Annotated in this window: 50 protein-coding genes, 1 tRNA gene and 2 pseudogenes (1 of these 53 running past the window's edge); 19 read left to right on the forward strand and 34 right to left on the reverse strand. The window is 70.8% G+C overall.

The window, feature by feature from the left end; translation table 11 throughout:
• The 3 genes and pseudogenes from IPN03_10380 to IPN03_10390 all read left to right on the forward strand — a co-directional run.
• Window positions 1-1,002, forward strand: a 1,002-nt coding sequence (locus IPN03_10380) for a molybdopterin-dependent oxidoreductase (GenBank protein ID MBK9374110.1), incomplete at its 5' end; no start/stop codon positions are given.
• 11 nt (window positions 1,003-1,013) lie between these two features.
• Window positions 1,014-2,204: a molybdopterin-dependent oxidoreductase gene (locus IPN03_10385; protein MBK9374111.1), complete on the forward strand. Its 1,191-nt coding sequence runs from the start codon at window positions 1,014-1,016 to the stop codon at window positions 2,202-2,204.
• Between the two features lie 291 nt (window positions 2,205-2,495).
• Window positions 2,496-3,344, forward strand: a pseudogene (locus IPN03_10390) (dimethyl sulfoxide reductase anchor subunit).
• Between the two features lie 14 nt (window positions 3,345-3,358).
• Here the strand turns inward: IPN03_10390 and IPN03_10395 are convergent.
• From IPN03_10395 to IPN03_10430, 8 genes and pseudogenes are all read right to left on the reverse strand, one after another.
• Window positions 3,359-4,336, reverse strand: a complete 978-nt coding sequence (locus IPN03_10395; protein MBK9374112.1) for a hypothetical protein — start codon at window positions 4,334-4,336, stop codon at window positions 3,359-3,361.
• Window positions 4,337-4,482: 146 nt separating this feature from the next.
• On the reverse strand, window positions 4,483-4,803 hold the full coding sequence (locus IPN03_10400) for a hypothetical protein (protein ID MBK9374113.1): 321 nt from the start codon (window positions 4,801-4,803) through the stop codon (window positions 4,483-4,485).
• 86 nt (window positions 4,804-4,889) lie between these two features.
• The gene (locus IPN03_10405; protein MBK9374114.1) at window positions 4,890-6,464 is read right to left on the reverse strand and encodes an MFS transporter; all 1,575 of its coding nucleotides are present in this window, start codon (window positions 6,462-6,464) and stop codon (window positions 4,890-4,892) included.
• A gap of 52 nt (window positions 6,465-6,516) precedes the next feature.
• Window positions 6,517-7,629 carry an efflux RND transporter periplasmic adaptor subunit gene (locus tag IPN03_10410; protein MBK9374115.1) on the reverse strand — a complete coding sequence of 371 codons (1,113 nt, stop codon included), beginning with the start codon at window positions 7,627-7,629 and terminating at the stop codon, window positions 6,517-6,519.
• 7 nt (window positions 7,630-7,636) lie between these two features.
• Window positions 7,637-8,902: an ABC transporter permease gene (locus IPN03_10415; GenBank protein ID MBK9374116.1), complete on the reverse strand. Its 1,266-nt coding sequence runs from the start codon at window positions 8,900-8,902 to the stop codon at window positions 7,637-7,639.
• A 2-nt stretch (window positions 8,903-8,904) separates the two neighbouring features.
• Window positions 8,905-10,137, reverse strand: coding sequence for an ABC transporter permease (locus tag IPN03_10420; protein ID MBK9374117.1), 1,233 nt, complete (start codon window positions 10,135-10,137; stop codon window positions 8,905-8,907).
• A 15-nt stretch (window positions 10,138-10,152) separates the two neighbouring features.
• Window positions 10,153-10,908 carry an ABC transporter ATP-binding protein gene (locus IPN03_10425; GenBank protein MBK9374118.1) on the reverse strand — a complete coding sequence of 252 codons (756 nt, stop codon included), beginning with the start codon at window positions 10,906-10,908 and terminating at the stop codon, window positions 10,153-10,155.
• Between the two features lie 126 nt (window positions 10,909-11,034).
• Window positions 11,035-13,266 (reverse strand): annotated as a pseudogene (locus IPN03_10430) (copper-translocating P-type ATPase).
• Here IPN03_10430 and IPN03_10435 point away from each other — a divergent pair.
• From IPN03_10435 to IPN03_10460, 6 genes are all read left to right on the forward strand, one after another.
• On the forward strand, window positions 13,265-13,909 hold the full coding sequence (locus IPN03_10435; protein ID MBK9374119.1) for a sigma-70 family RNA polymerase sigma factor: 645 nt from the start codon (window positions 13,265-13,267) through the stop codon (window positions 13,907-13,909). The pseudogene IPN03_10430 and the gene IPN03_10435 overlap by 2 nt on opposite strands.
• 118 nt (window positions 13,910-14,027) lie before the next feature.
• A complete protein-coding gene (locus tag IPN03_10440) occupies window positions 14,028-15,920 on the forward strand; it encodes an AMP-binding protein (protein ID MBK9374120.1) in 1,893 nt (630 codons plus the stop codon).
• Window positions 15,921-15,963: 43 nt separating this feature from the next.
• Window positions 15,964-16,452, forward strand: coding sequence for a hypothetical protein (locus IPN03_10445; GenBank protein MBK9374121.1), 489 nt, complete (start codon window positions 15,964-15,966; stop codon window positions 16,450-16,452).
• The gene (locus IPN03_10450; GenBank protein ID MBK9374122.1) at window positions 16,452-17,528 is read left to right on the forward strand and encodes an SPFH domain-containing protein; all 1,077 of its coding nucleotides are present in this window, start codon (window positions 16,452-16,454) and stop codon (window positions 17,526-17,528) included. The genes IPN03_10445 and IPN03_10450 overlap by 1 nt, the downstream gene beginning before the upstream one ends.
• Window positions 17,510-18,310 carry a hypothetical protein gene (locus tag IPN03_10455; GenBank protein ID MBK9374123.1) on the forward strand — a complete coding sequence of 267 codons (801 nt, stop codon included), beginning with the start codon at window positions 17,510-17,512 and terminating at the stop codon, window positions 18,308-18,310. Before IPN03_10450 ends, IPN03_10455 begins: the two co-directional genes overlap by 19 nt.
• A gap of 2 nt (window positions 18,311-18,312) precedes the next feature.
• Window positions 18,313-18,963 carry a hypothetical protein gene (locus IPN03_10460; protein MBK9374124.1) on the forward strand — a complete coding sequence of 217 codons (651 nt, stop codon included), beginning with the start codon at window positions 18,313-18,315 and terminating at the stop codon, window positions 18,961-18,963.
• A 91-nt stretch (window positions 18,964-19,054) separates the two neighbouring features.
• Here the strand turns inward: IPN03_10460 and IPN03_10465 are convergent, their stop codons facing one another.
• Together IPN03_10465 and IPN03_10470 are read right to left on the reverse strand one after the other, a co-directional pair.
• A complete protein-coding gene (locus tag IPN03_10465) occupies window positions 19,055-21,130 on the reverse strand; it encodes a S9 family peptidase (GenBank protein MBK9374125.1) in 2,076 nt (691 codons plus the stop codon).
• A 9-nt stretch (window positions 21,131-21,139) separates the two neighbouring features.
• Entirely contained in the window at window positions 21,140-22,249 is a 1,110-nt protein-coding gene (locus IPN03_10470) for an acyltransferase (GenBank protein MBK9374126.1), read from the reverse strand.
• Between the two features lie 87 nt (window positions 22,250-22,336).
• On the opposite strand from IPN03_10470, the gene rfbA reads away from it, so the two are divergent.
• Entirely contained in the window at window positions 22,337-23,233 is an 897-nt protein-coding gene (gene rfbA, locus IPN03_10475) for a glucose-1-phosphate thymidylyltransferase RfbA (GenBank protein ID MBK9374127.1), read from the forward strand.
• 2 nt (window positions 23,234-23,235) lie between these two features.
• Window positions 23,236-24,990: a DUF4301 family protein gene (locus IPN03_10480; GenBank protein ID MBK9374128.1), complete on the forward strand. Its 1,755-nt coding sequence runs from the start codon at window positions 23,236-23,238 to the stop codon at window positions 24,988-24,990.
• Between the two features lie 516 nt (window positions 24,991-25,506).
• Here IPN03_10480 and IPN03_10485 read toward each other — a convergent pair.
• The 9 genes from IPN03_10485 to gcvT all read right to left on the reverse strand — a co-directional run bounded on the left by IPN03_10485 (window position 25,507) and on the right by gcvT (window position 36,715).
• Window positions 25,507-27,378, reverse strand: coding sequence for a GAF domain-containing protein (locus IPN03_10485; protein MBK9374129.1), 1,872 nt, complete (start codon window positions 27,376-27,378; stop codon window positions 25,507-25,509).
• Window positions 27,379-27,478: 100 nt separating this feature from the next.
• On the reverse strand, window positions 27,479-28,204 hold the full coding sequence (locus tag IPN03_10490) for a M23 family metallopeptidase (GenBank protein ID MBK9374130.1): 726 nt from the start codon (window positions 28,202-28,204) through the stop codon (window positions 27,479-27,481).
• A 274-nt stretch (window positions 28,205-28,478) separates the two neighbouring features.
• The gene (efp, locus tag IPN03_10495; GenBank protein MBK9374131.1) at window positions 28,479-29,039 is read right to left on the reverse strand and encodes an elongation factor P; all 561 of its coding nucleotides are present in this window, start codon (window positions 29,037-29,039) and stop codon (window positions 28,479-28,481) included.
• 159 nt (window positions 29,040-29,198) lie between these two features.
• On the reverse strand, window positions 29,199-30,674 hold the full coding sequence (locus tag IPN03_10500) for a hypothetical protein (GenBank protein ID MBK9374132.1): 1,476 nt from the start codon (window positions 30,672-30,674) through the stop codon (window positions 29,199-29,201).
• A gap of 11 nt (window positions 30,675-30,685) precedes the next feature.
• On the reverse strand, window positions 30,686-32,008 hold the full coding sequence (locus tag IPN03_10505) for an outer membrane protein transport protein (protein MBK9374133.1): 1,323 nt from the start codon (window positions 32,006-32,008) through the stop codon (window positions 30,686-30,688).
• 142 nt (window positions 32,009-32,150) lie between these two features.
• The gene (gcvPB, locus tag IPN03_10510; protein ID MBK9374134.1) at window positions 32,151-33,683 is read right to left on the reverse strand and encodes an aminomethyl-transferring glycine dehydrogenase subunit GcvPB; all 1,533 of its coding nucleotides are present in this window, start codon (window positions 33,681-33,683) and stop codon (window positions 32,151-32,153) included.
• Window positions 33,684-33,685: 2 nt separating this feature from the next.
• Complete coding sequence (gene gcvPA / locus IPN03_10515; protein MBK9374135.1) at window positions 33,686-35,044, reverse strand: aminomethyl-transferring glycine dehydrogenase subunit GcvPA; 1,359 nt, start codon at window positions 35,042-35,044, stop codon at window positions 33,686-33,688.
• Between the two features lie 130 nt (window positions 35,045-35,174).
• Entirely contained in the window at window positions 35,175-35,570 is a 396-nt protein-coding gene (gene gcvH / locus IPN03_10520) for a glycine cleavage system protein GcvH (GenBank protein MBK9374136.1), read from the reverse strand.
• 26 nt (window positions 35,571-35,596) lie between these two features.
• Window positions 35,597-36,715 (reverse strand): glycine cleavage system aminomethyltransferase GcvT, encoded by a 1,119-nt coding sequence (gcvT, locus tag IPN03_10525; GenBank protein ID MBK9374137.1) that lies wholly within the window; start codon window positions 36,713-36,715, stop codon window positions 35,597-35,599.
• 653 nt (window positions 36,716-37,368) lie between these two features.
• Between gcvT and IPN03_10530 the strand changes: the two genes are divergently transcribed.
• Window positions 37,369-37,740 (forward strand): cyclic nucleotide-binding domain-containing protein, encoded by a 372-nt coding sequence (locus IPN03_10530; GenBank protein MBK9374138.1) that lies wholly within the window; start codon window positions 37,369-37,371, stop codon window positions 37,738-37,740.
• Between the two features lie 22 nt (window positions 37,741-37,762).
• Here the strand turns inward: IPN03_10530 and IPN03_10535 are convergent, their stop codons facing one another.
• From IPN03_10535 to IPN03_10555, 5 genes are all read right to left on the reverse strand, one after another.
• A complete protein-coding gene (locus IPN03_10535; protein MBK9374139.1) occupies window positions 37,763-38,563 on the reverse strand; it encodes a DUF2279 domain-containing protein in 801 nt (266 codons plus the stop codon).
• 460 nt (window positions 38,564-39,023) lie between these two features.
• The gene (locus tag IPN03_10540; GenBank protein MBK9374140.1) at window positions 39,024-41,036 is read right to left on the reverse strand and encodes a serine/threonine protein kinase; all 2,013 of its coding nucleotides are present in this window, start codon (window positions 41,034-41,036) and stop codon (window positions 39,024-39,026) included.
• 19 nt (window positions 41,037-41,055) lie between these two features.
• Window positions 41,056-41,388 (reverse strand): hypothetical protein, encoded by a 333-nt coding sequence (locus IPN03_10545; GenBank protein ID MBK9374141.1) that lies wholly within the window; start codon window positions 41,386-41,388, stop codon window positions 41,056-41,058.
• Window positions 41,389-41,548: 160 nt separating this feature from the next.
• Entirely contained in the window at window positions 41,549-41,833 is a 285-nt protein-coding gene (locus IPN03_10550) for a hypothetical protein (protein MBK9374142.1), read from the reverse strand.
• A complete protein-coding gene (locus IPN03_10555; GenBank protein ID MBK9374143.1) occupies window positions 41,833-42,111 on the reverse strand; it encodes a DUF883 family protein in 279 nt (92 codons plus the stop codon). Before IPN03_10555 ends, IPN03_10550 begins: the two co-directional genes overlap by 1 nt.
• A 104-nt stretch (window positions 42,112-42,215) precedes the next feature.
• On the opposite strand from IPN03_10555, the gene IPN03_10560 reads away from it, so the two are divergent.
• The 4 genes from IPN03_10560 (at window position 42,216) to IPN03_10575 (ending at window position 47,278) form a co-directional block, all read left to right on the forward strand.
• Entirely contained in the window at window positions 42,216-43,604 is a 1,389-nt protein-coding gene (locus IPN03_10560) for an MBL fold metallo-hydrolase (protein ID MBK9374144.1), read from the forward strand.
• A 97-nt stretch (window positions 43,605-43,701) separates the two neighbouring features.
• On the forward strand, window positions 43,702-45,033 hold the full coding sequence (locus IPN03_10565) for a YihY/virulence factor BrkB family protein (protein ID MBK9374145.1): 1,332 nt from the start codon (window positions 43,702-43,704) through the stop codon (window positions 45,031-45,033).
• Window positions 45,024-45,099 (forward strand) — tRNA-Ala (locus IPN03_10570). Before IPN03_10565 ends, IPN03_10570 begins: the two co-directional genes overlap by 10 nt.
• A 211-nt stretch (window positions 45,100-45,310) precedes the next feature.
• On the forward strand, window positions 45,311-47,278 hold the full coding sequence (locus IPN03_10575; GenBank protein ID MBK9374146.1) for a hypothetical protein: 1,968 nt from the start codon (window positions 45,311-45,313) through the stop codon (window positions 47,276-47,278).
• Between the two features lie 25 nt (window positions 47,279-47,303).
• Here the strand turns inward: IPN03_10575 and IPN03_10580 are convergent, their stop codons facing one another.
• Complete coding sequence (locus tag IPN03_10580; protein MBK9374147.1) at window positions 47,304-47,843, reverse strand: DUF1697 domain-containing protein; 540 nt, start codon at window positions 47,841-47,843, stop codon at window positions 47,304-47,306.
• 56 nt (window positions 47,844-47,899) lie between these two features.
• A complete protein-coding gene (locus IPN03_10585) occupies window positions 47,900-48,622 on the reverse strand; it encodes a VIT family protein (GenBank protein MBK9374148.1) in 723 nt (240 codons plus the stop codon).
• Between the two features lie 44 nt (window positions 48,623-48,666).
• Between IPN03_10585 and IPN03_10590 the strand changes: the two genes are divergently transcribed.
• Complete coding sequence (locus IPN03_10590) at window positions 48,667-50,184, forward strand: SLC13/DASS family transporter (protein MBK9374149.1); 1,518 nt, start codon at window positions 48,667-48,669, stop codon at window positions 50,182-50,184.
• 21 nt (window positions 50,185-50,205) lie between these two features.
• Here the strand turns inward: IPN03_10590 and IPN03_10595 are convergent, their stop codons facing one another.
• The 5 genes from IPN03_10595 to IPN03_10615 all read right to left on the reverse strand — a co-directional run bounded on the left by IPN03_10595 (window position 50,206) and on the right by IPN03_10615 (window position 53,491).
• Window positions 50,206-51,117 carry a glutaminase gene (locus IPN03_10595; GenBank protein ID MBK9374150.1) on the reverse strand — a complete coding sequence of 304 codons (912 nt, stop codon included), beginning with the start codon at window positions 51,115-51,117 and terminating at the stop codon, window positions 50,206-50,208.
• A 33-nt stretch (window positions 51,118-51,150) separates the two neighbouring features.
• Window positions 51,151-51,717 carry a DinB family protein gene (locus IPN03_10600; protein ID MBK9374151.1) on the reverse strand — a complete coding sequence of 189 codons (567 nt, stop codon included), beginning with the start codon at window positions 51,715-51,717 and terminating at the stop codon, window positions 51,151-51,153.
• A 15-nt stretch (window positions 51,718-51,732) separates the two neighbouring features.
• Window positions 51,733-52,149, reverse strand: coding sequence for a hypothetical protein (locus IPN03_10605; GenBank protein ID MBK9374152.1), 417 nt, complete (start codon window positions 52,147-52,149; stop codon window positions 51,733-51,735).
• An 87-nt stretch (window positions 52,150-52,236) separates the two neighbouring features.
• A complete protein-coding gene (locus IPN03_10610; protein ID MBK9374153.1) occupies window positions 52,237-52,911 on the reverse strand; it encodes a lysoplasmalogenase in 675 nt (224 codons plus the stop codon).
• 19 nt (window positions 52,912-52,930) lie between these two features.
• The gene (locus IPN03_10615) at window positions 52,931-53,491 is read right to left on the reverse strand and encodes a GNAT family N-acetyltransferase (GenBank protein MBK9374154.1); all 561 of its coding nucleotides are present in this window, start codon (window positions 53,489-53,491) and stop codon (window positions 52,931-52,933) included.
• 63 nt (window positions 53,492-53,554) lie between these two features.
• On the opposite strand from IPN03_10615, the gene IPN03_10620 reads away from it, so the two are divergent.
• Both IPN03_10620 and IPN03_10625 read left to right on the forward strand, forming a co-directional pair.
• Window positions 53,555-54,427, forward strand: a complete 873-nt coding sequence (locus IPN03_10620; protein MBK9374155.1) for a TrmB family transcriptional regulator — start codon at window positions 53,555-53,557, stop codon at window positions 54,425-54,427.
• Window positions 54,424-56,289, forward strand: a complete 1,866-nt coding sequence (locus IPN03_10625) for an aspartyl protease family protein (protein MBK9374156.1) — start codon at window positions 54,424-54,426, stop codon at window positions 56,287-56,289. Before IPN03_10620 ends, IPN03_10625 begins: the two co-directional genes overlap by 4 nt.
• Before the next feature lie 62 nt (window positions 56,290-56,351).
• Here the strand turns inward: IPN03_10625 and IPN03_10630 are convergent, their stop codons facing one another.
• The 3 genes in view from IPN03_10630 to IPN03_10640 are tightly spaced (at most 45 nt apart) and all read right to left on the reverse strand, a layout consistent with a single transcriptional unit that may run on beyond the window.
• On the reverse strand, window positions 56,352-56,762 hold the full coding sequence (locus tag IPN03_10630) for a hypothetical protein (GenBank protein ID MBK9374157.1): 411 nt from the start codon (window positions 56,760-56,762) through the stop codon (window positions 56,352-56,354).
• 45 nt (window positions 56,763-56,807) lie between these two features.
• The gene (can, locus tag IPN03_10635; GenBank protein MBK9374158.1) at window positions 56,808-57,455 is read right to left on the reverse strand and encodes a carbonate dehydratase; all 648 of its coding nucleotides are present in this window, start codon (window positions 57,453-57,455) and stop codon (window positions 56,808-56,810) included.
• Between the two features lie 42 nt (window positions 57,456-57,497).
• On the reverse strand, window positions 57,498-57,671 hold the 3' end of the coding sequence (locus tag IPN03_10640) for a hypothetical protein (GenBank protein MBK9374159.1). The gene runs 273 nt beyond the window's last position; only the last 174 of its 447 coding nucleotides appear in the window; the start codon falls outside the window, past its right edge; its stop codon occupies window positions 57,498-57,500.

Raw genomic sequence — 57,671 nt, forward strand, 5'->3', positions numbered from 1 at the left:
CGCCGCCAGTACCACCCCGACCGGGCTCCTCCACCCGCTGAAGCGGGTCGGAAGGCGTGGGGAAGGGAAGTTTGCCCCCGGGTCTCCTGGGACGAGGCGCTCGACCTCGTCGCATCGGAGATGAAGCGGGTGCGGGAGACGTACGGCCCCGGCGCCCTCTTCGTCCCGTACGGGACCGGCTCGTACAACCAGACGAACGGTTCGCACGTGGCGCGGCGTCTGATGAACGTCGCCGGCGGGTGCCTCGGGATCTGGAACAGCTACTCCTGGGCCGCCATCAACGTGGCGACGCCAACGGTCTACGGCACGCTCACGACCGGCAACCAGCGCCAGGACTGGGTGAACGCGAAGCTGATCCTGATGTGGGGCTGGAACCCGGCGGAGATGCGCGACGGGACGAACAGCGATTTCTTCCTCAAGCTCGCGCGGCAACGGGGCGCCCGCGTCGTCTGCATCGACCCGCGGCACAGCCTCTCGGCCGCGTCACTCGCGGACGAGTGGATCCCGATCCGCCCCGGCACCGACGCCGCGCCTCCAGGCGCGATGGCGTACGTCACGGTGACCGAGGTCTACGACGCGGAGTTCGTCAGGACCCACTGTCGGCTTCGACGCCTGGTCGATGCCGCCGGGGTGCGAGGAGGAACATGGCTTCGCGACCACCTCTCAGCGCGAGGGACGGCGTCCCGAAGACGGAGTGGGCCGAGCCGATCACCACCGTGCCGCGCGCGACGATCGCCCGCCGCGCGCGAAGTACGCGTACGTCGGTCCCGGGCGTCCTCTACCAGGGCTACGGGATGCAGCGACGGGGCGTACGGCGAGCAGGTCGTCCGGGGCGGCTGCGTCCTGGCGGCGCTCGCGGGAACGTCGGGATCCCGGGCGGCTGGGCCTCGGGTCTCGGGAACCAGGCGCCCGACGGCGGCCCCTTCTGGACCGTCTTCCCGACCGGCGAGAACCCGTTCGGCGCGGCGATCCCGTGCTTCCTCTGGACCGAGGCGGTCCTGAGGGGCCGCGAGATGGGGGAGGAGGACGGCGTCGTCTTCTCGGGGACCGTCGCGCGGGGCCGCGACGCCGCGGCGCTGTTCGGGACCGAGCCCTCCTCGCGCCGCCTCGGGACCGACGTGAAGCTGATCTACGCGGTCGCGACGAACGCGCTCGTCAACCAGCACGCGAACGTCAATCGGACCGCGCGAATCCTCGCCGACGAGTCGAAGGTGGAGTTCCTCGTCGTCCAGGACAACTTCCTGACGCCGACGGCCCGCTTCGCCGACGTCGTCCTCCCCGCCTGCACGCAGTTCGAGACGTGGGGTGTCGAGGACGGCTGGAAGTACGGCGACGAGGTCATCCTGATGCCGAAGGTCGTCGAGCCGCCCGGCGAGTGCCGGAGCGACTACCGGATCTGCGCGGACCTCGCAAAGCGCCTCGGCGTGGAGAAGGCCTTTACGGAGGAACGCGACGAGCGGGGCTGGGTGGAGTGGGTCCTCGACCGCTATCGGGAGACCCGCTTCCCCGACCTGCCGCCGCTCGACGACCTCCTCGAGAAGAACGTCGGCGTCTGGGCGAAGCCGGTGACCCGCCCCGCGGTCGCGTTCGAGGAGTTCCGGGGGGACCCGGAGGCGCACCCGCTCGACACCCCTCGGGGAAGATCGAGATCTTCTCGAAGGCGCTCCACGAGAAGGGGCGGCCCGACGAGATTCCCGCCGTTCCGGAAGTACGTCGAGGAGTGGGAGAGCCCGTTCGGCCAAGAGGCAGCGACGTACCCGCTGCAGGTGATCGGACACCACACGCTCCACCGCGTCCACTCCACGCATGACAACAACGACTGGCTGGAGGAGGCTTTCCCGCAGCGCGTCTACCTGAACCCGCTCGACGCCGGGGAGCGCGGCGTCGCCGACGGCGACGAGGTCCGCGTCTTCAACGGCCGCGGCGCCGTCCGCCTCCGGTGCCGGGTGACGTCGCGGATCCTCCCAGGCGTGATCGACATCCCGCAGGGGGCCTGGTGGACGCCCGACGAGCGGGGCGAGGACCGCCGCGGCAACGTGAACGTCCTGACGAGCGAGCGATGGACGCCGCTCGCCTACGGCACCGCGCAGCACACCGCGATGGCAGAGGTGGAAAGGGCGGAGAAGGGGAGCGTGGCGACCGGGCGGGCGAAGCGGCCCCGCCCGGCGGCCGCGGCGTTCCGGCGCCGGGAGGGGCGCCGGTGAACGGCCCCTTCGTCGTCCACTTCGACGCCGCGTCCTGCACCGGCTGCAAGGCCTGCCAGGCCGCCTGCAAGGACCACAACGACCTCCCCGCCGGCATCCTCTGGCGGCGGGTCTACGAGGTCTCGGGGGGCGGGTGGGCGCGAGCGGGGGCCGCGTGGACGCACGACGTCTTCGCCTGGAACCTCTCCCTCTCCTGCAACCACTGCGAGCGGCCCGTCTGCGCGGAGGTCTGCCCGACGGGGGCCGTCCAGAGGCGCGAGGACGGCGTCGTCCTCCTCGACTCCGACAAGTGCATGGGCCCTCGTTGCCTTCACGCTCCTCACCCAGGCGGCGGCGGGGACGTGCGCGTTCCTCCTCGCGTTCGAGGGGCGCGCGGTCCGCGCGGGTGCGGGTGCTTCCGTGGAGGCGGCTGCGCTGCCGGTCCTCGCGTTCGCGCTCGTCGCCGCCCTGCTCGGCCTCGCGGCGTCGTTCCTTCACCTCGGGAACCCCCGCAACGCGGTCCGCGCGCTCGGGAACCTGGGCTCCTCCTGGCTGAGCCGCGAGATCCTCCTCGCGGCGCTCTTCACCGCCGCCCTCGCCACGGCGACTCTCCTCCGCCTCAAGCCCGGCCCGGCGGGCTCCGCCGCCGGCTTCGCGCACGGCTTCGCCGCCGTCGCGGGAATCGGCCTCGTCGTGACGATGGCGCGGGCCTACGGCCTCCGGACGGTCCCTTCGTGGGATCAGCGCGCGACGCCGGTCGCCTTCTTCGCAACGTCCGTCGCGCTCGGTGCCCTCGCCGTCGCGGCGGGGCTCGCGCTTCGGGGAACCCACTCGACGGACCCTGCCCGGGGCCCGATCCCGCTCCTCGCCGCGGGGCTCGTCGTCCTCGTCGTCGCCCTCGTCTCGGGGCTCCTCTGGCTCCGGCGTCTTGCGGGCAGGAGCGGTGCCGAGCGCGAGGCCTTCGCGCGGGCGGGTCGCGAGCGGCGCGGGATCGTCGTGGCGCGGATCGCGCTCACGGCGCTCGCCGTCGCCGCCGGCCTCGCGACCCGCCTCGCCCCGGACGCGGCGTGGCCCGTCGTCGCGGCCCTCGCCCTCGCCTTCGCCGCGGAGGCGGCAGGCCGGGTTCTCTTCTACGAGGCGCGGGTCCGCTCGGGGCTCTGAAGGGGTTCGGGCGGTCAGCGCTCCGGCGCTTCTGCGGCGGTCACACGGTGCTCGCCGCCGCGGCGGTGGATCGTGACGGCGTAGCGCTCTCCGGTCTTCAGCAGGACGTGACAGACCTGCGAGCCGTCGTCGGGCACGACCCGGGACGGACAGTCGACGGACGCCAGCTCCAGCGAGCGCGACGCGAACGACTTCCGGATCAGCCACGGCGCGTCGAGGACCTGGCAGGTGAAGTCGTTCCGTTCGAAGTCGTCGCTGCGGCCGCTCTGCTCGATCCGGACGGGGACCTCGCGCCCGGAGGCGAGATGGGCGGTCCCGAGGACGGCGTCCCCGGCCTTCTCGAGCTTCTCGAGCGGCCCGGCCAGGCGGGCCACGGGCTCGCCGAGGAGCTCGGAGGCCTTCCCGCGCAGCATGGCCTCGAGAATGGAGGCCTGGAGGGCGGAGCCGGCGGCCGGGTAGATGCGGAACGCCGAGACTTTCGGGACCTCTCCGTCGTACTCGATGCGGAACCGTGCGACGCCCGGACCCTTCTCGGAGTCGAGGTCCCAGGCGAGCTCGGAGTGACGGACCTCGGGGTCCGGCGTCGAGCGGACCGAAACGCCCCGGACGGAGGCCGAACGCAGCGCGCCCATCGAGCCCCGGGCCGACCCGAGCTGCGCCTCCAGGTCGGCGAGGGGCATCGCCGCGCGGAGCGCGGGGTGCAGGGCCGCGTGGAGCTCCTTCCAGGCGGCACGGCGGTACGTGTCCAGGAACGCACGGCCGGGAGGCTCCACGACGGCGCGCTCCTCGGGGCCGAGCCTCGATACGGGGAACGTGACGAGGACGACCGTCGCCTGGATGTCGCGGTCGACCGTCAGCGTGTAGCGCGCCGTCTCGCCCTTCTCGTCCACCGTGTCGCAGTCGAAGAAGCCTCCCGGCGGGACGGGTCTCGGGACGTCGCACGCGAAGGTCGAGAAGCCGTGGCCGTTCGCCTTCCGGTAGACCGGCTCCACGAGGGAGCGCGTGAGGGCGGAGACCTCGGCGGACAGACCTTCCTTGGCGGGGCCCTCGGAATCGTTGCGTCGGAGGCGAGGAGCGGGAGAGCGAGCAGCAGGAACGGAAGGACGGGCACGGGGACCTCCTCGATGGTTTCGACGCGTTAGAGGAGAACGATCAGCACCGACGCCGCTCCGAAGAACACGGCGTAGACGAGCCACGTCACCGTGAACTCGCTCTCTACGACCGGCGTCGGCCGGATCCACCAGCTGAGTTTCGAAGGCACCTTCCGATAGGCGAAGACGAGCGCGGATCGAAGCGACACGACGAGAAACAGGAGAATCAGCAGCGATCCCCACATCCAGCCCGCGAAGGCGTCGACGCGCAGCGCCAGCACGGCGAGCAGGACGAGGCCCGCCGCCGCGTATCCGTACGCGAGCCTTTGTCCGATGCTCCGGGCACGGGACGCGAACCTCTTGGACATGTCTTTCTACGGTCGCCCGGAGCATAGAACGAACCGCGGCCGCCACGTCACCGGGCGGGGCCTCGACGCGTCATCGACCCTCGTCGTTATTCCGCGCTCTCCCCGCTGTCCGTTGCCCTCTCCCCGTGCCGTGCGGTGAGGAGCGCCGCTGTGCCGAGGCCGCCGAGGACCCCGACGACCAGGACGGCGACGAGCTGCGTCCATCCGCCGACCGTGACCGGGTGGATGAACGCCGCGGCCGCGGCGGCTAGGTCGAAGCCGGCGGCCGGGTCCTTGCGATACGCCTTCACCGCGACGAGCCCGATCATCCAGGCGGCGCTCACGACGAGGGTCACGATCGCGCCGGCCGCGCCGCGCCGGGCGATCTGCCGCCCGGTCATCCGCCGCCGGACGGCGACCGTCTCGGCCGTGAAGCGCGGCTCGCGCACGCCGATCGGCGCGAACCTCTGGAGCAGGATCAGCCCCGGCACGCCGGCGGCGATCGTGAACCAGAAGAACGTCCGCCACCCGGCGGCGTCCACGATGAGGCCGGTGATCGGGCCGCCGAGGATGCGGGGCAGGCCGAAGAGCGACGAGAAGAGCGCGTACTGCGTCGCCGAGAACCTCTTCTCGGTGATGCGCAGGAGGAGCACGCCGAACGCCCCCATCCCGAGGCCGCTCGTGATCATCTCGAACGCCATCGCGCCGTACATGACGGGGCGGCCGCCCGGCCAGTAGGTGATCAGGACGTAGCCGATGTTCGAGAAGATCTGGAAGAAGCCGAAGATCCAGAGCGAGTGCCCGAGGCCGATCCGGGTGCAGGCGACGCCGCCGAGGAACGTGCCGGCGATCGTCAGGGCGACGCCCGCGGTGCCGAGGACGAAGCCGCGGTCGAACCCGCCGTACCCCATGTCGATGAGGAAGGGCCGGAGCAGCGACTGCGAGAGCGCGTCGGCCAGCTTGTAGAGGACGACGAAGACCAGGATCTCGACCGCGCGGTGGCGCGAGAGGCACTCGAGGAACGGCAGCCAGATCGCGTCGCGCAGCGTCTTCGGCCCGGCGGGCGGCTCCTCCGGCTCCGGCGAGCGCCACGTGACGAGGATGAGCGGCAGGTAGGCGAGGCCGAGGAGGAGGTTGACCGCGCCCCACCCGAGGCTCGCTGCCGCCCAGATCGCGAGGCCCCCCGAGAGGGTCATGGCTGCCCGGTACACGGCCGTGCGCAGGCCGACCGCGACGCCGTGCTCCTCCTTCCGGAGGACGTCGACCGCGTAGGCGTCGATCGCGATGTCCTGCGTGGCGGCCGAGAGCGCGACGGCGAGCGTCAGCGCCAGCGCGACCCACGGCGTCTCGGGCCGGCTCCCCACGCCGGAGAGCCCGAGCCCCGAGAGCGCGAGCGCCACCTGCGCCACCGCGATCCATCCCCGCCGCCGGCCCCAGAACGGCAGCCGGAAACGGTCCATGAGCGGCGACCAGAGGAACTTGAAGGACCAGGGGGCCTGCGCGAGCGTGAAGAGCCCGACGACGCGGATGTCGACGCCCATCGAGCGCATCCAGTCGGGGATCGCGATCCAGACGAGCCCGAGCGGCAGCCCCGACGAGAACGACAGCGCCACCACCGCCGCCACCCGCGACATCGTCCCCCGCCGCGCCCCCTCTGGCGCCCCCGCAACCGCCTCGCTCATGGCCGGCGGATTGTACGGGGAGGCGCGGCCCCGCACCGCGAACGGGCGCCGGTCAGCTTCCCGTCTTCGCCTTCTCCGTCTTCTCTGGCGGACCCTTGACCTTGTCCTTCTCCACGAGGCCCGAGAGGATCTCGACCTGGATGCCGTCGGAGAGGCCGGTCTTCACCTCGCGCTTCTCGAACTTCTGCGGGGCGGTCTCGACCTCGACGAACTTCTTGCCGTCCTCGAAGGCGAGGAGGCTCTCGTTCAGCGCGAGGACGTCGTCCCGCCGGTCGAGGACGATGTCGGCGTTCGCGCTGTAGTTCGCGCGGATCACGACGTCCTTGATCGGCTTCAGCGCCGCCTTGATCTCGAACTGGATCGCCCCCTCCTTTTCGACCCCCTTCGGAGCGATGTGCTCGAGCGTCGCCTCGGGCTTTTTCCCCTCGACGGCCCCGATCGTCAGGAGGAGCGTCATCCCGGGCTTGAGCTTGCCGACCTCCGACTCGTCCACCTTGCCGAGGAAGATCATGTCGCCCATGTCGGCGATCGTAGCGATCGTCGTCCCCTCGTTGAACGTGTTCGTCTCGATGACGGAGTTGCCGACCTTCACCGGCACCTCGAGGACGGTCCCCGAGATCGTGGAGCGGACGAGGGTGTTCGAGGCGTCGCCCGTCGTCCGGGAGATCCCCTTCTGGATCAGGTCGAGGTTGTCGCTCGCGGTGCGCAGCTCGGTCCGCGTGTTCTCGAGGGCGGTCTGGTACGTCTGGAAGGCGGAGGCCGAGATCGTTCCGTCGCGGGAGAGCGCCACGTTTCGTGCGTGGTCCTTCTCGGCGGCGTCGAGGGCGATCTTCGCCTTCTCCACGCGGCTCTGCGCCTCGTTGAGGCGGACCATGTCGGGGACGAGGCGGATCTTCGCGATGAGGTCCCCCTCCCTGATCTTCGCCCCGGCCTCGACGTGGATCTCCTCGATGATCCCCGAGACGCGCGGCTTGATGGCGACCTCCTGCCGCGGGACGACGGAGCCGGTCGAGACGGCCTTCTTGATGATCGTCGCGACCTTCGGCGACTCGGTCTGCCAGACGGTCTCGGCTTTCTGCGACTTGGCCCAGAGGAACCAGACGGTCCCCGCGAAGAGGGCGAGGACGAGCAGGCCGGCGGCGATTCCGAGGATCTTCTTCAGCATGGGACGGTCACTCCGATCTGAGGGCGACGGTGGGGCTGACGGCGAGGGCGCGCTGCGCGGGGGCGAGGCCGGCGAGGACGCCCGCCACGACGAGGATGGCGAGGGCCTGGAGCGCCTCGCCGACGCCGACGTCGGGGTCGAGGAACATCCCCGCGCCGCCCGGCGGGAGGAGCCTGCCGATGCCGACGACGAGGGCGATTCCCGCGACGAGGCCGAGGTAGCCGGCGAGCGACGTCAGGATGACGGACTCGGAGACGATCTGGCTGACGACGGCCGAGGGCTTCGCTCCGAGCGCCCGGCGGATGCCGATCTCCTTCGTCCGCTCCCTGACGATGATGAGCATGATGTTCGAGACGCCGATGACGCCGGCGGCGAGCGTGCCGACGCCGACGATCCAGACGAGGAGGCGGATCCCCGAGAAGAGCCCCTGGATCTTCGTGTACTCCTCCTCGAGGTTGAAGTGGCCGAAGGCGCGGAGGTCGTCGGGGGCCACCCTGTGCCGCGACCGGAGGAGGGAGAGGACCTTCTCCTCGGCGACGGAGGCGGGAACGTCGGGACGGGAGATGATCGCCATCCAGCCGACACGGTCGCCGTAGTTGAAGGCCCGCTGGAACGTCGTGAACGGGACGAAGATCGTCTGCGCGTCGCGCTCGGCCGCGTCTCCCGTCTGCGGCGAGACGAAGACGCCGACGACCTGGAAGTAGACCCCCCGGATGACGATCGAATCGCCGATCGGCTCCTCCCCGCGCGCGAAGAGGAGCTCCAGGACGCGGGTCCCGATGACGGCGACTTTCCGGCTCTCCTCGACGTCGATCGGGTTGAGGAAACGTCCCGATTCGAGCCTCAGCGACTGGACCCGGCGGATCTCGGGGTAGTCGCCCATGACGCTGAAGGCGCCGGTCTTCCGGCCGCGGGAGACGTTGTTCCCGCCGCCGAAACCGCGGAGCTGGTTGCGCGGGGCGACGACCTCGACCTCGGGGACCTTCTCGCGGATCGCGGCGACGTCGGCGTTCGTCATCCGGATGCCGCGGCCGGCGGGCATCCCGGCGAACGGCTTCTGCGTCCGCTGCGTCCAGATGAAGAAGCTGTTCGTCGCGCCGTCGGAAAAGCCCTGGAGGACGCCCTTCTTCAGGCCCGAGCCCGATCCGAGCATCACCATGAGGAGGAAGATCCCCCAGAAGACGCCGAAGGCCGTGAGGGCCGTCCGGGTCCGGTTTCGGAAGAGGGCGACCCGGATCTCCTGCCAGTGGTCGAGGTCGAGGAGGTGCGTCACGGCTACTCGTCCCTCAGGGCCTCGACGGGGCGGATCGCCGCGGCCTTGCGTGCCGGGAAGAAGCCGGCCACGCCGCCCGCGACGACGAGGAGGAGCGTCGCCGAGACGGCGACGCCGAAGTCGACCTCGGGGTTGCGGAACATCTCGGACTCCCCGAGCGAGCGCGACATCACCTCGAGGAGCGCGACCCCCGCGACGAGCCCGACGTAGCCGGCGACCCCCGTGACGAGGATCGCCTCCTTCAGGATGAGGGACATGACGGACATGGGCGTCGCGCCGACCGCCTTGCGGATCCCGATCTCCTTCGTCCGCTCCTTGACGGCGATCATCATGATGTTCGAGACGCCGACGACGCCGGCGAGAAGCGTCCCGATGCCGATGACCCAGACGAACGCGCGGATGCCGCCCATCAGGTCGACGAACCGCTGGAACTCGACGACGGCATTCGAGATGAAGACGGCCCGCTTGTCGTCGGGGTCGAAGTCGTGCCGCTCGGCGACCCTGAGCCTCAGGTCGGTCGCGATGGCCTGGCTCTCGTCGACCGAGGCGTCGCCGACCGTCATCATGATCATCGCGACGTTGTTCGCGCCGCCGTAGGTCCGCTGGGCGGTCGAGATCGGGATGTAGATCTTCTCCTGCTCCCCCTCGCCGCCGACGTCGGTGAAGACCCCGACGACCTGGAACGGGACCCCCTTGATCTCGAGGTACTCGCCGAGGGCCGGCGCCCCCTTGAAGAGCTGGGCCTTCACGCGCTCGCCGATGACCGCGACCTTCCGGTGCTCTTCGACGTCGGTGGGGTTGAGGAAGCGCCCCCCGGTGATGATCGACTGCTCGAGGTGCTGGTGGTCGGGGTGGACGGCGCGGACGTCGAAGCTGGAGGTTTCCCCGTGCCAGGCGACCGTCAGCGTCCCGCGGATGAAGAAGCGCGAGGTGATGTGCTCGACCCCCTTCACGCCCCCGCGGATGGTGTCGTAGTCCTCGTTCGTGAACTGAACCGTCCGCCCGGGCCGGAGCCCTTTCCACGGGACGCTCGTCTGGCCGCTCCGGATCCAGATGCTGTTCGTGGCGTCGTCCCGGAAGCCGTACTCGACTCCCTTCGAGAGCCCCTGCCCGGAGCCGAGGAGGACGATGAGCATGAGGATTCCCCACGCCACGCTGAACCCGGTGAGGAACGTCCGGAGCTTGTTCTTCCGGACCGTGTCGAAGATCTCCTGCCAGGTGTCGATCTCGATCACTTCGGCCTCACGGACTCACGTCGTCAGGGCGGCGGCCGGAGCGGGGGAGGCCGGCGCGAACGCGGCGGGGGCGAAGGGGGCCGGGGCGAAGACGGTCTCCGGGGGCCCGTCTCCCTCGATCCGTCCGTCGCGGAGGCGGATGACGCGGCGGGTCCGGGCCGCGACCTCCCGCTCGTGCGTCACGATGAGGAGGGTGACGCCGGTCGCGTTGATCTCCCGGAGGACCTCCATCACCTCGAGCGAGGTCTGGGAGTCGAGCGCGCCCGTCGGCTCGTCGGCGAGGATGACCTTCGGGTTCGAGATGAGGGCCCGCGCGATCGCGACGCGCTGCTGCTGCCCGCCCGAGAGCTCGCGGGGGAGGTGCTCCGCGCGGTCGGCCAGGCCGACCCGGTCGAGGTACTCCTCGGCGAGCTTGTTGCGCTTGCGCCTCGGGACCGCCTGGTAGTAGAGCGGGAGGGCGACGTTCTCGACGGCCGTCTTGAACGGGATCAGGTTGAACGACTGGAAGACGAAGCCGAGAAGGCTGGCCCGAAGGCCCGCGGCCTTCGTCTCGGACATCTGCCCGATCCGCTGCCCGTCGAGGTGGTAGTCCCCGTCGTCGTACCCGTCGAGGAGGCCGAGGACGTTGAGGAGGGTCGACTTCCCGGACCCGGATGCTCCCATGATCGCGACCAGCTCGCCCGGGGCGATCGAGAGGTCGATCCCCTTGAGGACGTGGAGCTTGCTCGACCCCATGGGGTAGCTCTTGTTGAGCCGGGTGAGCCGGATCATGGCGTCCAAAGGGCTTCCCGCCGGGGACGGCTCCTCCCGGAGCCCGAGTTCGACACCGCCACTCACCTCTCCTTGTACGGCGGGGCGGCCGGGAGTTCTCGCCCCGGCCGCCTCGCCGGAGGCGCTTCAGAGCTCGAGCCTGCGGAGGCGGAGCGAGTTCACGATGACGGAGACCGAGCTGAGGCTCATGGCGGCCCCGGCGACCATCGGCGAGAGGAGAACGCCGAAGAACGGGTAGAGGAGGCCGGCCGCGAGAGGAACGCCGAGGAGGTTGTAGCCGAACGCCCACGCGAGGTTCTGGCGGATGTTGCGCATCGTGGCGCGGCCGAGGCGCCGCGCGCGGACGAGGCCCGCGAGGTCGCCGTTGAGGAGGGTGACGGCGGCGCTCTCGATGGCGACGTCGGTCCCGGTGCCCATCGCGATGCCGACGTCGGCGCGGGCGAGGGCGGGGGCGTCGTTCACGCCGTCTCCGGCCATCGCGACGACCCGGCCTTCCGCGCGGAGCCGCTCGACGACGGCCCCCTTCTCCTCGGGGAGGACCTCGGCCTCGAACCGGGCGATCCCGAGCGATCTCGCCACGGCGGCGGCCGAGCGACGCGCGTCTCCCGTCAGGAGGACGATCTCGATGCCGTCGGCGCGAAGGGCCGCGAGAGCGGCCGGGGCCGAGGCCTTGATCGGATCGGCGACGGCGACGAGACCCGCGGGCGGCCGTCGACGGCGACGGTGACGGCGGTCCGGCCCTCTTCCTGGTGGGCCGTCGCGAGGGCGGCGAGCGCCGTCGTCTCGACGCCCGCCTCCTCGAGGAATCGGAGGCTCCCGACGAGGACGTCGTGGCCCGAGACGCGGCCCGCGACGCCGCGGCCCGTGACGGACCGGAACTCCGAGACGAGGGGAAGCGGGCCCGCGCCCGCGGCGGCCACGATGGCCGCGCCGAGCGGGTGCTCGCTCGCGCGCTCGAGGGCGGCGGCGAGACGCACGACCTCGCCCTCGGTGAACGGCTCGACGGCCTCCACGGCCGCGACGGTGGGCCGCCCCTCGGTGAGCGTGCCGGTCTTGTCGATGACGAGGACGTCCACGGTGGCGAGACGCTCGAGGGCGTCGGCGTTCTTCACGAGGACGCCGGAGAGGGCGCCGCGCCCGGTCGCGACCATGATGGAGAGGGGCGTCGCGAGGCCGAGGGCGCACGGGCAGGCGATGATGACGACCGCGATCGCCGAGGCGAGGGCGTGGACGAATCGCGGCTCGGGCCCGAGGGCCATCCAGAGGGCGAAGGTCACGAACGACGCAACCACGACCGCCGGGACGAACCAGGCCGAGACGCGGTCGGCGAGCTGCTGGATCGCGGCGCGGCTCCTCTGGGCCTCGGCGACGAGCCGGACGATCCGCGCGAGCGTCGTCCCCTCGCCGACCCGCTCGGCCGCCATGACGAAGCCGCCGGCGCCGTTCACGGTCCCGCCGGTGACGGCGCTCCCCGGGGCCTTCTCCACCGGGATCGGCTCGCCCGTGATCATCGACTCGTCGACCCAGGAGGTCCCGTCCTCGATCGTCCCGTCCACCGGGACGCGCTCGCCGGGCCGCACGCGGAGGCGGTCGCCCGCCGCGACGTGCTCGACGGGAACGTCCACCTCGCGGCCGTCGCCTTCGATCCTTCGCGCCGTCTTCGGCGAGAGGTCGAGGAGGGCGCGGATGGCCGAGCTCGTCCGGCTCCGGGCCAAGCTCGAGGACCTGGCCGAGGAGGGCGAGCGCCGTGATGACGGCGGCCGCCTCGAAGTAGACGAGGGGCGCGCCGCCGTGCCCCCGGTAGACGTCGGGAACGAGATCGGGCCGGAGCGCGGCGACGGCGAGGGCCACCGCGCTGTAGAGCCACGCGGCCGCGACGCCGAGGCCGATGAGCGTGAACATGTTCGGGCTGCGGTTGACGAGGGAGGCCCACGCGCGCCGGAAGAAGGGCGCCCCGGCCCAGGCGACGACCGGCGTCGCGAGGAGGGCCTGGGCGAGCGTGAGGAGCCAGGGCGAGACGGCGTGCTGGAGCGGCTGGCCCGGGACCATGTCCGACATCGCGAGGAGGAGGACCGGCAGGCCGAGCGCGGTCGCGACCTTCAGCCTCCGCGTCATGTCGACGAGCTCGGGCGATTCGACGTCCGAGGTCGGCATCTCGGGCTCGAGCGCCATGCCGCAGACCGGGCAGTCGCCCGGGCCGTCGGAAACCACTTCGGGGTGCATCGGGCAGACCCAGCGGGAGGCCGCGACCCGTGGTGAAGAGGCCGGAGGGTTCCTCGGCGCGTGGGCGGAGTGGCAGCAGGAGTGCCGGTCGGGCGTGGCCGGCTCGGACTGGCGGGCGTGAGCGTGAGATGTCATGGCGTCTCCTCTCTCTCGGACGGGAGACGCGGCCCTCGGGAGTTCCTTACACCTCGACCGTCGCCGTCACGGTCCTTGGCAGAATGCGCGGGTGACCCGCCCCGACCCGGTCGTCGCCCTCGCGGAGGAGTACCCGCGCTTCCTCGCCTTCCTCGCGAAGCGGACGGGGGACCGGGCCGTGGCCGAGGAGATCCTCCAGGAGGCCTTCGCGCGGGCCGTGACGAAGGCTCACGGCCTGCGCGAGGACTCCTCCGCCGTCGCCTGGTTCTACCAGGTCCTCCGCAACGCCCTCGTCGACCACCATCGGCGCAGCGCCTCCGAGGGGCGGGCGATGGCGCCGTTCGCGGCGGAGCAGGAGGGGGAGGCGAGGGACGAGGAGCTGGCACGGGAGGTCTGCCGCTGCGTCGGCCGGATCGCCGTAGACCTGAAGCCCGAGTACGCCGAGGCCCTGCGTGGCGTCGAGGTGGAGGGGCTGTCCCTGAAAGACTTCGCCGAGAAGGCCGGGATCACGCCGAACAACGCCGCGGTCCGCGTCCACCGCGCCCGCGAGGCGCTCCGGAAGAGGCTCGTCTCGACCTGCTCGTCCTGCGCGGCGAAGGGCTGCACCGACTGCACGTGCGGCCCGCACGGTCCCGGAGACTGAAATCCGGCACCGGGAGCCGAAGCGCGTAAACGCGTTTCGGGTCCGGGCGCGCTCGCCCTATCATCCCCGGATCCATCGGAGGAACGGTCCCGTGCGCGGCGCGGGGGAGGAGGCGACGATGAGCGCGGAGAAGCCGGATGCCCCCACAGGGGCGAAGCTCGATCTGAGCGAGTCGCAGCAGGCGGCGATCTCGAGGCTCGCGACGGACTCGAACGTCATTGCGCCCCCGATCTGGCTCGCGCGGCAGGCGCACATGGGAAACGACGCCGTCGAGAGGGCGCACGCGGCGGCCGAGCCGGCGGCGTTCTGGGAGGAAAAGTCGAAGCTCGTCGACTGGATCGAGCCTTTCACCGAGGTCTTCCGGTTCGACCTGCCGAAGCACGAGTGGTTCCTCGGCGGGAAGCTGAACGCCTCCGCGAACTGCATCGACAGGCACGTGTACGGAGACCGGCGGAACAAGGCGGCCCTCATCTGGGTCGGCGAGGACGGCGAGGAGCACACCTACACCTACAGCCGCCTCTACCGCGAGGTGAACCGCTTCGCCAACGCGCTCAAGCGCCTCGGCGTGGGCCGGTTCGACCGCGTCATCATCTACATGCCGCTCGTCCCCGAGGGCATCATCACGATGCTCGCCTGCGCCCGGATCGGCGCGATCCACTCCGTCGTCTTCGCCGGAATGGGGACGCAGGCGCTGAGGTCGAGGATCGTCGACTGCCAGGCGAAGGCGATCGTCTGCTCCGACTTCACCTTCCGGCGCGGCAAGAAGATCTCCCTGAAGCCCACGATCGACGAGGCGGTATTCGAGAGCGAGCGCGAGCACGACTTCTACGACATCCAGAACGCGAACGAGATCCACTGCCCGCCGGAGCCGATGGACGCCGAGGACCCGCTCTTCATCCTCTACACGTCCGGGACGACGGGGAAGCCGAAGGGGGTCGTCCACACCACGGGCGGCTACATGGTCGGCGTCACCTGGCTCTCGAAGGCCTTCTACCAGATCGGCGAGCGCGACATCTACTGGTCGACGTCGGACATCGGCTGGATCGTCGGCCACTCCTTCATCGTCTACGGGCCGCTCTCCGTCGGCGCGACCGTCTTCTGCCGGGAAGGTGTGCCCGACTGGCCGAACCCCGAGGTGACCTGGGAGCTGTGCGAGCGCTTCGGCGTGAACCTCCTCTTCACCGCGCCGACGGCCGTGAGGATGTGGATGAGCCACGGCCCCGAGGCGCCCGCCAAGTACGACCTCTCGCGCCTGCGCCTGATCGCCTGCGCGGGCGAGCCGCTCAACCCCGAGGCGCACCTCTGGAGCCAGAAGCACCTCGTGGGGCAGTCGAAGGGGATGGTCGTCGACAACTTCTGGCAGACGGAGATCGCCGCCCCCGTCCTCGGGACGCTCCCGACGTTCGAGGCGCGGCCGGGGAAGGTCGGGAAGCCGATCCCGGGCGTGGACGCGGCGATCGTCGACGCGCAGGGAAACCAGCTCCCGGACGGCCAGGGAGGGCTCCTCGTCCTGCGCAAGCCGGTCCCCTACATGCTCCGGACCGTCTGGGGCGACTACGCCCGGTACGAGAAGTACTGGCAGCAGATCCCCGGCTTCTACGCGGCGGGCGACATCGCCGTGCGGGACCAGGACGGCTGGTTCGCCGTCCTGGGCCGCGCCGACGACGTCCTGAACGTCGCGGGGCACCGCATCGGCACGGCCGACGTCGAGGGCTCGCTCCTCCGCCACCCGGCCGTTGCCGAGAGCGCGGTCGTCGGCCTTCCCGACCCCCTGAAGGGCGAGCGGATCAAGGCCTTCGTCGTCCTGAAGGCGGGAGTCGAGACCGGGCCCGGCCTCATCGCGTCGCTGAAGGACCACGTCCGCCAGGACCTCGGACCGATCGCGCAGCCGTCGGAGATCGAGATCCGGACGACGCTCCCGAAGACGCGTTCGGGGAAGATCGTGAGGCGCTACCTGAAGGCCGTGGAGATGGGAGAGGACCCGGGCGACCTCTCGACGCTGGCGGATTGATCGTGAAAGGGCGTCGCTGCGTCCCCGTCAGGGAGGCCCTCCCGTGAGCGAGGCCGTGAAGTCGCTGCTCGACCGGCTCGGTACGCTCGTTCCGGGCTACGCGGGATATGCCGACCGGGAGAAGAGGCGGGAGAGCGACCAGGCTCTCCGGCTCGCCGTCGCCGGAAGGCTCGGTCTCGCGCGGGCCGCGCTCGACCGCCGGACGGCCGTGTGCGCCCGGACCGGACGCTTCGACGTCCTCGATCCGCTGGACGCGCTTTCCCGCCGGGTGGCGGCGCTCGCCGACGGCGTCCGGCACGCCCCCGCGGGCTACGCGGCGCTCTTCGACGCCGCGTCGGTGGACGCCGCGGACCTGGATCGCCTGTACGCCTTCGACCTCCAGGTCCGGGACGCGTGCGAGAGGGTCGTCGAGGAGTCGGAGCGCCTTCCGGCCGCCGTCGACCTCGCGGCCCTCGACCGCGCGAGCGCCGTCGTGTCGGAGGCCGAGTCGGCCCTTCAACGCCGCGCCGAGGCCCTGCGGGAGGTGAAGTGATGCCCGACCTCGCCGACATCCTCGAGCTCGTCGACGCGACGGGCGACATCCTCGCCGCCCGCGTGCCGGCAGAGGGCCCGGCCGTCATCCGCTGGGGCTCGCAGCTGGTCGTCCGCGAGGGGCAGTGCGCCCTCTTCCTGCGCGACGGCCGCGCCATGGCCCTCTTCGAGCCGGGGCGGCACGTCCTGACGACGCAGACCGTGGCCGGCCTGACGGGCTTCGTGGCGGGACTCGCCTTCGACGGCGCGTCGCCGTTCCGCGCCGAGGTCGTCTTCGTCGGGCGACAGCTCTTCCGCGACCTGCGCTGGGGAACGCCGGAGCCGGTCTACATTCCCGACCCCGTCCTCCTCCAGATCCCGGTCCGCGCGAACGGACGCTTCGCGATCCGCGTCTCGGACCCGACGGTCTTCGTCCCGAAAGTCGTCGGTAGCCGGCCCGTCTTCCGGCAGCGCGACCTCGAGGAGTTCCTGCGGGCGCAGTACCTCGTCTCGGCCCTCACCGACGCGCTCGCGTCCCTCGGCAGGCCCTTCGTCGAGCTGCCGCGCTTCACGCGAGAGCTGGGAACGGGTGTACGGGCGATCCTCGGGCCCGAGTTCGCCGCGCTCGGCCTCGAGCTGACCGACCTCTCGGTGAACTCGGTGACGACGACGGAGGAAATCCAGGCGACGCTGAACGGAAACGCGAAGATCGCCTCGGAGGCGTTCGCGAAGGCGAAGGGAACGCAGTACGACCTCGAGGCCCGCGCGGCGGGGGCGACGGCCCTGAAGCAGGCGGGGACGAGCTACCGCGAGGTGGGGACGACCGACGCGCTCGGGGAGCTCGCGTCGAACGTGGGCGCGGCGGGCGGCGGGGGCTCGGCGCTCGACGCGGGCGTCTCGCTCGGCGCCGCGATGCTCGTCCCGCAGATGATGCAGGGGATGCTCCGGCCCGACGCCGCGGCGCCGGGGGGCGCGCCGGCCGCCGCGGACGTCGACCCGGTCGTCCGGCTGAAGCAGCTCAAGGAGCTCCTCGACGCCGGGGCCCTCACGCAGGAGGAGTACGAGGCCAAGAAAGCCGAGTGGCTGAAGCGGCTGTGAGCGCGGAGCTGCCGCGCGTCCTCTTCCGGACGCGGCGCGGTCTCTGCCCCGCGTGCGGCACGCCCCTCGAGCTGGACGACGACGTTCCCGAGGTGACGTGCCGTTTCTGCGGCTCGCTCGCCGTTCTCGAGAGACGCCTGAGGAAGGTGGAGCCGGAGGTGGAAGGGGCGCCGCTGCGCCTCTACCTCGACGCGGCCGCCGCGGAGGCCGGCGGGACATCGGCCTCGGTCCCGTGGGTCCGCTCGAAGGGCTACCGGCAGAGCACCGTCGAGCGGACGCTCTGCCCCGGCTGCGGCGACACACTCGAATGGAAACACGACGCCGAGCGGGTCGACTGCCCGTCGTGCGGATCCGACTGCCGGCTCGAGAGGCGCCTCTGGGCTCCGCTCCCCGACCCGGCACGGGCGATCCCTCGCCGTCGAAGCCCGGACGAGCAGCCGGGTCCCGAAGAGGCCGACGACGACCCTCGGACGGAGCAGCTCGTCTTCCGCGTCGTGAACGAGGCGGACCTCCACCGGCGTGTCGCGCTCGCGCTCCGGTTCGAAGAATGGATCTTCGTGAACTCCACGGCCGCGCGCCTGCTGCCGTCTCTTCTGCGCGTCGCGTGCGACGCAGCGCCGGTTCTCCAGGTCCCGATCGCCGACTTCATCGGAAAGCTCCTCTGCGAGGGCGCGCAGAGCTGCGCAACGCGACGCTGCGGGCCATCGAGCCGTTCGTCTTCGAGCGGGCGGTCCCGCCGACGCTCGTCTTCGCCCTCGGGCTGGGCGACGGCACCGGGCTGAAGATGCTCCTCGACGCGGCCGAGCTGGCCCACCGCCGCGGCGACGACGACACGGCGACGACCGCCCTGCTGGCCGTGAACTGGATCTTCCAGCGTAACTTCCCTCACCACGGGGTGATGGGGGAGATCCTCCTCCACCGGATGCTCTATCTCAGCGGGCCGGCGCTCGCGTTCGCGCTCCTCCTCGCGCGGAGGAAGGTGACCGGAACGGGCTTCCACTACCCGGCCGAGACGCTCCTCGCGTTCATCGACGAGGCGGCCGTCGAACGGCCGGAGCTCGTCCCCGAGCTGGCCCGGTGTTTCTACGTCGGACTTCCGAAGGACGAGGCGGAGTGCCGGCAGCGGTTGGCCTTCTTCGCCACGCTCCGGACCAGGGAGTCCCGCGCAGCGGCGCTGCGCGAGTTTCTCCTTCCGCCGGAGGACGGGCCGGAGGAGCTTCGCCGCGCTCTCGACGCGCTCGTCCCCGAGAGCGGTGGCTCGTTCTTGCCCGGGGCCCAGGAGTCACCGCTGTCGCCGGAGCTCCAGGCGCTCCTCGATCGCTGGGACGACGACCTGCGGCGCGCCGTCGGCGCCGTCGACGAAGCGCGCGCGGCTTTCCGCGGGTTTCGGGAGTCGATCGCAGGACTCGACGTTCCGCTCTTCGACGAGGGCTGAGACTCAAACGAAAGCGCCCGGCTTTCGCCGGGCGCTCGAAGGAAGGCCGTTCAGGCTCCGGGCCGCGCGTGCCGGCCCGTGCCTCGGCGGTTCACTTCTTCAACCACTCCCCGAGCCAGCCCATGACGGTGTCGTGCCACTGCAGCGAGTTCGCGGGCTTGAGGACCCAGTGATTCTCGTCGGGGAAGATGAGGAGCTTGCTCGGAATCCCCTTGCGCTGGAGCGCGGTGAACGTCGAGATCCCCTGCGTGTAGACGACGCGGTAGTCCTTCTGGCCGTGGATGACGAGCGTCGGGGTCTTCCAGTTCTTCACGTAGTCGATCGGGTTGTGGTGCCCGAAGCTCTTGGCGGTCCACGGCGTCCCGCCGTTCTCCCACTCGGGGAACCAGAGCTCCTCGGTGTCGTAGTAGGCCATCCGCTCGTCGAGGTTGCCGTCGTGGACGACGAGGCACTTGAAGCGGTCGGTCTGGCCGGCGATCCAGTTGATCATGTAGCCGCCGTACGAGGCGCCGAGCGCGCCGACGCGGTTGCCGTCGAGGAACGCGTACTTGCCGAGCGCGAAGTCGAGGCCCTTCATGAGGTCCTCGTAGGGCGCGCCGCCCCAGTCGCCGTTCACGGCGTCGGTGAACGCCTGGCCGTAGCCGGTCGAGGCGTGGAAGTCGATCATCACCGCCGCGTAGCCGGCGCCGGCGTAGGCCTGCGGGTTCCAGCGGTAGTGGAAGTCGTTGCCGAAGGAGCCCTGCGGCCCGCCGTGGATCAGGAACGCGACGGGGTACTTCTTCGCCGGGTCGAAGTCGACGGGGTGGACGATGTAGCCGTAGACGGTGTCGCCCTTGGCGCCCTTGAAGCTGAACTGCTCGGGCTTACCGAAGCGGGCCGCGGCGACCTTCGCGTCGTTGATCGAGGTCAGCTTCTCGAACGCGCCCCCCGCGACCGGGATCGCGTAGAGCTCGGTCGGCCCGAGGAGCGAGTGGCGCGAGAAGAGGATCCGGTCCTTCCCGAGCGGCTGGGGGGCGTCGATCGAGCCGTCGGCGGCGAGGATCTTCGCCTTGCCGCTCGCGGCGTCGATCGCGAAGAGGGCCTTCTGGCCGAGGTGGTCCGCGGTCGCGTAGAGGGACTTCCCGTCGGCGGACCAGGTGATTCCGGCCGGCGAGCGGTCGTCGTTCTTCCCGGTCCCGGCGCGGAGCGTGTACGAGCGGTCCTTGCCGGTCGCGAGGTCGCGCAGGACGACCTCGAAGCGGTCGGCCTCGTAGCCGGCGCGGCTCATGGCGAGGTACGCGAGGGTCTTTCCGTCGGGGGAGAACCGGGGCGTGGCGTCCCAGGCGGGGCTCGTCGTGATCCGCTTCGGGGCGGCCGAGCCGTCCGTCGGGACCTCCCAGAGGTCGTAGTTCGTCGACCAGGCTTCCTCGCGGCCGACGTCCTTGCAGGTGAAGACGAGCTTCTTCGCGTCGGCGGTGACGGCCGTGTCGTCGAGGCCGCCGAACGGCTTCGTCGGGGCGTCGGCGTCCATCTGCGGCATCAGGTCCTTCGCGGGGCCGGCGGGCTTCCCGTCGGCGCCGAGGGGGAGGACGAAGACGTGGTTGCGCCGCCCGTCCTTCCAGGTGTCCCAGTGGCGGACGAAGAGGCGGTCGAAGAGCATCCCGCTCGACTTCACCGCGCCCTTCGCGTCGAGCGCCGCCTTCGTCTCGGAGGGGCTCTTCCCGGGGAAGACTTCCATCGAGAGGACGAGGAGCCTGCCGCCGGGAGCAACCTCGAGGTTGTCGACGTCGAGCGGCTCGGAGGTCACCTTCTCGGCCTCGCCGCCGGCGAGCGGGAGGTTCCAGACCTGCTGCGATCCGCCGCGCGTCGAGAGGAAGAAGAGGCTCTTCCCGTCCGCCGCCCAGCGGGGGTTCCCGTCGCCGGCCTCGTGCGTCGTCAGGCGGCGGACGGCCTTCGTCCTCACGTCGAGGAGCCAGAGGTCGGTCCGGCCCCGGTTCGCGGCGAGGTCGGTCGTCCTGAGGACGAACGCGGCCTGCGTCCCGTCGGGGGAAACCTGGGCGTCCGAGATGCGGTCCATGGCGAGCATGTCGTGGATGGAGAAGGGGTGGGTCTCGGCGGCGGCCAGCGGCGCAGCGCACGCGAGGACCGCCCCGAGGGCGAGAGTCGGGAGGAGGTTTCGGCGGAGCATTTCCGAATCCTACCCCTTCGGCCGGACCTCCCCGGGGGTGCGGTAGTCGATCCGGTCCTTGAGAGCCAGGCACGGCCCTTCCAGGACCTTCCACGAGAGCGCGGCCAGGAGCGAGATGCTCCCGAGGAGGACGGCGAGGTAGCCCGCCCATCCGGCGGCGCCGGGCGCGATGGCCGCCGGGCGCAGGCCCGCCTCCCGCAGGGCGAACGTCACCGGCCAGTGGAAGACGTACATGGCGTAGCTGACCTTCCCCGCGGCCCGCAGGGGCCTCCACTCGAGGAGGCGCGGAAGGAGCGCCTCCCGGGGGAGCGCGATCGCGAGAAAGACGAGAGCCGCGAAGGCGATCGCGAGGGAGGTGAAGCCGAGCGTCAGCATCGGCGGCGTGCCCCAGAAGGCATCGCCCGCGGATCCGATGACGAGCCCCGTGGCGAGGGCGGCGAGGAAGAGCGTTGCGAGGGCGTGAGGGACGTACCGCCGCGGCTCGGGGAGCCGGGGTACGACGAGGGCCAGGAGGCTTCCCGCCGCGAGCCCGTCGAGGCGGAACGGGGTCAGGACGTAGAGGCCGACGTCCGGCACGCCGAGGAGGAAGCCCGCCACGCGCGCGGCCGGGACGAGGAGGACCAGGCCGGCGCAGAGGCCGGCGAGAGCGCGCCGCGGGAGGAGCGAGACGACGAGCGGCCAGACGAGGTAGTACTGCTCCTCGACGGCGAGGGACCAGAAGTGGGAGAGGGGCGCCGCGGGCCAGCCTGCGATCGTCATCTTCACGTTCGAGGCGTACAGCCAGTACCAGAGAGACTCCCGTCCCGACACGTGGAAGAGGAGGACGAGGAGGAGGAGGGAGGCGTAGTAGAGAGGGAAGATGCGGAGGCAGCGCCGGGTGTAGAAGACGCGGAAGTAGTTCCGGGCCCCGCGGGACTGGACGAGGATCCGGGTGATCAGGAACCCGGAGAGAACGAAGAAGAGGTCGACTCCCGCCCACCCGAGCCGGGCCGCCCCGAGGATCGCCCTCCCGACGAAGCCCTCTGCGGGCTCGAAGAGCGTCGCGTGATAGAGGATGACCGCGAGGACGGCCAGCCCTCGCAGCCCGTCCAGGGGGGCGATGCGTGCGGGAAGGCCCATGAGGCATGTTAGCGCCCGGCCGCGCGTGGGCCGAAGCGGGGAGCCGCGAGCCCCGGCGACCGCTAAGATCAGCGCCGAGGAGTCACATTGAAGGGAATCATCCTGGCCGGGGGCTCCGGCACGCGCCTCCATCCCGTGACCCGCGGCGTCAGCAAGCAGCTCGTGCCGGTCTACGACAAGCCGATGATCTACTACCCCCTCTCGACGCTGATGCTCGCGGGGGTCCGGGACGTCCTCGTCATCACGACGCCGCACGAGCAGGAGGGATTCCGCCGCGTGCTGGGCGACGGGAGCCCGTTCGGCGTGTCGATCTCCTACGCCGCCCAGCCGAGCCCCGACGGTCTCGCCCAGGCCTTCCTCATCGGCCGGGACTTCGTCGGTTCGGAGCGGGCGGTGCTCGCCCTCGGCGACAACATCTTCTACGGGCACGGATTCTCCGAGCTGCTGCAGTCCGCCGCGAAACGGAAGACGGGAGCGACGGTCTTCGCCTACCGCGTCCGCGACCCGGAGCGGTACGGCGTCGTGGAGTTCGGTCCCGGCGGCCAGGCGATCAGCCTCGAGGAGAAGCCGGCGAAGCCGCGGTCTTCCTACGCCGTCACCGGCCTCTACTTCTACGACAACAGCGTCCTCGACATCGCTGCGAACCTGAAGCCCTCGCCGCGCGGGGAGCTCGAGATCACCGACGTGAACCGGGTCTACCTCGAGAGGGGCGACCTGCACGTCGAGGTCCTCGGCCGGGGCGTGGCGTGGCTCGACACCGGGACGCACGCGTCGCTCCTGCAGGCTGCGAACTTCATGCAGGCGATCGAGGAGCGGCAGGGGCTGAAGGTGGCGTGCCTCGAGGAGGTCGCCTACCGGATGGGCTACATCGACGCCGCCCAGGTCCGCGAGACCGCGAAGGCGATGAAGAACAACGAGTACGGGCAGTACCTGCTCCGGCTCCTGGACGAGGAGGCCGAGGCGGGCGCGCGACAAGGAGCGTGAACGTGGCCGACCTCTTCACCGCCGCCGACCTCGCCGCGATGGCGCGCCTCGGGATCGATCCCGCCGAGGCCGCCAGGCACGTCGCCCTCCTGACGCATCCCCCGGCGGCGGCCCGCCTCGAGAGGCCCTGCACGCGCGGCGACGGCGTCGATCGGATCGCCGAGGAGCGCCACCGGGACCTCCTCTCCCTCTTCGAGGAGGCCGAGAAGGCAGGCCGGCTCTCGAAGTTCGTTCCGGCCTCGGGGGCGGCGAGCCGGATGTTCCAGTCGCTCCAGAAGGCCCTCGACGACGCGGAGGCGACCTGGTTCGACTGGAACGACCGCGCGGCGAGAGGGGACGCGGGGGCCGCCGAGGTCGTCCGGTTCGTCGAGAACCTCGAGCAGCTGCCGTTCGCGGCAGAGCTGCGTGCGGCGGTGGGCGAAGACGTTTTCTCCGATCCGCGCAGCCGCCTTCGCGAGCTCCTCGCGGCGACACTTCAGAGTCCCGGGCTCGGCCTCGCCACGCGTCCCAAGGGGCTCGTCCCCTTCCACCTCGAGGAGGAGGGCGCCCGGACGCCGTTCGAAGAGCACCTGGTGGAGTCGGGCCTCACGGTGCGGGCCGCATCCGGGCGGACACCCGTTCACTTCACGGTGGCCGAGGAGGCGCGGGGCGACTTCGAGGCCCTGCTGGAACGCCACAGGGATGGGCTGCAGCGCCGTCTCCACGCGCGGTTCGAGGTGACGTTCTCGGTCCAGGAGCGTTCCACCGACACTCTCGCGGTCGGCCTGGACGGGCTGCCTTTCCGGACGGCGGAGGGGGAGCTGCTCTTCCGTCCCGGCGGTCACGGCGCCCTCCTCGGCAACCTCGCGGCGCTTGGCGGCGACGTCGTCTTCGTGAAGAACATCGACAACGTCGTCCCCGACGCGCGCAAGGGGCCGACGCTCCTCTGGAAGCGGCTCCTCGCCGGGCGGCTCCTGGAGGTCGAGCGGCGGGTGGGCCACCTCGTCTCGCTCCTCCACGAAGGCGGCCCGACGGCGGCGGACGAGGCTCTCTCCTATCTCCGGGAGACCTTCGGCGACGCAACGGCCGAGGCCGAGACCCTGCCGCCGGCCGAAAGGGTGGCGTGGGTGCTGGCTCGCCTCGAACGGCCGCTGAGGGTCTGCGGCGTCGTACGAAATCAGGGGGAGCCGGGCGGCGGGCCCTTCTGGGTGCGCAGCCGCGACGGCCGTCTCTCGCGGCAGATCGTCGAGAGCGCCGAGGTGGATCTGTCCGACGCGCGCCAGAAGGCGCTCTGGTCCGCCGGCACCCACTTCAACCCGGTGGACCTCGTCCTGGCGCTGCGCGACGCCGCGGGGCGCCCGTGGGACCTTCTCCCGGTTCGTCGACGAGGCGGCCGTCTTCGTCTCGAGGAAATCGCACGGGGGAGCCGAGCTCCTCGCCCTCGAGAGACCCGGCCTCTGGAACGGCGCCATGGCCTTCTGGAACACGCTCTTCGTCGAGGTGCCGATCGAGACGTTCGCCCCGGTCAAGAGTGTCCTCGACCTCCTGCGGCCCGAGCACCGCCCCGCGCCGGAGTAGCCGCCCTCAGCGCGGCGTCGGCGTGCGGCGGAAGAGCCAGTCCTCCCGCCGCCGCTCGTCGGCCGTGCAGGGGTGGCCGAACGACGCGTCGAAGGCGCAGCCGGGGAGGCGCGGGGCTGCGAGGGCCGGGCCGGGCGGGCGCGCCAGCGCCGGGTCCAGGAGCGCCAGGAAGTCCTCCGAGTAGAACGCGAGGTCGGTGATCGGGAGAGCGGGGGCCAGGCCTCTCAGCTGCGCGAGGAACGCGGGGGAGACGACCCCGGAGGCCCGCCGTTTCAGCGGAGCCGCGTCCTTGCCCGAGAACGCCGAGAGGCGTGCAGCGAGCCGGCCGCGGGAGCCCTTCAGGACGACGCAGGCGTCGGGCGGGCCGAGGTGCGCGCACTCCGGAGTGCCCGGCGGCGGGAAGGGGGTGAGCGTGCGCGAGACCGATTCCCCGAGTGAAGGGGACGTCGCCTCCTCGAAAGTCCCGGCGCCAACGGCGGGTTGCATCGATCGGAGGGCCCAGCGCCCGGCGGGTGTCTCGACGAGGAGGCGCGTCTCGTCTTCGGTCTCGGTCCTTCGGAAGAGGACGGACCACCGGACCCGCGGCGGACCCGGAGACTCGTGGTGCCAGCGGCCGCGGGGAACGAGGCCGCGGCCCGCTGGCGTGGGTGCGGCGACGTCTGCCGCCGCGACCGCCGGGAGGAGGGCCGCGAGCAGGCAAGCCGCTCCGGGGAAGGTCACGGGTGTCCTGCGGGCACCCAGATCTTCTCGCTGACGAAGACGGCGACGAGCCACGGGTCGAGAAGGCCCGCGCGGCCCTCGTCCTCGAGGATCCTGAGCGCCTTCTCGCGCGGGACGGCGCGCTTGTAGGGCCGGTCGGCGGCGGTCAGGGCGTCGTAGATGTCGCAGACGGTCATGATCCGCGCGGGGACGGGGATCCGGTCGGCCTGGAGGCCGCGCGGGTAGCCCGTGCCGTCGAGCTTCTCGTGGTGGGCGTGGGCGATCTCGGGAACGCGCGCCAGGTCGGCCGTCCAGGGGATGGAGGAGAGGAACCGGTAGGTGTGCGAGACGTGGCTTTCGATCTGCGTCCGTTCCTCGAGCGAGAGGCTCCCTTTCCGGATCGAGAGGAGCTGAAACTCGTAGTCGTTCAGCAAGGGCGTCACGACGCCGCGCCGGTCCCGGAACGAGCGCGTGAGGAGGCGCCGCAGCGTGCCGCCGGCCTCCTCGGGGAGGACGGTCGGCTCGTTGGCGCGCCGCACCTCCTCGAACATCTCCTCCAGCTCCTGGGCCCGCTCCCAGCGCACCAGGTCGAGCTGGCGGACGTCTTCCGCCGATGGGGGGACACCCGCCTCGAGCAGCTTGAGCAGGAGCGTTCGGCACTCCTGCGTGTCGGAGGCCTCGAGCGCGAAGTCGAACCGGTCGCGGATGCGCAGGATCTCGTCGTCGTCGAGCTTCTTCGCCTTGACGAGGACGCGCTCGGGAATCGAGATCTTCCCGAAGTCGTGGAGGAGCGCCGCCGTCTGCAGCTCGCGGATCTCCTCGCGCGAGAACGCGACGCCGGCGTAGGGCCCTTCGGCGGCCCGGTCGACGATGCGGGCGAGCGCCACGGAGAGATCGGCCACACGGTTGCTGTGGCCCGCGGTCGTCGGGTCGCGCAGCTCGACCGCCATGATCGAGGCGCGGGCGAAGTCCTCGAAGAGAAGCCGGATGGAGGCCGTCAGCTGGTTCGCCTTCACCGAGACGGCGGCCTGGGTCGCCAGGGAGAGGAGGAGCGGTATGAGGTCGGCCGGGTAGGGTGCGTGGGTCCCGTCGGCCAGCCTGCGGTTCATGAGCTGGAGGACCCCGACGAGGGCGCCCGTGTGGTCGCTCATCGGGACGACGAGCATCGCGCGCGTCCGCCAGCGCGTCTGCTCGTCGAAGGCGGTGTTGTGGCGGTAGGGTGCTCCGGCCGGAACCGCGTAGGCGTCGTCGAGGTTCACCGGCTCCCCGTGCCCGGCCACGTACCCGGCGAGGCTCGCGTCGTCCACGGGCATCGTCCGTTCGGAGAAGGCGAACCGCACCGCGTCGTTCTGCGCGAGCTTGAAGCGGAGCCGCTTGCCGTGAGGGCCTTCCTCGAGGAGGTAGAGGCTGCCCGCCTCGGACCCCGTGAACCGGCGGGACTCGGTGAGGATCTTCTCCAGCAGGCGGTCGAGATCGCGTTCGGCGGAGAGGGCGATGCCGATCCGGTTCAGGGCGGAGACGCGTTCCTCGACCTCGGAGAGCCGGCGTTCGAGGGCGGCGGACGACGCGCGCGCGGAGGCGACCCGGGCGGCGGCCGAGAGGATCGCGGCGAGCGTCGACGCCGGGGCGTCCGGGGGGAGGCCGAAGGCCGGAAGCGGGTGCTGGGCAGCGGGGCCCCAGCAGACGAGCGCCGCGGCGGCGTCTGCCGGGAGGAGATCGGAGAGGGCATCGTGCCAGGAGGACGTGGAGAGATACAGCGCCGGCCCATCCCCGGGTGCGGGCGGGCCCTCGGACCACGGCCGGTCGTCGATCTCCGCCTCGCGAAGGGCCTCGGCGAGAACGTCCGGCAGCGGCTCCGCAGGGCGATGGAGGACGACGCGCTCGCTCATGCCCGGATTCTGTCGGTCGGGCGGCAGCGGGGTCAACGAGGACGTGGATCGAGGAGGCGGGGCGGGCGGGAGAAAAGAGGAGCCGGCGCGCGGCCGCGCGTCACTTCGGGCCGATGAGCGCGGAGAAGACGAGGTAGGGGTTGACGACCAGCCCCTTCCAGGGGTTCGGCGCGTCGGCGTCGCGGAAGATGGCGAAGTGCAGGTGCGCCCCGAAGGTGCGCCCCGTCGTTCCCACCTCGCCGATCTGCTGGCCGCGCTTCACCCGGTCGCCCACTTTCAGGCCGGGGGCGTAACGCCTGAGGTGGGCGTAGTAATAGACGAACCGACCCGTCCCGTCGCGGAGGTAGACGACGATGCCGCCACGGCGGTCGCGTCCGAGCCGTTCGATCGTCCCGTCGCTCACCGCGAGGATCGGCGTCCCCTTCGGGGCACCGAGGTCGATGGCGTGGTGGCTCCTGTGGCGGCCACGGGACGCCTTGAACGTGTCGCGGAGCTTCTCCTTCGGGAACGACTCGATCGGAAGGGGGAAGCCCGTGGCGAAGAGGGCCGCGAGCTCCGCTTCCGGGATGGAGGCCGGTTTGCTGTCCTTCTTCCTGACGACGAGGCCCCTCAGCGTCTGTCCGAGGTCCTTCCAGAAGGACTTCTGCTCGTCGGAAAGTGAGGGAAGCTCGGCTACGGTGACGGAGCCCCGGGGATACAGGCCGTCGTCGAGCGGTTCGTCGCCGTCGGGGTCCGCTTCGAGCGGGAGGTTCTCGATGTCATCGGTGGTGTGGGACTGGCTGCGGGCCTGGGCGAGGATCGCCGGGAGGCCTGGCGGAAGCGCCACGTGGCGGCTCCGGGGAGCCTGGCTCCCGCGGGCGATCCAGGCGAGGTCGGCTTCGTCGACCGTGCGGAAACAGGTGCCGTCCTCGGGGTCGCGGACGGGGCAGGGTTTTGCCGGCTGGGAACCGACGCGGACCGGCTCGGGTGCCGGTGCGAGCGATGCCGACGCCTCCGCCGAAGCGCTGCCATCCGGGGCTGCCGTCGCGGGGGCCGGCGCAAGGAGCGCCGCCGCGAGGGCGAGCCCGAGAAGGGCCGCGGCCCCGGAGAGCGCGGTCTCGTCAGCCTGCTCTCTCCAGGTAGGAGTCGTCGCGGGTGTCGATACGGATGACCGTTCCGACGTCGACGAACTGCGGGACCATGACCTGCAGGCCGGTCTCGAGCTTCGCCGGCTTGTACGAAGCCGTGGCCGTAGCCCCCTTCATTCCCGGGTCCGTCTCGACGATCTTCAGCGCGACCGTGGTCGGGAGCTCGACGGAGATCGGGTTCCCTTCGTAGAAGTCGACGTCGATGATCGTCTCGGGCAGGAGGTACTTCATCGCGTCGCCCACGATCTCGTCCGACAGGCGGATCTGGTCGTAGGACTCCTGGTTCATGAAGTGGTGTCCCTCGCCGTCCGAGTAGATGTACTGCATCTGCTGGGTGTCGAGGCTCGCCTTCTCGATCTTGTCCTCGGAGCGGAACCGGTGTTCGTTCATCGAGCCGGACTTGAGGCTCCGGAGCTTGGCCTGGACGAAGCCGCGGAGGTTCCCGGGCGTCTTGTGGACGACGCTGTGGGCACGGTGGAGCTCACCGTTGTGGACGACGATCATGCCGGCGCGAAGTTCGGTTGCTGAGATCATTCCCAAGACTGATACAGCCCTTCCGCTCGGCACAGCTTCCGCCGGACGATCCGGTCTCTTGCGGCGCCAAACCCGTGGAGGGTAAACCGGCAGGGGGCTCCAAAGCAAGAGGGACCGCCTTGCGGCGGTCCCTCTTGGAAACCATTGTAAAGAAGAGCTTTAGTCGACGAGTTTCGCGCGCACGGGGCGGGGTTCCGCCGGGACCGGGACATCCTCGGGCTCGGGGACGGCCACCATGCTCCGGGACTTGACCGGCGCGCCCATGGTCTTCCAGAGGTTGTCGAGGACCTTCGGCGTGAAGTACGCCGCGGCGAACTCGATGACTTCCTGCTGGGTGGGAGGGCCGAAGGCGTTCTTCGGGAAGCCGCCCGGCGAGGAGTTGCCGTTGAAGAGGTACGCGGCCATGTCGACCCGCGGGAAGCTCGTCCCGTAGTTCGCGTTCACGAACTGGACGAGGGCGTCCGCGACGATCGCGTAGCCCGTGGCGCTCGGGTGGACGCCGTCGTAGGAGAAGACGCCGCCCGAGAGGTAGGCCGACGTGAGCGTCATCCCGGCGTACTCCCGTCCGTGCGCGGCGATGTCGGCCAGGAGGGCGGCGGAGTCGAACACCTTGTACCCGGCCCCCGTGGCGAGCGCGGCGATCTGGGCGTTGTACTCGCCGCCGCGGGTCTTCAGGAGCGACACCTCGCTCGCGTAGAGGAGGCCCGGGACGGCGGCGCCAGCGATGACGGTCCCGTTGTCCGGGAGCGGGTTGTTGCACGCCGGGAGAGGGGCGACGGCGCAGGGGATGCCGTACCCGGCTTTCATCAGGCTGCCGAGCGGAAGCGGCACGATGGTGTTCGTCGGCACCGGGCAGGCCGGGACGCCGGCCGGACAGCCCGTCGGGCCGAGGACGGTGATCGGCTGGCCCGTGGCCGGGTTGACGCCGATGATGGGGCTGACGGCCGTGAAGTACGGCAGGCTCGTGACGTCCGGGATCGTGAGCGCGATGCCCTTGCCCGTGCCGCCCTGGGCCGCCTTCATCGTGTCGACGATGGTCTTGTACGAGGCCGCGTACGCCTCCTTGGAGATGAGCGTCACGCCGTCGATGACCGTGCCCGACGTCGCGGGGCCGAGAAGCTCGTTCCCGAGGACGCCGATGGCGAAGAACGTCGGGGTGCGAGAGGCGGCCTGCTGGAGGACCGTGGCGCCGCTGCCCCGGAGGACGACGTCGATCAGGGCGTTCTTGCACGGAACGGTGCCGGTGTTCGTGACGCAGTTGACGACGCTGGCCCCGAGGTAGCCGGGGATGGCCAGGTTGTTGTAGGGGGTGGGAAGAGTGAGGTTCTCGGGCTTGCCGGTGTTCGGCGCGTAGCTGAAGGTCGGCGCCAGGCTCGTGAGGATCTGGCAGGGACCGAGGCCGGGCTCGCCGATGATGGGCTGCTGGAAGCTGGTGACGCCCGCCTGACGGGCGAGGATCGCAGGCCAGGAGTCCGTCTGGCCGTGCTTGACCCAGCAGCTGTCGATGAATCCCGAGTCGACGGACGCGCCGACGACGACGAACTTGGAGAAGTCAGCCTGGGCGGCGGCCGGAGAGGCCGAGACCGCGAGGACGAGCGCGAGGGCGACGAAGAGGGTGGTCTTGATGGTCTTCACTGTTCACCCCCTCAGAAGTTCGTCCGGAGGTTGAGGACGGTGAGGTTCGCCGTGTTCTTGTACCGCCCGTTGAAGTTGTCGTCGTTCGTCGTGACGGAGCGCTCGCTGAACGTGAGGTAGAGGTTCGAGAAGTCGAGCCAGGTGCGCTTCGTGATCTTCCAGCTGAAGCCGACGGAGTAGCCGCGGCGGTTCGCGTCGGGAAGGAGCGGGCCGACGTCGCCGTCGGGCTCGGGGGTCTGGTCGTAGACGAAGCCGCCCATCAGGTCGAAGGTGTCGCTCATCGCGTACTTCGCGCCGAAGCGCAAGGCCCACGCGTCCTCCCAGTCGTGAGGCAGGACGCTCGTCGGGACCTGCTTGCCGTCGACCGACTCGAACTCGAGGACGGTCGTGTCGAAGGCCGACCACTCGGTGAAGGTGCCGGCGGCCTGGAGCGTCAGCTTCCCGAAGTCGTAGCCGATGCCGATCTGGGTCTGCGCCGGGAACTGGATCGTGGTCTTGACCGGGACGTCCTTGTTGACCGGGATCTTCGAGGCGAAGGCGGCGTTGAGCTGGGCGTTGCCGGTGTCGAGCGAGTAGAACATCGCCGTTCCGCCGAAGTCCGCGTCGACGGCGCCGTGGTACGAGGCCCCGATCGAAAGATTCGGCGTCGGGTTGAGCTTGATGCCGGCCCCGAACGTGAGGTCCACTTCGAGGTCGCCCCGGATGTCGGCGTGCGCCGCGTCGACGATCCGGTTCGTGAAGGGGTCGAAGAGCGGAACCTTCCCCTGGAGCTTGACCGTCGAGAACCGCGCCTCCGGGCCGACGCCGATCGAGATGACGTCGTTGATCTTCCAGGCGATCTGGAGGCCCGCCGCGTACTGCTTCAGGTCGGCGTACTGCGAGAGGAAGCGGCCGCGGAACTCGTCGGGATTGTCCCAGCGGGTCGCGAGGCCGAAGGGGAACCAGGTGCCGAAGGAGAGGCTGACGCACTCGCTCAGGCCGTAGGAGGCGTAGAGGTTCGGCGGGAAGAAGAACTGGTCCGTCATCTCGGCCTGGTAGCCCTGGCCGGGGTAGGGGTTGTAGCCCTCCTCCATCTTGGAGGTGGGAATGATGAGGGTGACCCCCATCATGGTCTTGAGCTTCCCCTTCTCGGTGAACTCGGCGAGGCCAGCGGGGTTGTAGAACATCGCGGAAAGATCGTCCGCCTGCGCCACGAAGGCGCCACCCATGGCCGTGGAACGGGAGCCTGCCTCGAAAATGGAGAATCCCGCGGCCGCTGCCGGGCCGGCAACGAACAACGCGGCGGCGAGGAGGAGCGAAAGCCCTCCAAGCCCAAACCGGGAACAACCTCTCAACACGAATCCCTCCTCTTCCGCGTAAACGCGCCGTGTAACAACACTCCGGAAACAGCGCGATTCTCTCTCCCGGCCGTCCAGAGTCAAGGCCCCTCCCGGATGGCGACATCCGGGAGGGGTCGGAGGGTGTGCGGGAAGCGGGTTACGAACGCCGGACGGGCGCCCGGAGGACCGGGGCGAAGCTGCCTGCCCTCGAGGCCTCCCGGGCGAGGAGGGCCTCGTCGACCCGGCCGACCGGGGTGACGTGCGGGGCCGAGGTGACGAGCTCCGGGGTCTCCTCGGCCTCCTTCGCGATCGCGATCATCGCGTCGGCGAAGGCGTCGAGCTCCTCGATCGGCTCGGACTCGGTCGGCTCGATCATGAGGGCGCCCGGGACGATGAGGGGGAAGGACATCGTCGGCGGGTGGAAGCCGTAGTCCATGAGCCGCTTGGCGACGTCGATGTTGTGGACACCCTTCGCCGCCTGGAGCTTGTCGTCGAAAACGACCTCGTGGTAGCTCGGGGCGTCGTACTTGAGGTGGTAGAAGGGGGCGAGCTTCTTCCGGAGGTAGTTCGCGTTCAGGACGGCGTTCTCGGCCACCTCGCCGATTTCCTGGCCGTACGAAAGGATGTACGTCAGCGCGCGGACGAGGACGCCGAAGTTGCCGTAGAAGGTCCTCATGCGGCCGATCGAGTCGGGGCGGTCGAAGTCGAGGCGGAAGCCTGCCCCTTCGGGCTCGATCGTCGGGACCGGCAGGAACGGCACGAGCGCGGCGCCGACGCCGACCGGGCCGGCGCCCGGGCCGCCTCCGCCGTGTGGCGTCGAGAACGTCTTGTGCAGGTTCATGTGCATGACGTCGACGCCCATGTCGGCCGGCCGCACTTTCCCGACGAACGCGTTGAAGTTCGCCCCGTCGAGGTAGACGAAGCCTCCCCTGGCGTGAACGATCCGGGAGACGTCGAGGATGTTCTCCTCGAAGACGCCGAGCGTGTTCGGCACCGTGATCATCACGGCGGCGACCTCGTCGGTCATCTTCTTCTCCAGCTCGGCGGGGTCGAGGGTGCCCCGGGGCGTGGAGGCGAGCTCCTTGACCTCGTACCCGGCGAAGTGCGCCGAGGCGGGGTTCGTGCCGTGGGCCGAGTCGGGGACGAGGACGTACTTGCGCGGGGCGCCGGCCTTCACGTGGGCGGCGCGGATCATCAGGCAGCCGGCCAGCTCGCCGTTGGCGCCGGCGGAGGGCTGGAGCGTGACGCGCGCGAACCCGGTGAGCGCGATGAGCGCCGCCTCGAGGCGGGCCATGAGCTCGAGCGCCCCCTGGGAGAGGTGCGCGGGGGTGTAGGGGTGGACGTCGGCGAATCCGGCGAGGCGCGCAATCTCCTCGTTGATCCGCGGGTTGTGCTTCATCGTGCACGACCCGAGCGGGTAGAGGTTCGCGTCGATCGAGAGGTTCTTCTGCGAGAGGCGGGTGAAGTGCCGGATGGCGTCGACCTCCGACGCCTCGACCTCCCCCTCCACCTCGGCCCGGTGGAGCGTGCCGAAGAGGGCCTCCGGATCGGCACCGGGGACGTCGAGCGGCGGGAGGAGGACGCCGCGCCGCCCGGGGCGGGAGGCGTCGAAGATGGAGGAAGAGCCGCGGCGGCGGTCGAGCAGGGCGGCGTCGAGGGTGGGGTTCACGAGGTTTCCGTGGTCGCTCATCTTCAGAACCCCTTCAGGACGTCGAGGAACCGGTCGAGGTCTTCGCGGCGGATCCGCTCGGTCGTGGCGACGAGGAGGAGGTCCTCGTGCTCGCCCGCCCCGGGGGCGAGGCGGGCGTACGGCACGCCGCCGAGGATCTGCGCCTTCTCCAGGGCGGAGAGCACCTCGCCGACGGGCGGGCCGCACCGGAGGGCGAACTCGTTGAACGTCGCGCCGGGGAACGCGATGGCGAACTTCCCGTTCCCCAGCCTCCCGATCCCCGCCTTCAGGTACTCGGCCTTCGCGAGGCAGAGAAGGGCCGTCTCGCGGAGGCCGTGCTTTCCGAGGGCGGTCAGGGTCATCGTCGCCGCGAGGGCGAAGAGCCCCTGGTTCGTGCAGATGTTCGAGGTCGCCTTCTCGCGCCGGATGTGCTGCTCGCGCGTGGAGAGGGTCAGCGCGAAGACGGGGCCGTTCGGGGTCTCGAGCCGGCCGGCGAGCCGGCCGGGGATCTGACGCTTGAAGCCGTCGCGGCAGGCGAGGAAGCCGACGAGGGGCCCGCCGAACGACGCGGGGATGCCGAAGGAGGCCGCCTCGCCGCAGGCGATGTCGATTCCCGCCTCGCCCGGCGGCTTCAGGAGCGCGAGCGAGAACATCTCGTTGACGACACCGACGGCGAGGGCGCCCCGGGCGTGGGCGGCCTCGGCCGCGACCGACCAATCCTCGACGAGGCCGAAGACGTTCGGGGACTGGACGGCGACGGCGAAGGTCTCGTCGTCGACAGCCGCCGCCAGGCCGGCCGCGCTGGTCACGCCGTCGGCACCGGCGGGGACCTCGACGATCTCCATTCCCAGGTTCGCGAGGTACGTGCCCAGCGTCGCGAGGTACTCGGGGTGGATCGTCCTCGAGACGACGACCTTCGTCCGCTTCTTCGTCAGCCGCTCGGCCATCAGGACCGCCTCGACGAGGGCCGAGGCCCCCTCGTACATCGAGGCGTTCGCGACGTCCATGCCGGTCAGGAGGGCCACGTGCGTCTGGAACTCCCAGATGGCCGTGAGGGTCCCCTGCGAGACCTCGGGCTGGTACGGCGTGTACGAAGTGAGGAACTCGCCGCGCAGGAGGAGCTGCGAGACGAACGCCGGCGAGTGGTGGGCGTAGAGGCCGGCGCCCAGGAACGAGGCGAAGCAGGTGGCGGCGGCGTTCCTGGCGGCCATCGCCCCGAGGTCGCGCCTCAGCTCCACTTCCGACATCGGGGGGGCGAGCGGCGGCGGGTCTTTCCGGAGGACCTCGCGGGGGACGGTGGCGAAGAGGTCGTCGACGGAGGAGACGCCGATCTCCCGGAGGAGGGCCGCCTGCTCGGCGGGACTGTTGGGGATGTAGCGCATGCGGGTTCTCCCGGGGGCACGCGCGGGCGCGCGGGCCCCTCGTCTCTCGTCTTTACGACGTGTCGTGTCGAGGCTTCGCCGCCCCTCCAGCCTGTTCGTCTCTACGCCGCAGACCGGGTACGGATGGGGGTCAGGCCTTCGCCTCTTCCTCGACGAACTTCTCGTACGCGGCCGCGTTCATCAGGCCGTCCAGCGCGCCGTCGGAGGTGACTTTCACCTGGACGAGCCAGCCGTCGCCGTGCGGGTCCTCGTTGACGGCGTTCGGCTCGTCGACGAGGGTCTTGTTCACGTCGACGATCTCGCCCGCGACGGGAAGGAAGAGCTCCGAGACGGCCTTGACCGACTCGATCGTGCCGAATTCCTGGCCCTCGTCGAAGATCTCGCCGAGGTCCGGCAGCTCGACGAAGACGACGTCTCCGAGCTCCTTCTGGGCGTGGTCGGTGATGCCGATGGTGGCGGTCTCGCCCTCCACGCGGATCCACTCGTGGCTCTTCGAGTAGAAGCGGTCGTCGGGATAGCTGCTCATGTCTTTCGACTCCTGGCGGAGATGTCCTATGCGGACGGGCGCTTGTAGAAGGGGGTCGGCACGACGACGGCCGGGACGTCCTTGCCGCGGACGTCGACGAGCAGCCGGGTCCCGACGGTGGTCGCCGCGATCGGAACGTAGGCGAGGCCGAGGGCCCGGCCGACGGTCGGCGTCTGGGTGCCGGAGGTGACGACGCCGGGCTCGCCGGTGCCTTCGACCTTCAGGGGGTATCCGTGACGGGCGATACCGCGCCCGTCGACGAAGAACCCCGCGAGCTTCTTCGTCAGCCCCTGCTCTTTCTGTTTCGCGAGGGCGTCCCGGCCGACGAAGTCGCCCTTCTTCATCTTCACGATCCAGCCGAGGTCGGCCTCCCACGGTGTGGTCGCGTCGTCGAGCTCGTTCCCGTAGAGGGAGAGCTTCGCCTCGAGGCGGAGCGTGTCGCGCGCGCCGAGGCCGGCGGGCAGGAGTCCCCTCGGCGTGCCGGTCTCGATGAGGGCGTTCCAGATCTTCGGCGCGGCGTCCGCGGGGCCGTAGACCTCGAAGCCGTCCTCGCCGGTGTAGCCGGTGCGCGAGACGATGCAGCGGGTGCCGAGGACGTCCGCCCAGGTGAACCAGTAGTAGGCGACGGCCGCGAGGTCGGCCTTCACGAAGGGCTGGAGGATCTCCTGGGCGAGCGGCCCCTGGATGGCGATCTGGCTCCAGGCGGGCGACTCGTCCTCGATCGTGGCGCCTTCCACCGCGAACGACTTCGCCCACGCGACGTCCTTCGGCGTGTTCGAGGCGTTGACGACGAGGAGGTAGTCGTCGGCGGCGAGGCGGTACGTCAGGAGGTCGTCCACGAAGGTCCCGCGCTCGGTCAGGAAGGCCGAGTACTGGATCCGTCCGTCGACGAGCACGGCGACGTCGTTGCAGGTGATCTTCTGGACCACCTCGAACGCCTTCGGGCCCTTCACGCGGATCTCGCCCATGTGCGAGACGTCGAAGAGGCCGGCCTTCGTGCGGACGGCGACGTGCTCGTCCACGAGGCCCGAGTACTGGACGGGCATTTCCCAGCCACCGAAGGGAACCAGCTTGCCGCCCAGAGCTTTGTGAGAGTCGAACAGCGGGGTGCGCTTGAGGGGGGAGGAGGAAGCGGGATCGCTCATAGGCCCGGCCGGGCACGATACGGCCCGGATGGGAGGCCGTCAACCGCGGGACGTGCTGCGGGGCCAAAACTCGATAGACTCGGCGGCAGCCGATGAACGACACATCCTCCCGCGACGCGGTGCTCCTCTCCGAGGGGCGCCTTCTGCTTCCGCTCGACCCGGGCACGCCCATCTCCGACGGCGAATCGGACGACGTCTTCCTGCTCGCCGCGGGGGAGGCCGTCGCCAACGCCCTGACGCCGTTCGGTCCCCACCCGCTCGGTACGTTCCGGGCACCCTGCTTCCTGACGCTCTACGGCGCCCTCACCGGGGCCTCGGGCCTCTGCCGCTTCGACCCTCAGCCCGGCGCTTCCGCCGTTCTCTTCTCGGGACCCGAGACCCGCCAGTTCCTGTTCGACCCCTCTCCCCTGGGCGCGTCCTTCCGGCGGCTCGCCCTCTCGAGCGTCACGTCGGCGCTCAGGGAAGTGAACGCGGCGCTCGTCCGTTTCTTCGACGACGTCGTCCCGGATCCGGCCTGGAAGCCGAGGGCGGCGCCGGCCGCGGTCCCTCTGCCGGAGTCCTCGCCGGCCGATCCACGACGCGTCCACGACCTCTTCGACGCCGCCGGTCTCGACCCGACGACCCTTCCCGACCTCGGCCTCACCGAGCGGCGGATTCCGTCCGGCAGCCGGCTCCTGGCGGCGGGCGAGTCGGGAGAGGAAGCCTACGTCGTCGCCGAGGGCCGCCTGCGCGTCTCCGTGCGAATCCCGGGGGTCGGCGAAGAAGCGCTCGCGTTCCTCGGTCCCGGAGAGGTCGTCGGCGAGATGTCCCTCGTGGACGATTCCCCGCGCTCGGCCGACGTCGTCGCGCAGGACGGTCCGGTCACGGTCTTCGCCCTGCCTCGGGAGGTCTTCCAGAAGATCCTGGCCGAGGGAACGCCGGAAGGGGCACCTCTCCTCGGCGGCATCGTCGTCGCCCTCGTCCGCCGGTTCGAGGAGTCGGTGCGGAAGGCGGCGACGTTCCGCGTCCTCGCCGGGCCGTTCTGACCGGCCCCGCAGGACCCCGCGTCTACTGGTCGTACGAGTAGAAGGAGTTCGGGCCCATCCACCGCCTCGAGTTCAGCTCGTACTGGAAGCCGATCCCGGTGAACGGCAGGCGGAAGTAGCGCAGGAAGCCGAGGATCGGGGCGCCGTACCAGGTGTCGGGCGTGAGGCCGAGCGCCAGGCCCACCTCGTAGGTGTCGATGCCGATCTCGAACCCGATCCGCCGCTGGCGGTATCTCTCGTCGACCCATTGGTAGCCCTTCGAGCCGTAGGTCAGCGACGCCAGGAGGAACCGGGCGAAGCCGGGGGGCTTTCCGAGCCGCGGGAGGAGGCCGGCCATGCGCAGGTCGAGCGTGTAGACCTCCCCGGAGTAGTGATTCGGCTCGTAAGGGGCGAGCGAAGGGTCGTCCGGGCGATCGATGCCGACCATTCCGAACCGCATCGTGATGGTGTCGTCGAGCTTCGTGGCGGCGAGAACCGAGCCGGCGACGCCTCCGGCCGCCGTGAGCAGGGCATCCTGCCAGGAGAAGCCGAACCCGTGGTAGGCGTCGCCCACCTCGATGAGCGTCCCGGTGACCGCGATCATCGTGGCAGAGAGGAGCTGCGATTTCGCCGGAGGGCTTCCGCTCCACTGCAGGCCCCAGTCCAGGACGCGGCCGGCGATGTAGCCGCCCAGGACGTGCGAGGCCTTGTCGGCGCCGCCGGCGTAGGTCGTCTGGCCGAACCAGTGCTCGTTGGCGAACTGGAACTTGCCGTTCAGGGTCTCGTTCGACCAGAAGGCGGCGTACTCGAGACCGAGGAAGACCGCCGTGAAGCCGCCCGCCACGACCGTGCTCCTGTCGGGACGCGGCTGAGCGCCGGGAACGGGAGCGAGGTCGAGTCCCCAGCGGGCCTCGCTCGGGGCTGGACGCGTGGGCCCGAAGGCGGACCGCGACACGTCGGGAAAGAGCCTGGACCGGGGTGGCCCACCGTTCGGCAGGAAAACCGATGGATCGCTCAGGTGGAAGCCGGCTGCGGTCTGGCCGGACCATGGGAGGGACGTCGCCAGATCGAGCCCGGAGACGAAGGACTCCGCGGTCGCGAAACCGCCGCGAAACACGGTCGCAATGGTCGCCACGAGCAGGGCGACACGAATTACGGAACGGGGAGAAGGGCAGCTGGCGGGCATTCTGTCGTCTGGTCCGGGCTCGCGGGACGAACCGGATCGGGGATATTACGCTGTGCTGCGATGCAGCGCCGCGAGCCCCGATCAGATCCCCGGAACCGGGGCGAGGGCCAGAAGGGTCTCAGGGTTTCCGGAGCTTTTCGCGGATGATCGCCCGCTCCTTCCCCGTGGACAGGGAGACGAGGACGCGAACCACCCGGGGCTGGTATCCGGGGGCCGTCAGGATGACGTCGTAAACCCCCTGCTCCTTGAGTTGCATGTCCTGGGTCAGGTACCGCGACGCGGGGCCCATGTCGTGTCCGTCCACGATCACCGTCGCGGACGGCGGTTCCACTTCGAGCCGGACCAGGCCGGTGGTCTGGTAGTCGGGGCGGGAGATCTTTCCGGCGGGGCCCGACGGCCCGGCGGGTGACCCCTTGTCGAGCGAGCGATCGATTTCGACGCGATCTTCGACGGCGTTCGGGGCGACGAGGACGTCGACGATGGCGTCCTTGCGGCCGGGGTAGGTGAGACGAAGCCGTTGCCGTCCGTCGGACGGGAAGGTCAGGAGGGCGCCGCCGCCGGCGTCGTCCCAGTCGTCGGAGATGCCGATGTAGCGGCCGTTGAGGAAGACGCGGGCCTGTGAGGGCGACGTGTTGATCTTCACGAACCGGCGCGTGATGTAGGTCGCGTCGGGACGGACGAACGGAGTCGGCGTCGGCGTCGGTGTCTGGGTCGGGGCCGGCGTCGGGACGGGCGTGGCCGTGGGAGTCGGCTTCGGCCTGGCCGGGCGGGTCGGCACGGCGGTTCGCCCCGTCAATGGTCCGGGAACGCCGGCGGGCAGGGTGGGCGTGGGCTCCGGCCCAGGGGTCGGCTCGGCCGCGACCGGCGACGCGCCGGGTTCTGCCGAGGGAGTCGGGGAGACGGCGGCGCCGGACTCGGGAGTCGCCGTCGCGGTGGGAACGGGTCCGACGGGCGGCACGGCGCCGCCACGGCCGAGGAGGCCCTGGCCACGCAGGAAATAGAACCCGCCGACGATGATCCCGGTCAGCAGGAGCCCGCCGGCGGCCGCTCCGGCGATCGCCGCCGGGCTGTGCTGCGAGGACGTCGTCGAAGTCCGTCCGCCGGTTCTCGCCATGCGCCGCGACCCGGAGACGTCGGCTGCAGGGCCGCCGGCCTTCGAAGCCTGGGTACCGGTCATCCCGCGAGGGGACGCCGCCGCCGGCATCTGCATCGTCGGGGTGGCGGTCGTCGCCGCCGCGACGGCCAGCTTCCTGGCGCGGCCGACCTTGCTTTCCGTGAGGCCCGAGGTCGAGACGAGCGGGGCGATCCCGATGAGGGCGCGCAGGTCGTCGGCCAGCTCCACCGCGTCGCCGTAGCGGTCCTCCCGGCTCTTGGCGAGGCACTTCAACGCGATCTGCGTGATCTCGGGGGGAAGCTCCTCGTTGTGGACGAGCGGATCTTCCGGCTGGTTGTTGAGGATCTGGTAGACGAGCGTCGTCAGCGTGTCGGCCGGGAAGGGCTTCTTCAGCGTCAGCGTCTGGTAGAGGACCACGCCGAGGGAGAAGATGTCGCTCCTCACGTCGAGCTTGTCGCCCCGGATCTGCTCGGGAGACATGTAGGCCGGAGAGCCGACCATCTGCCCGGTCGACGTCAGGTCCGTGTCGCCCGTCAGGAGCTTCCCGATCCCGAAGTCGGTCACCTTGGCGACGGAGGCTTCGGTGAGGAGGATGTTCGCGGGTTTGACGTCGCGGTGAATGACGCCGCGCTGGTGGGCGTGAGCGAGGGCGTCGGCCACCTCGGAGAGGATCCGGATCCGGTCGGCGATGGGGAACTCGACGCCGTCGGTCAGGCGCTGATTGAGGGCGCCGCCCGAGATGTACTCCATCGCGAGATAGAGCATCCCCTCGTCCTCGCCGACGTCGAACACCGTGACGATGTTCGGGTGCTGCAGCCGCCCCGAGATCTTCGCTTCCTTCAGGAAGCGGGCCTTGGCCTCGGAGACGCTGAAGCTCTGGGAGGGTCCGTCGAACCGGACGGTCTTCAGCGCGAGGGTCCGTTCGATCTGCGGATCGCGCGCGAGGTAGACGATTCCCATCGCCCCCTTCCCGAGGGGGCGCAGGATCTCGTAGCGGCCGATCCGGGAGGGGTTCACGCCGATTCTGGGATCCGGCTCAGTTCGACCCGTTCTCGGTCGGGTCGATCTCGGCCGGTCCTTCGTCGGTCATCAGGGTCGCTTCTCCCTCGGTCGCCGTGGAGAAGTCCTCGTCACGCTTCTCGAGCGCGGCTGCGGCCTCCTCGCGCCGGTCCGACGGGACGGCGACGTCGAAGGAGGAGAGGTCCTCGTCGGCCGGGACGGGGTTCTGCGAGAAGCTCTTGTCGACGATGCGCGCCGGAATGCCGCGACTTTCCAGGAATCCGACGATGAAGCCGGCTTCGGCCTCGGTCCCGACGGACGCGACCCCGCTCCAGTCCTGGCCGGTGGTTTCCTTCGGCTCGTCGCTCATGGCTCACCTCGTTCCGCGGAGCCCGTCCGCTTCCGTCGCCCGGGGAAGTACGACCTTCGCGGCCTCAGTATCGCCCGTTCCGGGCGGGTGCGAACGTAAACTTCCGTGTCTCCAGCGGTCCGCGGCCCCCCGGGAGCCGGGCCGCGGGCGCCCCTTTCGATCAGAACTCCGTCGATTCGAACGCTCGGGAGAGGTGCCTCATCACCGCGTTCGTCGCCAGTCCGGCGGCGGCGGCGGCGATCGCCTTCCCACGGTGCCGGCCGATCCAGAAACCCAGGGCGGCGGCACCGAGAAGGCACGGCACGGGGTACTTCCGGACGACGTCGAGCGCGGCGTTCTGCAGATCGAGCCCCTGCTCGAACGCGAACGGCGCCTCGGCCCCTCCGACGGGGCCGTCCGGCGACGCCCCGTGCGGGGCGGGCGGGCGGATCGTCGGCTCGGACATCAGTCGTCGCTCCGCCGGCGCAGGAGGAGCCCGAGCGCGAAGCCGACGCCGAGAGCGATGGCGAGCGACTTGCCGGGGTTCTGCCGCACGTAGTCGGTCGCCTTCTCGGTGACCTCGTCCCAGTCCGTGTCGCGGATCTTGTCGCGAAGGGCGCCTGCGCGGGTCTTCACGCCTTCCGCAACCTCGCCCATCTTCTCCTTCACGCGTCCGCCGAACCCTTCGCGGGTGGCGTCGATCTTCTCGTCGACCATCTTCGCGGCATCGGTCGTCTCGGCCATGTGGACCTCCCTTACCGTATTCGGACCTGAATCTTCGCACGCCGGGCAGGCACCTTCCACCGCGAACGGACCCACGGGGCTACGATGGAAGGAGGAGGACCCGGATGAAGATCGGCTTTCACGGTGCGGCCCGTACGGTGACCGGCTCGAAGTACCTCCTCACCCTCGACCACTACCGCCTCCTCGTCGACTGCGGCCTCTTCCAGGGCGGCTTCGAGATGCACCAGCGCAACTGGAGGCCGCTGCCGTTCAGCCCGGCCTCCGTGAACGACGTCCTCTTCACCCACGCGCACATCGACCACACCGGGTACTTCCCCCGGCTGGCCGCCGACGGCTTCACGGGCCGGGCGCTGGCGACCCCGCCGACGAAGGCGCTCCTGGGCGTCCTCCTCCCCGATTCCGGAGGGCTGCAGGAAGAAGAGGCGCGGTACGCGAACAAGAAGGGGTTCTCCCGGCACCAGCCCGCCAGGCCGCTCTACACCGAGGAGGACGCGAAGAAGTCGCTCCAGCTCCTCAACCGGATGGAGTTCGGCCAGGAGACGACGGTCCACAAGGGAATGAAGGTGAAGCTCCACCGGGCCGGCCACATCCTCGGGGCCGCCTTCGCCGAGATTCGCTACCGGGACCCGGAAGCCGACTGGAAGACCCTCGTTTTCTCCGGCGACCTGGGGCGCCGGGGCGTCCCGATCCTCCACGACCCGGAGCCGCTTCCGGCCTGCGACGTCCTCGTCTGCGAGTCGACCTACGGCGACCGGCTCCACGAGGCGACCGACCCGAAGGAGCAGCTTCGCCGCGAGCTCGAGGAGGCCTTTCGGCGCGGCGGCTTCGCCGTCATCCCCGCCTTCGCCGTGGGGCGGACACAGGAGATCCTCTACCACCTCTTCGAGCTCTTCGAGGAGAAGCGCCTGCCGAGGGTCCCGGTCTTCGTCGACTCCCCGATGGCCAATTCCGTCGTCGAGCTCTACTGCCGCTACGCCTCCGAGCACGACGTCGAGATGGACGCGCTCGAGGCGGCCTCCGGATCGCCCCTGCAGACCCCTTACTTCACCGTCGTGAGGAAGCGGGACGAGTCGAAGAAGCTGAACGACCACCCCGGGCCCGGCGTCGTCATCTCCGCTTCCGGCATGGCCACGGGTGGCCGGGTCCTGCACCACCTCCTCCACCGCCTGCCCGATCCCCGCAACACGGTCATCTTCGTCGGATACCAGGCCGAGGGATCGCTCGGGCGGCGGCTCCTGGAAGGGGAGACCGAGGTGAGGGTCCTCGGCGAGGGGCTCACCGTGAAGGCGGCCATCAGGAAGATCCCGGCCCTCTCGGCGCACGCCGACGCCGACGAGATCATCGCGTGGATCCGCTCGGCGCCCACGCCGCCGAAGCGCGTCTACCTGACTCACGGCGAGCCGGCCGCGCAGGACACCTTCGCAGCCCGGCTCCGGCTGGAGCTCGGACTGGACGTTCACGTCCCCGAGCCCGACGACGTCGTGGAGGTCTGACCTGGGCCGCGGAACCGGCGCCTTTCCCGTCCGCGCCCCCGAGCTCAAGGGGATCGGCCGGGCCATCGCGCTCGCGTGGGTCGTCCTGCGCCGGAGCGTGAGGTCGTTCCTCGACGGGCGCGGTGTGGCGCTCTCCGCGGGCCTCGCTTATTCCTCGCTCCTCTCCTTCATCCCTCTCGTCGTCGCGGTCACCGTCCTCACCTCGACGTTCTTCGGAGAGGCGGGCGGGAGGGGCTTCTACAGGCTCCTGCGCTTCTTCGTTCCCGGCACGTCCCGCGAGGTCCTGCGCGGAGTCGAGGCCCTCGTCGACGAGGCGCAGGCGGCCTCGTGGATCGCGACGGCCCTCCTCGCCCTCACGTCCCTTCGGGTCTACTTCGACGTGGAAGGGGCCGCGAACCACCTGTGGGGGACCCTGCGCCCGAGGCCGATCCGGCAGCGGCTCTCCCTCGCCGTCCTCGTCGTCGTGTTCGGCCCGGTGGCTCTCGGCGTCGTGACGTCGCTCCTCCTCGAGAGCGGGCTCCCCCTGACCCAGCTGCACGTCCGCGGCCTCTTCGCGTCGATGGCGGCCCTGACCCTCATCTACAAGGTCGTCCCGTCCGCGCGGGTCCGGTGGGGCGCCGCGGCGGCGGCCGGCTTCGTCGCGGGAGCCGGCCTGACCGCCCTCCGGCAGGCCTTCACCCTCGGCTTCGTCACGCTCACCGGCGTCGAGAGGCTCTACGGCACGATCAGCGCCATCGCCGTCTTCGTCATCGTCACGGGCTTCGCGTGGACGATCCTCCTCTTCGGGTTCTCGTTCGCCCACGCCGTCCAGTTCCGCGACGAGCTTCTCGCCCACGACGCCCCGCCCCCGGCCGCGAAGAAAGCCCGGGGCCCTCGAGGAGGCGACGCAGCTCCTCCTGCGCCTCACCGAGGCGTGGCACGCAGGGGTCTCCCTGGACGTCTCGACCCTCGCCGATACCTGTGGAAGGGCGGTCGACGACCTCCGCTCCCGGATGAAGCGCCTCGGCACCGCGGGTCTCGTAGACGTTGCGGGCGACTCGGTGCGGCTCGCCCGCCCGCCCGACACGATCACTCTCTACGCCGTCGCCCGGGCAGTGGGCGAAGCGGCGCCGCGGGCTGTCCCGCAGGGCTCCGAACCCGCCGCCGCCATCCTCCGCGCCCTCTACATGCGCGCCGACGGCGAGGAGAGGGGGGTCCTCCAGGGAACGAGCCTCGAGGACGTCTACCGTCCACACGCCCGGCGGCGCTCGGAGGGCACGGACGGCGGCGACCTTCGCCTCGGCGCGGCGGAAGGCAGCCAGGGCCGAAGAGGTTCCGGGCACGGAGGGACACTCCCCGCGGAGACCGACACGGCGAGCGGTGGGAGCGCCGAAGATTGACGAAACAGCCGGTAACGGCTAGATTCTCCGCCCCCACGGTGGGGCTGTAGCTCAGCTGGGAGAGCGCTAGAATCGCACTCTAGAGGTCGGGAGTTCGATCCTCCTCAGCTCCACCATTTAATTTGAAGGACTTACGGGCCGCGGCGACGCGGCTCTTTCTCTTTCTGTCGGTGCGCGCCCCCGTTCGGCATCCGTTCAGTCGCCCCGTGAGATTCCGGGGTTAGAGTCACTCCCGGTCAACAGGACCAGACGGGGCCGCATTTCACCGGCGCAAGGTGTATGCGGCCCGAAGTGTTTCTGGGGCGCTTTCCGAAGAAGGAGGGACGTATGCGGGTACGGCTGATCGTGTCTTTCGGGGTGGTTCTCTCGCTGCTGCTCCTGGCCCTGATCCCCGGCTTCGCGGTCTCTCCCACGGGGTGGACCGTCGTGGCCTGGAACAACCTCGGGATGCACTGCATGGACGCCGACTTCGGCGTCTTCGCCATCCTGCCTCCCTACAACACGATCCAGGCGCACGTCGTCGACGCGTCCGGAAAGCTCGTGAAGAACCCCTCGTCCGTATCGCTGACGTACGAGGCCGTCGCCGACCCGACCGGCTCGATCAACACGACCTCGCGCGGCAAGACGAACTTCTGGGACCACGTCGCGGCGCTGTTCGGGGCGTCGCTTCCGGTCGACGGGGGGCTCGCGGGGAAGGACATGCCGGGGACGTCGAACGCGCCGAAGCCGATGACGTTCGACGCCGCGCACAACTGGTTCATCGCCGAGGGGATCCCGATCACCCCGTACGACGACTCCGGGGTCAAGAACCCGTACCCCCTGATGAAGGTGACGGCCCGGGACGCCTCCGGGAACCTCCTCGCGTCGACGCGCATCGTCCTGCCCGTCTCCGACGAGATGGACTGCCGCACCTGTCACGCGTCCGGCTCGCCCATCGACGCCCGCCCGGCCGCCGGGTGGGTCTTCGACCCGGACCCCGAACGGGACTATCGCCTCAACGTCCTCCGGCTCCACGACGAATCGGCCGCGTCGAGCCCGGCCTGGGCGCCCGCTCTCGCCACCGGTGGGTACGACCCGGCGGGCCTCTACGCGTCGGTCACGGTGAGGGGAAAGCCGGTCCTCTGCGCCGCGTGCCACGCCTCCGAGGCGCTCCCCGGCAGCGGCCAGCCCGGCATCCCGCCGCTCACCCAGGCCGTTCACGCCCGGCACGCCGGCGTCAACGACCCGACGAGCGGCCAGAGCCTCGGCTCATCCGCGAACCGCTCGGCCTGCTACCGCTGCCACCCCGGCTCGGAGACGAAGTGCCTCCGCGGCGCCATGGGTGCGGCGACGGCGACCGACGGCACGATGCTCATGCAGTGCCAGGACTGCCACGGCGGGATGGCGGCCGTCGGTGCGACGACGCGCACCGGCTGGCTCGACGAGCCCACCTGCCAGCAGTGCCACACCGGTACGGCGACGAAGAACTCCGGGCAGATCCGCTTCGCTTCGGTCTTCGACGGCGCCGGCAACCCGCGGGTCGCCGCCGACGTGCGCTTCGCGACGAATGCCGACACGCCCGGCGCGGGCCTGTCGCTCTACCGCTTCTCGAAGGGGCACGGCGGCCTGCAGTGCGCGGCCTGCCACGGCTCGACCCACGCCGAGTACCCCTCCTCGCACGCGAACGACAACCTCCAGAGCCTCGACCTCCAGGGGCACGCCGGGACTCTCGGCGAATGCGCGGCCTGCCACGGAGCGAACGTTCCGCGGACGGTCTCCGGAGGGCCCCACGGAATGCACCCGGTCGGCTCGGCGTGGGTCGACCAGCACGAAGACGCCGCAGAGAGCGGTCTGGCGTCCTGTCGCGCCTGCCACGGGGCCGACGACCGCGGGACCGTCCTCTCTCGCGCGTTCGCCGAGCGAACGCTGGAAACGAGGGCGGGAACGAAGACCTTCGCCGCGGGCACGACGTTCGGCTGCTACAGCTGCCACAACGGGCCGGACGGCGAAGGCAACCCGCCGGGCGGAGGCCAGACGCCGACCCCGACGCCGCGCGTCACATCCACGCCCAGGCCCACGACGTCGCCGACCGTCGGGCCGACGCGGACTCCGACCCGGACTCCGACGCGGCCCTCGACAAGGACCCCGACCCGCACACCGACCCGCACCCCGACCCCTGGAAGCACGGTGAAACCGACGAAGACCCCCTCACGCACGCCGACCCCGAGGCCGACGCGCCGCGCGCGTTACGGCGGGGAGGAACACGCTCGAGGTACCGATCCGGTGGTCGCCGGACAGGTTCCGATCCGGCGCTGAGGATCTCCAGGCGTTCGCACGCGTATCAGGCCGAGAGCCTCGCGGCCATGGCCCGCACGGTCGTGAGGTTCCGGAACGTCGCCTTCAGGCCGAGAGCCTTCTCGAGCTTTCCCCCCGAGAAGTCCGAGTCGGACGAACGGATGCGGCAGAGCCACCACACCTCGCGCCCGCTCACGGCGAGCTCGTCGGTCGGCGTCCGGAACCCGTGGACGAGGGCGTGCTGCTCGGGGGTCGGCGGCTCCTTCAGGAACCCGACGTAGACCCCCTGGGCCTCGCCGACGTCCTCGGCGGCGAAGGGCTCGTGCGCGGCCACGGCCGAGAGCTCGGCGGGGGTCCGGAGGAACGTCGCCACCTCCCAGCCGAGCGCCAGCGCCAGCGACGTCTCGATCTTCGCCTCGAACGTCGCCGGGCGGCCCCGTCCGGCCGTGAAGAGGACGTTCCCGCTGGCGATGTGCGTCGAGACGCCCGTGAACCCCGTCTCCTCGAAGAGCTGCCGCAGCCGCTCCATCTTCACGACACGTCCGCCGACGTTCACGGCACGGAGGAAGGCGGCGTACCGGGGCACCTCCCGAGTATAGGGGGTCAGGTCTTGATTTTCTATTAAAGGCTGACCCCGGGGCTTCAGCCCACGCCGCCGAAGAGAGCCCCCGCAGCCGCCGTGACCGCCATGGCCACCGCCCCCCAGAACGTGACCCGTCCCGCACCGATGGCGACGGAGGCGCCGCCGACCCGGGCCGCGAGGCCGCCGAGCGCCGCCAGGAGAACGAGCGTCATCGCGACCATGGTCGGGACGAGCCCGGACCGTGGGACCAGGGCCACCGCGAGGACCGGGAGGGCAGCTCCCACCGCGAAGCTGGCGGCGGAGGCGAGGGCCGCCTGGAGCGGACGGGCCGCGGTGAGGTCGTGGATCCCGAGCTCATCACGGGCGTGGGCGCCGAGCGCGTCGTGCGCCATGAGCTGGCCGGCGACCCTGGCGGCCAGCTCTGGGTCGAGGCCGCGGCCGACGTAGATGCCGGCCAGCTCGGCGCGCTCGCCGTGCTCGTCGGTGGCGAGCTCGCCGCGCTCCCGTTCGAGATCGGCCCGCTCCGTGTCGGACTGGGAGCTGACGGAGACGTACTCGCCGGCGGCCATCGACATGGCTCCGGCCAGCAGGCCCGCGACGGCAGAGACGATGATCGCTCCGGGAGCGGCCCCGGCCGCGGCGACGCCGACGACGAGGCTGGCGGTGGAGATGAGGCCGTCGTTCGCCCCGAGGACGGAGGCGCGGAGCCACCCGATGCGGTCGCTGCGGTGAAGCTCGAGGTGGCGCGAGTAGCGGGCCGGGGTGAGGGACGAGGCGTGCATACCCCGACGATAGCGCCGTCCGGGCACTAGACTTCCCTGCAGTCGTGCCGGCGTTCCCGTCCCCCCCGGCGTCCGCTCCCGATGAGGGCCGGCTCTCCGCGGCGGAGCTGCGCTTCGAGAGGCGCCGCAGGAAGACCGGGCTCGTCCTCGGCCCGGCCGCGTTCGCCCTGCTCCTCGCGTTCCCTCCGCCGAGCCTCGGGACCGGGGCCGGCACCCTCCTCGCCGTCGTCGCCTGGGTCCTCGCCTGGTGGATCACCGAGGCCGTCCCGCTCCCGGTGACGGCGGTCCTCGGGCCGGCCCTCACGGTCGTCCTCGGGGTCGTTCCCGTCCGGGAGGCGTTCGCGCCGTTCGGCGATCCCATCATCTTTCTGTTCCTGGGCTCGTTCCTCCTGGCGCGGGCGATGAGCGTGCACGGCCTCGACCGTCGCCTCGCGCAGGCGGTCCTGTCGATACCGGCCGCGAGCTCCTCCCCGAGGCGTGTCGTCTGGACGTTCGCGGCGCTCGCCGCGGTCCTCTCGATGTGGGTCTCCAACTCCGCGACGACGGCAATGCTCTATCCCATCGCGCTCGGAGTCCTCGGGACGATGGACGCCAGGAGGGGGTGGTCGACGCCCCTCGCGAGGCCGCTGCTGCTGGCGTGCGCCTACGGCGCCTCGGTCGGGGGCATCGGGACGCCCGTCGGCTCCCCGCCGAACCTGGTGGCCATCGGGCAGCTCTCGTCCCTCGCCGGAATCCACGTCGGCTTCGTGCCGTGGCTGCTCGTCGCCCTTCCCGTGATGCTGGCGATGGTCGGAGTCGCGGCGCTGGTCCTCGGGCTGCCGCTCCCTGGCGGCGACGCGGCGAAGCCGGCGGAATCCGTTTCAGCCGGCCTCTCCGCCCCGATGTCCACTGGAGAGCGGAGCGTCACCGCCGCTTTCATCGTCACCGTCACGCTCTGGGTGGCCCCGGGCCTCCTGTCCCTCGTCCTCGGCTCCAGCCATCCCCTGTCGGCGGCGCTGGGCCGCGCGCTCCCCGAGGGTGCCGTCGCGGTCCTCGGGGCCGCGCTCCTGTTCGTCCTGCCGGGCGGTGGAGGCGAGCGCCGCGGCGCGCTCACCTGGAGCGAGGCGACGCAGATCGACTGGGGAACGCTGCTCCTCTTCGGCGGCGGGCTCTCCCTCGGCGGCGCGATGTTCCGCCTGGGCCTCTCGGAGGCGCTCGGGCAGGGCCTCGTGACGGCGACCGGCGTCTCGACGACGGTCGGCCTCACCATCGTCTTTTCCGTCTTCTCGATCTTCTTCACCGAGATCACCTCGAACACGGCGGCCGCCACGATGCTGATTCCCCTGGCCATCGCGAGCGCGCAGGCCGCGGGCGCGTCGCCGCTCGAGCCGGCCCTCGGATGCGCGCTCGGGTGCAGCATGGCCTTCATGCTCCCGGTGGCGACGCCGCCCAACGCGATCGTCTACGGGTCGGGCCTCGTTCCCATCGGCACGATGGTGCGCGCCGGTATCTGGATGAACGTCGCCGCCTGCGTCGTCATCCCGGCCGGGGTCCTGATCCTGGTGCCGCTCGTCCTGAAGTAGGGGCCCGCCCCGCCCTCCGCCTCAGAAGATCGACAGCGCCGTCTTCGTCGTCAGCAGCTCGAGCGCCATCGTCCCGGCGAGGGAATTTCCCTTCTCGCTGAGGCACGGCGACCAGACGGTCGCCACGAAGCGGCCGGGCATGACGGCCACCACGCCGCCCCCCACGCCGCTCTTGGCCGGGAGGCCGACCCGGTAGGCGTAGTCGCCCGCCTCGTCGTAGACGCCGCAGGTCAGCATCACGGAGTTCACGCGCTTCACCTGCCGCGCCGAGGCGACCTCCTCACCGGCGGCCGAGAGTCCGCCCGAGGCCAGGTATTGGAAGGCGGCGGCGAGCTCTGCGCAGCTCATCGAGAGCGAGCAGAGGAGGAAGTAGGCGTCGAGGACGCGGTCCGGGTCGTTCCTCAGGTTGCCGAAAGACTTGAGGAAGTGGGCGAGCGCGCGGTTCCGGTGCCCGGTGGCCCGTTCCGCCTCGGCGACCGGCGGGTCGTAGCCGACCGATAGGTCTGCACAGGCGTGGCGGACGAAGTCGAGGACGAGGTCCTGCCCCTCTGCCTGGTGGCTCAGGACCATGTCCAGGACGACGAGCGCGCCGGCGTTGATGAACGGGTTCCTCGGGATTCCGTGCTCGACCTCGAGCTGGACGAGCGAGTTGAACGCCGTGCCGGACGGCTCGCGGCCGACGCGCTGCCAGACGGCATCGCCCTCCAGCCGCATCGCGAGCGTCAGGCTGAAGACCTTCGCGATGCTCTGGATCGAGAACCGCTCCCCGGCGTCCCCGATCGGAAAGACCTCGTTCCCGACCGTCCGGACGACCATCCCGAAGCGGTCGCGCGGAACGTCGGCCAGCGGCGGGATGTAGTCGGCGACGCGGCCCTGCCCGACGAGCGGCCGCACCTCGTCGGCGATCTCGGCGAGGATCCGTGCGGTGTCCACGGGCCGATGTTACCGGCCAGCGACGCGGCGGCGTCAGGCCGCGCCCGGGAACCGCGAATCGGCGCGAACCCGCTGGGCCTGATGGAGGTGCCGGAGGGTGTGGGCGGCTGTCGCCAGGACCCAGGTGCCGAGGGGAAGCCGCAGGATGGCCAGGGCTGGCGAAGCCACGCGAACCCGGGCGAGGTCGAGACCGTCTGCCGACGCCGCCGCCTCCTCGAAGGCCTCCTGGACGGCGAAGAATCGCGAGGCCGTGGCTGCGAGGTCGAGGTCGGACGCCGAGGGGCGATAGAGACCCGGAGCACGCACGCGCCGGGCGCCGGTCGGCGCCAGTGACCTGAGGAACCACGTCGCGACGAAGCCGTAGCGAAAGGGCCCGGTCGAAAGGCGACCCGAGGCCCGCGCCCGCGTCACGGCGGCGTGGATCGCGGGAACGAGCGGCCCGGTCGTGGACGCGAGGTGGTCCATGCACTGCGCGATGGACCAGCTGTCGGGACCTGGCCGCCAGTTCGCCTGGAGATGCGAGAGCCCGCCGGCGAGGCCGCGCCACTGCCCGGTCGCGGAGCGTGAGTCCTCGAGGGCGCGATCGATGTCGGCGTGCACGGGGCCCTCGCGGCGCTACGGGCAGAAGGCGCGCACGGCGAGCGAAGGGGCGCCCGGCGTGCTGCTGGAGACGTCGAAGGTGATGAGACCGGACGCGCCGAGACCGTTCGTGACGAGGACCTGGTAGCGAGCCGTGCCGGCCTCCATGCGAGGCGTCGGAAAGGCGCTCTGGGAGGAACACGGGGCGTTGCCGACGACGGTGCCGTTGATGGCGACGATCAGCGGCGCCAGCGTGCAGCCACAGACGGCCGACGTCAGGGTGAGGGTGCCGGTGTCCGCGATCGTCGGCCCGGTCTCGGTCGTGAGGTTGATGACGGCTCCGGACTGGAAACCGCCAGGCTCGGTCGGGGAGTCGCCGCAGCTGGCGACCCCGAGTGCGGCGCAGAGGACGAACGCCGTGCGCCGTGTGGCTCTCGTGCGGTGACCGGTCACGGCCCTGATTCTAGCGAGGGGCCCCGACGGCCCGCGGCCGCCGCCGCGCGGGATGGGCGAGCGCAGGTCATCCGCCGCAGGCCGGGGTCAGGCAGCGGGAAAGGCCGCGTAGGTGGAGATGGCGATGAGCCACTGCGCGGGGAAGTACGTGCCGTGGATGAGAGCCTGCGCTGCCGGAACGGGCCTCCGGAAACGATTCCAGGCGAGGAGCCCATCCGAGAGAACGAAGAGGGTGGCGCCGACGAAGGCGTGGACGGCAGGAGCGGTCTGAAGGTGCACGGCCCGGCTGGCGGCCTGGGAGGCCATGGCGAGAAGGAGTGCCACGTAGACGACGACCGCGGGACGCAGGTGCGCTGGAATGCCTCTCCACAGCAGTGCGAGCACGGCACAGCCGATGGCGAAACAGAAGAGGAAGGGCATCGCCGGCGCAGCGGGCGGGCTGTCGGTGAGGAACGCGAAGACGTAGCAGGCGTGGGCGAGCAGGAAGCTGGAGAGGCCCGAACGAAAGCGGTCCGACGGAAGCATGAGAAAGACGTCGCCGAGGAGCGAGAAGAAGAGGCCGCCGAGAATCGCCACGGCATAGGGCGAGGAGAAGGAGGAGGGGCCGGCGGCCACGAGGAGGAGCAGGAGGGCCGTGCTCAGGGGCTTGAACACGTACACCAGAGCGCGACGACCGCAGGCATGCGCCACCACGGTCACCACGGCCGAAACGGCGAAGAGCGCGCTCAACGGAGCCGGATGCGTCGCGAACAGCAGGAGCACGGCTGTCTGGCGTCCCGTCTCAGCCGCGGTCCGGGGGCGTCCGCTGCGCGACCGGGCCGGCGGCGGCGGGAGGCGCCCACGGCTTGCTGATGCGGTACACGATGCTCTCGTGGCCGCGTGCGAATCGTGAACCTTCCGGAATCCCGCCGATTTTCTCGATGGCCCGTCGAGACCTGAGGTTCCGGGGGCCGACCGAGAAGACGACGTGGTCGACGAACGCGAAGGCGTGCTGGAGCATGAGGCGCTTCATCTCTCCGTTGTATCGCCCGCCCCAGTGCGACCGCGCCAGGAACGTCCAGCCGATCTCGACCTCGCTCCGCTCCTCGTCGTGAGCATGGAAGCGTGACGAGCCGATGACCTGGCCGTCTCGCCGATCGATCGCGACGAGGGCGCAACCGGATTCGAGAGCCACGCGGAAGAACTCTCTGAAGACCTCCTCCTCGTAGCGGTTCCGCTCGGGGTGCTGTTCCCAGATCAAGGGGTCCGATGCGACGGCAAAGAGGGCGGACCAGTCCCCGGGCCGGAGTGGCCTGAGCTCGAGGAGCTCCCCGCGCAGGGTGGGCTGTGGGTCGAAGGCCATCCCGATACCTTACCGAAATCGTCCTTGACAGGGCTGCGGCCGCGGCCCAAATTAGTAGTTGCCGTGACTACTACTAGCGATGATTCGTTACGTAAAGCACTCCATGGGCTAGGTTTTTCAGAGATAGAGGCGCTCGTCTACGCCTTTCTGGCCGGAAGAGAACCGGCAACCGGGTATCGCATCAGCCACGGCATCGGCAAACCGACGGCGAACACCTACAAGGCGATCGCATCTCTGGTGCAACAGGGAGCGGTACAGGTGGACGAGGGGGGGAACCGGCTCATCCGGGCCGTACCGCCCGACGAGCTCCTCGCGGGGCTCGAGCGGCGTGCCCGCGAGCACCGGGAAGCGGCGCGGGCCGCGCTCGCCGAGCGCAACGCCGAAGTCGCGGACGATAGGGTCTACACGCTTCGGGCGCGAGACCAGGTCCTCGAGCGCGCCCGGGCGATGCTCGGGAGGGCGCGGGAGATCGTCCTCGGCGACCTCTTTCCCGCCCCGCTCGACGCGCTCGCAAAAGACCTCGCCGCCGCCGCCCAGCGCGGTGTCCGGGTCGTCGTGAAGGTCTATTCCCCGGTGGACGTCCCGGGAGTCGCGGAGGTCCCGGAGGCCGACGCGGCACGGGCGCTGTCCGAGTGGCCCGGCCAGCAGCTCTCCCTCGTCGTCGACGCCGACGAGCACCTGCTCGCCCTCTTCGACGCCACCCTCGCGAACGTTTACCAGGCGGTCTGGAGCCGCAGCACCTTCCTCTCGTGCCTCCACCACAACCACGTCGCCATGGAGATCCTCCACACCGCCTGGAAGGGGCGAGGTCCGCGCGCCGGCGCCGACGCCCTCGTCGGCATCTCGCTCCTCTCGAGCAGGCCTTCCGGCCTGCGCCGCCTCCAGGAGCTCACCGGCGGCGGCGTCCCCACGAATACCGACGGAGAAGACCGATGACCGACACGCCTGCTTGCGTTCGCCGTTCCCTCGTTTCGCTGCTCGTCGTGGCCATGCTCGTCGCCTCGACGGCGCACGCCGCCGGTCCCCCGGTCTCGCCGGAAGCCGCCGCTCTCGTCGAGAAGCACGTCGCGTGGCTGGGCGGGTGGAAGGCCATCGAGGCCGTCCGGGACCTCACCCTCGTCGGGACGATCCGCGTTTCGGGTCTCTCGGGCCCACTCACCGTTCTGGCGCGTCACGACGGGCGTCAGAGGACGGAGGTCGACCTGAAGGTCATGAGGAGCGTCGAAACGCTCGCGGGGACCGGTGCCTGGGAGCAGAACGCGAGCGGGCAGGTGGAGGAGATGGGGCACGAGAAGGTCGTCTCCGAGCGCCGCGCGCTCGACCGCACGTTCGGTCGGCACCTCCGCGGCGAAGGGGCGATCGTGAGCCTCGCCGGACGGGAGGAGAAGGGGGGGCGCGCCTGGACGGTCGTCCGCTTCGCCTACGCCGACGGCGACGCGTACGACCTGCTCGTCGACGCAGAGACCGGGGAGTCGACGTGGACGCGCTCCCTCGCCGACGGCCGGACGACCTGGACGAAGCTCTCCGACCTCCGGACGGTGAACGGGCTGCGCTTCGCCTTCCTGCAGGAGACCGAAGGAGAGACGGCGCGCCAGGCGCAGGCGGTGGCGTGGGAGAGGGTGACGGTCAACGCCGGTCTCGAGGACGCCCTCTTCGCACGGCCGTCCGCGGGCACGTCGGTCGTTCGCTTTCCCGCGGGCCGCAGCACCACCGACTGGGCCGCGGTGGACCTCTACCAGAAGCGCTACGTCACCCTGCGCGGCGCCGTGAACGGCGTGGCCACCGACATCGTTCTCGATTCGGGCGCGGGAATGACCGTTCTCGACAGCGCGCTCGCGAAGACGCTCGGCCTGCGCGTCGAGGGGGAGCTCGAGGCCCGCGGTACAGGAGGGAACGTCGGCGCCGGCCTCGTGTCGGGCGTCACGGTGACGCTCGCGGGAATCGAGATCGGCCCGCTCTCGGCGGCGGTCATCGACCTCGCCGGCGTGGGCCGTCGGGTCGGGCGGCCCCTCCCGGTCATCCTCGGCAAGGAGCTCTTCCACGCCCTCGTCGTCGACCTCGACTATCCCGGCTCGCGCATCCGTTTCCTCGACGCCGCCTCGTTCCGCTACGGGGGTCCGGGGCGGAAGGTCGACCTCATCCCCGCCGAGGACGGGCACAAGAGCCTGCGGCTCGTCATGGAAGGGGGCGAACCGGTGGTCGTGGGTCTCGACACGGGGCAGGGGGGAGCGCTCTCGGTCTACCGGCACTACGCCGACGCGCGCGGGTTCCTGACGGGCCGTCCGGTTTCCGAGCGTCGCGGAGGCGGCGTCGGAGGCGCGACGACGATGAAGGTGGCGACCCTTCGCTCGGTGACGATCGCCGGGTACGAGCTGCGAAACGTGCCGGCGGCCTTCCAGGCGACCGACGTGGGCGGCGCCTTCGACACGAAGCGGCAGGAGGGGAACCTCGGCGCGGGCATCCTGTCGCGCTTCCGGGTCCTCTTCGACTATTCCCGGGCGTGCCTCTGGCTCGAGGCCGGCCCGGGGCTCGGTGCGCCGTTCCCGAAGGACAAGAGCGGCCTCGCCCTGCAGTGGGCCGACGACGCCCTCACCGTCGAGTTCGTCGCGCCCGCGAGCCCCGCGGCAGAAGCCGGCTGGAAGGAAGGGGAGCGCGTCGTCGCGCTCGACGGCGAGGCCGCCGGCGCGCGTTGGTGGGAGACGTTCACGAGGTGGACGGAAGCGAAGGCGGGGACGGCGGTCCGGCTCACGCTTCCGGACGGGACGGAGCGGACGCTGGTGCTGAAGGAGTACTACTGAGCCGTCGGGGGAAGCCGGGCGAGGGACTCAGCGCGATGAGGGGTGCCGGTCCCCCCCGTGGCTCAGAGCATCATTTCCCGGATGGAGGCGCAGACCGAGAGGAGCTGCGAGCGGTCCATGCGGCCGATGATGTTGCGGATGACGGACCCCATGACCTGCTGCGCCCCGGCCAGCCCCAGGTTCGCAGACTGCTGGACGAGGAAGCCCACCTTCGCCAGCCCGAGCGGCCTCATGAAGCAGTAGTCCAGGCCGCTGTTCGTCAGCTCGACGACGACGTTGGCGAGGGCATCGCGGTGGTCGGTCGGGTCCGGTGCCTTCTCGAGAGAAACGAGCACCGCCAGGGTCTTCTTGCGGAGCGCCGGCGAGTGGTAGAAGCGGAGGAACGGCTTCTCCGACGGCGCGGGCGCCTTCGGGAGCGGTTTGGCAGGCGGTCTGGAGGGAGCCGGGGCCCCGCGTTTCGAGGGAGTTGCCATGTCCGTCAGGATACGCCGGCGTTTCGCTGGAGAAGCCCCGACGCGTCAGCCGGTGAGGGCGTCCACGGCCCGTGCGTAAGAGGCGGCGACCTCGGCCTCGCTCGTGCCGGTGACTCCGAGGTCCTCGAGCAGACCGTCCCCGATGCCGTAGATCCAGCCGTGGACGGAGAGCGACTGGCCGCGCGCCCAGGCGTCCCTCACGACCGTCGTGTTCGTCACGTTCAGCACCTGTTCCACGACGTTCAGCTTGCAGAGGCGGTCGTGCTCCCCGGCCTCGGTTCCGCACGGGGCGAGGCGCGCGCGGTGCTTGTCGCGCACGTCGCTGACGTGGCGCAGCCAGTTGTCCACGAGCCCGTGCCGGTCGCCCCGGAGCGCCGCGAGGACGCCCCCGCAATCGTAGTGGCCGCAGACGATGACGTGCGAGACCCGCAGGACCGCGACGGCGAAGTGAAGGGTCGAGAGGGCGTTGAGATCGCTGTGGACGAAGACGTTCGCCACGTTGCGGTGGACGAACATCTCGCCCGGCATGAGACCGACGATCTGGTTCGCCGGAACGCGGCTGTCCGAGCAACCGATCCAGAGGTAGGACGGTGCCTGCTGGCGCGACAGGCGGGCGAAGAACCCCGGGTCGGTCCGGAGCACCTCGGCCGCCCAGGCCCGATTCTTCTCGAAGAGGTGGAGGAGGTGCTTCATCGTTCTCCCGGCCCCCGCTCCGAGCTCAGTTCCACCGAGCGGTCATTGCACGAGCGGCGGGAATTCCCAGCCCGGGGCGAGGACGTCCGGCTTTTTCGGGGGAATGCCGAGCACGGCGAGGAGCGTCCGCGCGACGGTGTTGCTGTTCGGCCCCGTCGGCCGGTAGCCGACACCCATGAAGGTGATGGTCCGGCAGGCGGCCACCATCTTCTCGAA

This window comes from Holophagales bacterium, assembly GCA_016719485.1.
Classification (GTDB): domain Bacteria; phylum Acidobacteriota; class Thermoanaerobaculia; order UBA5066; family UBA5066; genus UBA5066.

Bases quoted from the DNA above. Each gene is read 5' to 3' on its own strand.
- efp (MBK9374131.1), bottom strand. From the start codon at position 29,039: ATGATCTCAGCAACCGAACTTCGCGCCGGCATGATCGTCGTCCACAAC.
- gcvH (MBK9374136.1), bottom strand. From the start codon at position 35,570: ATGAGCAGCTATCCCGACGACCGCTTCTACTCGAAGAGCCACGAGTGG.
- gcvPA (MBK9374135.1), bottom strand. From the start codon at position 35,044: ATGCGCTACATCCCCAACAGTCCCGCCGAGCAGGCGGCCCTCCTCCGG.
- IPN03_10615 (MBK9374154.1), bottom strand. From the start codon at position 53,491: ATGGCCTTCGACCCACAGCCCACCCTGCGCGGGGAGCTCCTCGAGCTC.
- IPN03_10460 (MBK9374124.1), top strand. From the start codon at position 18,313: ATGCTCCTCGACGCGGCCGAGCTGGCCCACCGCCGCGGCGACGACGAC.
- IPN03_10630 (MBK9374157.1), bottom strand. From the start codon at position 56,762: ATGGCAACTCCCTCGAAACGCGGGGCCCCGGCTCCCTCCAGACCGCCT.
- IPN03_10465 (MBK9374125.1), bottom strand. From the start codon at position 21,130: ATGCTCCGCCGAAACCTCCTCCCGACTCTCGCCCTCGGGGCGGTCCTC.
- IPN03_10470 (MBK9374126.1), bottom strand. From the start codon at position 22,249: ATGGGCCTTCCCGCACGCATCGCCCCCCTGGACGGGCTGCGAGGGCTG.
- can (MBK9374158.1), bottom strand. From the start codon at position 57,455: ATGAAGCACCTCCTCCACCTCTTCGAGAAGAATCGGGCCTGGGCGGCC.
- IPN03_10485 (MBK9374129.1), bottom strand. From the start codon at position 27,378: ATGAGCGAGCGCGTCGTCCTCCATCGCCCTGCGGAGCCGCTGCCGGAC.
- IPN03_10450 (MBK9374122.1), top strand. From the start codon at position 16,452: ATGCCCGACCTCGCCGACATCCTCGAGCTCGTCGACGCGACGGGCGAC.
- IPN03_10550 (MBK9374142.1), bottom strand. From the start codon at position 41,833: ATGTCCGAGCCGACGATCCGCCCGCCCGCCCCGCACGGGGCGTCGCCG.
- IPN03_10435 (MBK9374119.1), top strand. From the start codon at position 13,265: ATGGCGTCTCCTCTCTCTCGGACGGGAGACGCGGCCCTCGGGAGTTCC.
- IPN03_10410 (MBK9374115.1), bottom strand. From the start codon at position 7,629: ATGCTGAAGAAGATCCTCGGAATCGCCGCCGGCCTGCTCGTCCTCGCC.
- IPN03_10545 (MBK9374141.1), bottom strand. From the start codon at position 41,388: ATGAGCGACGAGCCGAAGGAAACCACCGGCCAGGACTGGAGCGGGGTC.
- IPN03_10400 (MBK9374113.1), bottom strand. From the start codon at position 4,803: ATGTCCAAGAGGTTCGCGTCCCGTGCCCGGAGCATCGGACAAAGGCTC.
- IPN03_10625 (MBK9374156.1), top strand. From the start codon at position 54,424: ATGACCGACACGCCTGCTTGCGTTCGCCGTTCCCTCGTTTCGCTGCTC.
- IPN03_10585 (MBK9374148.1), bottom strand. From the start codon at position 48,622: ATGCACGCCTCGTCCCTCACCCCGGCCCGCTACTCGCGCCACCTCGAG.
- IPN03_10555 (MBK9374143.1), bottom strand. From the start codon at position 42,111: ATGGCCGAGACGACCGATGCCGCGAAGATGGTCGACGAGAAGATCGAC.
- IPN03_10425 (MBK9374118.1), bottom strand. From the start codon at position 10,908: ATGATCCGGCTCACCCGGCTCAACAAGAGCTACCCCATGGGGTCGAGC.
- gcvPB (MBK9374134.1), bottom strand. From the start codon at position 33,683: ATGAGCGACCACGGAAACCTCGTGAACCCCACCCTCGACGCCGCCCTG.
- IPN03_10560 (MBK9374144.1), top strand. From the start codon at position 42,216: ATGAAGATCGGCTTTCACGGTGCGGCCCGTACGGTGACCGGCTCGAAG.
- IPN03_10405 (MBK9374114.1), bottom strand. From the start codon at position 6,464: ATGAGCGAGGCGGTTGCGGGGGCGCCAGAGGGGGCGCGGCGGGGGACG.
- IPN03_10575 (MBK9374146.1), top strand. From the start codon at position 45,311: ATGCGGGTACGGCTGATCGTGTCTTTCGGGGTGGTTCTCTCGCTGCTG.
- IPN03_10440 (MBK9374120.1), top strand. From the start codon at position 14,028: ATGAGCGCGGAGAAGCCGGATGCCCCCACAGGGGCGAAGCTCGATCTG.
- gcvT (MBK9374137.1), bottom strand. From the start codon at position 36,715: ATGAGCGATCCCGCTTCCTCCTCCCCCCTCAAGCGCACCCCGCTGTTC.
- IPN03_10385 (MBK9374111.1), top strand. From the start codon at position 1,014: ATGGGGGAGGAGGACGGCGTCGTCTTCTCGGGGACCGTCGCGCGGGGC.